Raw genomic sequence first — 50,308 nt, 5'->3', positions numbered from 1 at the left:
TATCCAGACTAGGCCACCGGGGCACTGCCCGCTAACCCTTCTAGAAGAGTGTTTATAAATTTAACCTTTAATTAAACCGAAAAACTTATAAACGCTCTCCTGATGAGTTACTATCGGGTCTGTGCGGTGGTAGTCTAGCCTGGCTAGGACAGCGGCCTGCCACGCCGCTGGCCCGGGTTCAAATCCCGGCCACCGCACCAGCTATTTTACTTGTCTTGTTACATCGACATTCTCTACAAATTTAAATTTGTTATACCTCTTCTAGTGCCAAATCAGAGCGAAAAATTTAATAAGGGAATGTCATGATGCTCCTACCGCTGGGGCCGTGGGGTAGCTTGGTCTATCCTGCGGGCTTTGGGAGCCCGTGACCCGGGTTCAAATCCCGGCGGCCCCACCACAACTGAACAATCCTTTCTCTAAAAAATTAAAGGTGAAATCACTCGCCCGTTGCACCCTTAAGGGCATCCTTGCACGGACAGCGACGTTCCTTCGGAATGTGCTCGACGGCCTTCATGAGGAGAAGCTTTATTTCCTCACCCTTCCTGGCCATCAGTTCAACCACCTCGGTGTGGGTGAGCTTCTCCTTGCTTATCCCAGCGGCGTAGTTTGTCACAATGGCGACGCTCGCGTAGCACATCTCAAGCTCCCTCGCGAGAACTGCTTCCGGACACTGTGTCATGCCAACGACGTCCGCACCGAGTATCTTTAAGGCCCTGATTTCGGCCCTCGTCTCGAACCTCGGCCCCTCCATGCAGGCGTAGGTTCCAGTGGGATGATAGGTGAAGCCGAGCTCCTTTGCGGCGGTGATTAGGGCCTTCCTGAGCTCGGGGCAGTAGGGGTCGGTGAAGTCCACGTGGGCAACGAACTTCCTGTCGTGCGGGCTGTCCTCACCGTCGTAGAAGGTGTAATGCCGGGTTTTTGTGAAGTCCATCAACTGGTCAAGGATTACGAAGTCGCCGGGCTTCATGTCGAGGTTGAGCGAACCGACTGCAGAAGTCGCTAGAATCCTCTCAACGCCGAGCTCATGAAGGGCCCAGATGTTGGCGTGGTAGTTTATCTTGTGGGGTGGAACACTGTGCTTTTCGCCGTGTCTGGGCAGGAACGCTATTTCCTCGTCCTTGTACGTTCCAACCTTGACCCTAACGGTTCCGTAAGGCGTTTCAACTATCTCTTCCCTTATGTTTTCGAGCAGTTTCGGGTCGTAGACACCGGAGCCCCCAATAATGGCTATCCTCGGCATGGTATCACCTGAAAAGAGAATTGAAGGAAGGACTTTAAAACCTTAGCTGGTCTCCCACAGTTTGCGCTGTGCCTCTGCTCTCTCTTCGATGTCCTCTTTCAGCTCGCCGCCGGCCTGAACCTCAAGGATTTTGGCGAGGATTTCGCTGAGTAGCCAGGAACCCCAGCGGGGGTCCTTAACCTCAAGGGCCGCATCAATTGCCCCGTCAACGTCGTTTTCCTTGAGTTTCTCAACGGCAATGCTCCCGAAGGCCAGCGAGCGAAGGTAGGGATCGGTGACCTTCGAAGCGAGCTCCCATGCGTCATCGTAGGCGTGGAGCTTCGACAGGTAGCGGACTGCCTTGACGATTATCCTCTCGCTGTCGGTTTCAGAGCCGATTCTCTTAACGAGTTCGCGGTAGTTGTTGCTTGGCTCCCTTTCGAGAAGGGAATCGAGTATCAAGCTCATAACGAACTCTTTCTCATCGCCGATTAGTCTGTCAAGGAGCCTCTCAAGGAGCTCGGGCCTGTCAAGAACGGCCTGCACAACTGACCTTAGAAGGTCGGGATGAAACTCGCGCGGAACCTTTGAAAGCACCCCGATTACAAAGTCGACCTCCCCCTGCGAGGCCACACCAACGAGGAAGGACATCAGAACCTCAAAGCCAACCTTGGACGATATGCTGAGGGCGACGTCAACGAACTTCTCGTAGGTTCCCTCCGGAACGTTGGCCTTTTTGAGATGAACCGCAACGGCTTTCATGGCCTCTCCAAGCCAGTACTCGCTCCTGAACTCGGAAAGCACCTTTATGGCACTACCAAACTCCTCCCTCTTGAGGTGTTCTTTGAGAACCTCGTAAGCCGCTATTGAGTGCCAGGGTTCGTCCTCGATGAGCTCGAGAATGAGCCGTGCCTTTCTGAGGTTGCCAGCTTCAATGTAGTTGTGGAGAACCCTAAGGAGGGCATCGTTGCGCTTAACGTTGTTCTCAATCTCCTTGGCGTAGAAGAATGCATCATCCGTCCTGCCGAGTTCCAGAAGTTTGTGTACGAGCTCCTCAAGCATCTCATCCCTAAGAGGTTGGGGGAACGTTTTAATCGATTCGTAAGCCTGAAGGAACGTTTTGGTCGCGCTCTTGGAGCCGGTCTTTCCAAGGAAGGTGGCAACCTCGATGAGGGCCTTTACAAGGAGAACCGGGTTGTCAATTGATGCCACAGCTTTAAGGGCTCTTGTGAAGGCTTCTCCATAGCGCGGGTTTTTCATCCTGTGCATGTAATATCCGATTCTCGCGTAGGTTATGGCCCTTAAGTATGGGTCTTTAATGCTTCTCGCTAAATAGAGGGCCTCATTGGAAAGGTCAACAGGCATGCTCCCACCGAGTCAGATAGAACAGAACTCTATTTATGACTTCCGGCCAGAGCCAGAAGTTGTAAGACAAAAGACGAAATCATCCCATCTCGTCGTAAACGACACCGACGACCTCACCATCATCAAGTGACACAAAGCTGACCTTCGTTTTCTTTCCGGTTTTGGGGTCAACAACAACAAAGTCCGGCCTGAGAAGGTATTTGCTTGAAGGCATTCTCCATACGTCGCCATAGTGGACGCTCATTTCTCTCAAAAACTTCTTGGGGTCGCGTTTAATAATCGTCGACATACCGCTCACCACAAGTATATACAACTTCAAAGTATAAAAAGCTTTCTGATAGACATTCGTTAAAAATAATATCGACAATCAGCGAAGATACGAGTTGAGGCACAGCAGGGAACCCATTGGGACGCCGATTTCCCTCGCTATCGCAGGACACTTGGCCTTCAGCAGGAAGAAAATCCTGGAATCATTAAGCTCGCTGAGGGTCTCGAAGTTGGCCTGCCCCTTGGCTATTATAACATCCACCGAGCGAAAGACTTCAAGGAACTCATCTGAAACGTGTTCAATGGGCGTTCCGGGCAACCGTGAGCCCGTCGAGATTACCTCCGCGAGTTCCCCAAAGCCCGCGTTGACTAAGTCCTCAACGGTTGCGTCGTTTATTATTGGGCCTTCCTTTCCGGCCACGGTAACCCTGAGATGGGGGAACTCCTCAAGTAATTGCTCAATGAAAAGCCTGTCAAAGTATATTTCACCGCAGTTGTCCACAAGGTAAAGGAGGGTTTTCGCGCCCTTAAGCCTCCTAAAAAGCTCATCGCTGTGGTCTATGTAAAGGTCTTCTTCAAGAACCCGTTTTATATCCCCTTCAAGCTTCTCGGGGTTGTAACCGGTCGAGAAGTCAACAACGTTACCGGCTATTGCCAGCTTTAACGCCATCCCCAGGTCAGCGCCACTGAAATGGCCAACGAGCCCTTTTGCAACCTCATTGGAAACCCTCTTGTAGTTCTCAAAGGGGTCGTTGTTTCCAATAAAGTCGTAGAGGTCGAGGAAAAGAAGGCCACCGACGACCGCTGGAATGGAATCCTCAGAGAAAAGCTCCGAGGCACGCTTCAGCGAGAACAACATTGCCTTCCTGCGGGAGGCTTCATCTGCCAGACTCATTTCAACTATCTTCTGACACTGGTTTATAGCACAGGCAACGCACTCGTGATGAATCCTCATAGCATCACCGGAAGGAAATAGAAAAGACCCTTAAATAGTTCACTCGAGCATCTCGACGTACTCGAGTTCCTCCGGGATTGGTTTCCTCCTCTTTTTCTCACGCATGAGCATGTACTCGTACATGACCATCGGCCAAATCATGTTTCTCACCTCCTTTCCGTTTTTTCCATAATGTTATAGGCTTTTTCCAGTTTAAAAAGGTTTTCAGCGCTGTTTTTAGCAGAAATGACATTTTCAGAGCTATGCTCGCTCAAAAAGTGTCTCAGGACGGTTTTTGGACTTTAATGTATATGTTTGTTCAGAAAACAGAGGTATAAAGTCTCTATTTCGAGAAAATGAATGCATTTATACATAGATTGCTCACCCAACCGTTTATAAACTTCTCAACCATCATAGTAGCGGTGGTGAGATGGCATTAGAAAAGCTCGGAAAGGCCCTCAACAACGCCCTTAAAAAACTCGCCCGCTCCGGAACTGTTGATGAGGCAACGATAAAGGAAGTGGTCAGGGACATCCAGAGGGCCCTTCTGCAGGCGGACGTCAACGTTAAACTTGTCCTACAGCTCACTAAGACGATACAGAAAAGGGCCCTTGAGGAGGAACCGCCCGCGGGCGTAAGCAGGAAGGAGCACATAATCAAAATAGTCTACGAGGAGCTCACAAAGTTCCTTGGAACAGAGGCGAAGCCCCTCGAGATAAAGGAGAAGCCAACCGTTCTGCTTACTGTGGGTATTCAGGGTTCGGGAAAGACGACCAGTGTGGCGAAGCTTGCGAGATACCTTCAGAAGAGGGGCTACAAGGTCGGCGTCGTATGCTCCGACACCTGGCGTCCCGGAGCCTACCATCAGCTCAGACAGCTCCTCGACCCGTACGGTATTGAGGTCTTTGGAAATCCAGAGGAGAAGGACGCGGTTAAGCTCGCAAGAGAGGGAGTTGAGCACTTCCGCGAGAAGGGCGTTGATGTTATCATCGTGGACTCTGCCGGAAGGCACAAGGAAGAGAAAGGACTAATCGAGGAGATGAGGCAGATAAGCGAGGCAATAAAGCCCCACGAGGTCATCCTTGTCATAGACGGAACCATTGGTCAGCAGGCATACAACCAGGCGCTGGCATTTAAGGAGGCTACCCCGATAGGCTCAATAATAGTGACGAAGCTCGACGGAAGCGCAAAGGGTGGAGGTGCCCTCTCTGCAGTTGCCGCAACAGGTGCACCGATTAAGTTCATAGGCGTCGGTGAGAGAATAGACGATTTGGAGCCTTTCGACCCCAAGCGCTTCGTATCAAGGCTCCTCGGCCTTGGTGACATTCAGGGTCTCTTGGAGAAGATTGAAGAGCTCCAGAAACAGCAGGAGTTCAAGGAAGAGGACGTGGAGAAGTTCCTCAAGGGCAAATTCAACCTCAAGGACATGTACGTCCAGCTTGAAGCGATGCAGAAGATGGGACCGCTAAAGCAGATACTCCAGATGATTCCGGGTCTCGGTTACTCTTTGCCCGACGACGCAATAAGGGTTGGCGAGGAGAAGCTGAAAAGATACCGCGTGATTATGGACTCCATGACCGAAGAGGAGCTTGAACACCCGGAGATAATCAACTACTCAAGGATAAAGAGAATAGCCAGAGGTTCGGGAACGAGCACCGCTGAAGTCAGAGAGCTTTTAAACCAGTACAACCAAATGAAGAAGATGTTTAAGAGTATGAACAAGAGAAAACTCGCCAAGATGGCCAAAAAATTCAACCTTGGGGGGTTTGGGATATGATTGAGGCCTTTGTCCTGATAGTTGTTAAGCCCGGAAATGAAGAAAAAGTCTATGAGAAGCTTAAGAACGATCCTAGAGTCAAGGAGGCGTACAGGGTTTACGGGGAATACGACATAATCCTTCGCGTTGAGGTTCCGACCATTGACGACTTGGACAAGTTCCACGACGAAACCCTCAGAAAAATAAAGGAAATCGAGATGACCGAAACTCTGATAGCCAGCACATATCGGGGGTGAAGTAGTGAAAAGATGGGTCGCAACCATTGATTTAGAAACACTTGAAGTGGACTACGACCCATCTTTTAAATTTAAATGCGTTGAAAACTGTGGCAAATGCTGTTATGAGCTTGAAATTCCCCTGCGGGATGAAGATATAGCCAAAATCGAGGAGCTCGGCTACAATGCCTGGGAGTTCGTTGACTACGAGAAGCTCTTCTACAGGGGAAACAAATTCCTCGGCTACGCAATAAGAAAGAGACCCTTCGATGGGGCGTGTATCTTCCTCGACCCCGAAACGAAAAGGTGCAAAATCTACGACCACCGTCCCCTCGCCTGTAGGCTCTATCCGTTTATCTTCGTTAAGCATGGAAAAAAGATGGAAATCTACGTGAAGGAGGATTCCTTCTGTCCCGGACTTGACCATCCTGAGGGAAAACCCGTAACCAAGGAGTTTCTTCTGAAGGAATACCAGGATATCATAGAGAGCTACCGCCGAAAGGTTCTCGGGTGAACCGAAACGTATTTATACATTTTTTTGTTAAACCACGGGCACGCGGAGGTGAGAGAATGAGCCAGTTGAAGTCCGTTCAAGAAAAGCTCAGACTCATCAGAATCTTAAGGCTCCTAAAGAAAAGTTACACCTACGAAGAACTATCTAAAATAACCGGTCTTCCAATAACGGTATTGAATAGATACGTTCGTGGAAAGGTTCTGCCAAGCGCTGAGAGAACAAAGGAACTACTCGAACTCCTTCTGCCTTACATAAACCTTGAGGAGGAAGTTAAGAAGAGGATAAAGTTTGACAGACACGGATTTTTTGACAATATGTCCGTTCTTAGTGATACTGCTCTCATGAGCCTCATAGCCGAAGAAGTCGCGGGAAGATACTTTGATAAAGATGTTGACAAAGTTTTAACAGCAGCAACAGATGGCATACCCTTGGGTGTTCATATAGCGAGAGAACTTGGGGTTGATGTCGTATACGCCAAGAAGAAGAAAGAAGTCGGTGTTGAGAAGTTCTACGAGGTCAGCTACGTCCCAAGTGCCTCGGGGAGTGTCATGACGCTCTACCTGCCCCAGTGGGCACTGAAGAAGGGAGAGAACGTACTCATAGTTGACGACGTCATAAGGAGCGGAGAAACCCAGAGGGCCCTCGTGGAGATGACGAGGCAGGCGGGTGCAAAGCCGGTAGGCATGTTCTTTCTCATAAGCGTTGGTGACATCGTGGAGAAACTCCGGGAGGAATACGAGTTCCCCGTTGAAAGCCTCATAAGGTTGGATTGAAATGAAGGGATTTATATACAACGCCGAGGGGCTGAGCCTGCCAATAGAGTTCGCCCCCGGCGTTCCTTTTAAGTTTGAGTGCGATGAGAACGAGTGCGGAAAGCGCGTTGTAATAGAGGGAGTCGTCGTTGAAGTGGACAGCGATGAGTTCACAAGGGTTCTCGAGGAGACAGTAAGAAAAAGTCCAGAGTTCAAAAAAATCAAGGAGATAACTGCAAGACGGTATGTATTTAGGGGAAAAGTAAACGGGAAAGAAGTCGAGCTTCCTGTGGAAAGTTTTGAAGACTTTGCAAAGCGCTTTTTAGGTGAAATCTTAATCCTCAAGGGATAATCTCGGCTCTTCTTTAATGACCTGCATAACAACACTTGTGTTTGTTTTTTCAACACCATCTAATGAAAGTATCCACTTAACAAAACTATTCATTTCTTCTCTGCTTTTGAACTTTGCCACAACAATTATATCGAACTCACCAGTTATGTCGTAGACCATCATTGCCCTTGCTTTCTTGGCAATCTGCCTCTCTATCTCAGTTATTTTCCTACCCTGGGCTTTAATTCCAATGATCGCAGTCAACCCAAATCCAAGTTTTTCGTAATCTAAAACTGGAGCATAGCCCTTAATAACCCCCCCATCTTCAAGTTTCTTTATTCTGTTATATACTGTTCCAACGGCAACATTAAGTTCTCTCGCTATCTCTCTATAAGAGAGCCTTGCATTCTTCTGAAGAAGGGATATTATCTTGATATCTAGGTCATCTATCATGTCTATCCACCACTGAAAGTAAACCGTAAACTTTAAATATTATTCTCTGGGAGGGATTAGGGGATAATGGACCGGTAGCCTAGCCAGGATAGGGCGGCGGCCTCCTAAGCCGCAGGTCCGGGGTTCGAAGCCCCGCCGGTCCGCCATCAGCCCTTGCTTGCGCAAGCGCTGGCGGAAATTAAGTATGAAAAATTTCATTTCCAAGTGGGTTCTCGTTGCTTGCCCCTGGAGAGTGTTTTTGGTTTAGAAAAGTACAATCCAAGTTTCAAAAGGCCTTTCAGGGACGCGGACACTCTTAAAAGGGCACTCAAAAGAATCACAAACTTTGATGAAACTTTTTCCAAAAGTTTCAGCGCTGGCAAAAGATGAGGTGCCTCTCAAGGAGGTTTCCTCTTTATTCGCTCCCTTGACTAGTGTTTCACTGAGAATGCACCCTTTGGGCGCCAATAAAAGTGAAACCACTTAAAGATTCAATTTGGTGTTAAAACCTTACTTTAAAATCACACTCAGTCAGTGCATGGTTAATTATCCTTTATCAAAATTTATCTCCACAAAGACCTGGCCATATCGGAATTCAAATAAAAAACAAAAGGAGGTGATGCAGATGATAGAGGACGCCCTCCTGCTCTACCTCGAGAGTATAAACAGGGAGAAGAAGAGCAGAAAAAGAAGGAAAAAGATTCTCCCCTTCTGACTTCTCCCTTTTGGACGCTCCAAGATTTTAGACTATAGGACAATCCGAAATGTTTAAATACTCTAGATTTTTTAGTTTCTTTTGGTAAGAAAAAGGGGGTGATACCATGGTGTACGTGGCCGTTTTAGCGAACATAAACGGTAACCTTCCGGCTTTGGCCAAGGCTCTCGAAAAGATAGAGGCCCTTAAGGAGGAAGGATACGAGATTGAAAAGTACTACATTCTTGGAAACGTTGTAGGACTATTCCCGTATCCGCGGGAGGTTCTTGATACTCTCGATGACCTCATCAGGAACAACACCGTCAAGGTCATCAGGGGCGAGTTTGACCAAGTAATAGCGGCCAGCGATCCTCATGCAGAGGGTCCTGATTACATTGATAAGCTCAACTATCCAGATTACGTCAAGAAGGCCCTCAAGTACACATGGGAAAACCTCGGACATGAAGGCAGAGAGTTCATAAGGGACCTGCCGATTTATTTAGTGGACAAGATTGGTAAAAACGACATCTTTGGTGTCTACGGAAGTCCACTGAACCCATTCGAGGGACAAGTTCTCCCCGACCAGCCGACGAGCTACTACGAGGCCATAATGAGGCCCGTGAAGGACTACGAGATATTATTCGTTGCATCACCGAAATACCCAGTTAATGCAATGACCCGGTATGGTAGGGTAATCTGTCCGGGAAGCATTGGTTATCCACCAAGCAAGAACCACAAAGCAACTTTCGCTCTGGTTGATGTTGACACGCTTCATGCAAAGTTCATCGAGGTTGAATATGAGAAGGAGAAGAAGCTTGTGGAGGAGAAAATCAAAAGGGAAGGCCTCCCTGAGGAGCTCGTCAAGATTCTCTACCGCGGGAAGGTTTAACCCCTTAACCTTTTTTAAAACCCAAATAAAAGCCTGCAACAAAAGCACTAGTCCCTGGAAGGATTCCAAGAACTTTCTGACTTACGTTAACAACCTGCTGAGTAATGTTGTTTGTGAGGTTGAAAAGCTTATCCGTGTTGATGGTTATCACGCCTTTCTGTTGGAGGTAAAACAGACTTAGAACGTATACTCCTATCAAAGCCATAGCCAGTTTCATCAATTTTTTAAGGGCATATCCAGTAACAAAACCCACAATAGCCCCAACACCCATATCACTAAACATGGTATTTATGTTGAACTCCATGGCTCATCCCAATGGTTCTTAAGGATAACTGTGTATAAAACCTTTCCCCAAAAGGCTTAAATTACATCTTCCAAAAATATTTACAAGACATAAAACAGGTGAGATTATGACAACCCCAATAGAAAGATTAAGGAATAAGGTCACGAAGGAAGTGCTCTGGCTTTATATCTTGAGGCTTCTCAAAGAAAGGCCAATGTATGCCTATGAACTGAAAGAGCGCATAAAAGAGGCATTTGATTTTGAACCAGCAACAGTCAGTTCATATGTAGTTCTCTACAAGCTTGAAAAGGAAGGTTATGTAACTGCGGAATGGCAGGAAAGCGAGACTGGAAAACCGGCCAGAAAGTACTACAGGCTCACGCCCAAGGGCGAAGAATTGCTAAAAGAGGGGATAGAGTTTCTGGAAGAAACACTGAAAAAGTTGAAGAAAACCTAGTCAGCGTCCTCCACCGCGTGGTTCTCTGGCCTTAGGGCGAAGCCCCTTGTAGCCACACTTCCTGCATTTTTTTGCGCCCCATGGGTTCGTTGCACCACAGCGCATGCAGATAAGCTTTCTAAAGATTCTTGCCTCAGCCTCGGGAAATCTCGCCATCTCAACCACCTCAAATGACCTTGACGGGTTTCCTTCACGAAAGGACTTTTAAAGGTTTGGTGCGGGGGACGGGATTCGAACCCGCGAAGCCCTACGGCACCGGATCTTAAGTCCGGCCCCTTTGGCCAGGCTCGGGCACCCCCGCGCGAGGAGATTAAAGTGGGAGGGGAGTTAAAAAACTTCCCCTCAGGTTCTTATAATTCTCATCTCAAAGTCTTCAACTGGAATCTTAAAGTCCTCCCTATTTTCAATTTCCTTCCTGTTGTAGAGTATCTCCCTCGCGAGTATCCAGTAGATGAGCGCGAGTGCTTTCCTTCCCTTGTTGTTCGTTGGAATGGCAAGATCAACGTAGCTGAGGAAGTTTTCTGTGTCAACGAGGGCAACAATCGGGATTCCAATCTCAACGGCCTCCTTCATGGCCTGGTGGTCTGCCCTTGGGTCGGTAACGATAATGACGTCCGGCTCAAAGAAGTTCTTGACCTGGGGGTTAGTCATTGTTCCCGGGAGGAAACGGCCGGGGATTGCCCTCGCACCGGTGACCTCACCGAACTTCTTAACCGGCTTCTGACCGTAGAGCCTGACACTAACCGCGAGAATGCTCTCTGGGTCGAACTTAGCCAAGAATTTACCTGCAACTTTAAGCCTCTCGTCGGTCTTCCTCACGTCAAGGACGTAGAGACCGTCCTGCCTGACACGGTAGATAAACTTCTTCATGTCTTGGGTCTTCTGCTGGGTTCCGATGTGGACACCGGCCGCTAGATACTGATCAAGTGGAACGAGATATTCCTCCATCTTTTCACACCTCCTCATCCTTCAAAGGTTATTATCCTGCCCCTTTCACCCAAATCCTCGGCTATTCTTATGAGCTCATTCAGCCTGGCGATGGAGTCTTTGCGGAGCACCATCGCCGGGCAACGGAAACCCACCGCGAGGTGGGCAAGGGCCTCATCGGAGGACTCATAGCGAGCCTCCGAGAGGATTGGAGCAATTCTCTCCGACTTGGCGTCGTTTATGAGGTTGTACAAGTCGGTGAGAGTACCAAGGTTTATGGGTTTTATGGAGAGAGCATTGTAGTAGCGCCTGTCGAGTATGTCCTTCTCACGGAAGAGGTACTCGCCGTCAACAAAAACCCCATGGGTTCCGGCTATTAGCTCGAGAAAGAGCTCCTCATCGCCCAGGGGTTTTATGTAGGCAACGTTGTTATCCTCAACCGTTGAGAGGACCGTTTCAATATCGAGTTCTCTTTTCTGAACCAGGCCAAGGGCCACCTCAAGGCCGAGTTCATCGGTCGCTTTTTCAGTAGCTTTAGAATATGCCTCAACGGTGTTATCATCGACGTTCTCAAGAACGCTGGTGAAAGCATCAACGACATCGGTTATCTCCATCAAATCGCGGACCATTACGTAGTAGTCAAAATCGTCACCGTGGCCAAGCTCAAGGATGGGGACCGGTAACTCGGTGGTGAAGGTTCCCCCGAGGTAGCTGTAGAGGGGAAGGTTCTTTTCGCTGGCGGCGGCCTTCGCGGTGGCTATTGAGACGGCCAATGCCGTGTTGGCTCCGATATGACTGAAGTCCTCGGTACCGTCTATCTCCCAGAGGTAGCTGTCTATCAGCTCCTGCTCGGTTGCATCGAAGCCTATAAGCTCGGGGCCGATTATCTCATCCACCTCGCTCACGGCCCGGTGGGCTTCAGCTATGTAGAGGCTCGGATTTTCGTCTATTGGAGAGGCGAACCTACCGAAGCCCGAGCTCGTGATAACATCTACCTCAACGGAATATTTGCCGCCCTTGAGCACTGCAACCCTGCCGACTATGTTCTCTATCACCGTCATTTTTCATCAGCTCGGCCTTATTACGGTGAGGGGTATTATTCCCTTCTCGAACTCCATGAGGGCCGCCTGGAGGGGCGTGATTCCCTCAGGGACGTCTATAAGCACGGGAGCGCCCATGGCTATCTGCAACGCCCTCGCACCGATAATGCGGGCCTTCTCAAAGCGGGTGTACTTGAACATACTTACCACCCCTTTTCCCAACGCCTTCAAGAGAGGTTTTTTCAGTGAACGTAATGTTGGTGGGGCCGCCGGGATTTGAACCCGGGTCTCCGGCACCCCAAGCCGGGAGGATAGACCAAGCTACCCCACGGCCCCGCCCAGAATTGCGGTTTTTAGTAGACTTTATAAACCATTACCTGGTCGATGAGCTCCACGTGGCTGAGGAGCGTTCTCCTGCAACAGTACCTCTCGACACCGAGGTCGTCCAGCACTTTAGCAGGGTCTTCCCCTGCCTCGACCCTCTTCTTGAACTCGTAGTATTTGTCGGCCAGCACCTTTCCGCAGGTGAAGCACCTGACGGGAACTATCATTTTCCACACCTCAAATTGTTAAAGGAAAGGCATCAACGGTAGGACTTCTGCCTCTTGGCTCTCGGACCCTTGGTTGAGCGGTTGGGCTTGTGGGGCTCGGTTCTCCTGCTGTCGCCAACGAGCATAGTCCTGTCGTACTTCATAAACTTTTCCTTCAAGTTCATGTCGTTGGTCCACTCAACTAACGCGCGGGCTATGGCAACACGAGCCGCTTCGGCCTGTCCCATGAAGCCACCGCCCTCGACCTTGACGTCGATGTCAACCTTGCTGACTATCTCCTCGCCGGCAAGGATGAGCGGTTCCATGATGGTGAAGCGCGCTATCTCGGGTTCAATTATCTCAACGGGCTTGTGGTTGATTCTCACCCTTCCCTTTCCTTCTCTTATAGTGGCCCTCGCAATGGCCGTCTTCCTCTTTCCGGCAGTCTGGATGACCCTCATCTTTCTCACCTCAGAACTTTCCACCGAGGAACTTGGCAACCTCACCAACGGTGACATACTTTGGAGTCGAAAGCCTCGACATGTGAGCCTCGCTTATGGTCTCAAGTTCCTTGCCCTCGAATTCCTTTGGAATACCAACGTAGACCCTAAGCCTTCTGAAAGCCTTCCTTCCGCGGTCGGTCTTCCAGGGGAGCATGCCCCTGACTGTTCTCCTGACAATCTCATCGCTCCTCTTCGGGTAGAAGGGACCCCTTCTCGGGTTGGTCCTGGTTCTGAGCTCGGTTCTCTGCTTGTACTTGGCGAATATGTCCTCCCTGTTACCGGTGATGATGGCCTTCTCGGCGTTGACTATGACGACCTCCTCACCCTCGAGGAGCATCTTGGCAACCTTCGAGGCGAGCCTTCCAAGGATAAGTCCTTCAGCATTAATAATCCTCATGGCCCATCACTCCATTATGATTACTCCACTACCCTTCGGGTTCCTCTCCATAAGCTCCTCGATGGTTATGGCCTCTCCCCCGGCCTCGACTATCTTTTTCCTAGCAGTCTCGCTGAACTTCCAGGCGGCGACGATAACCTTGTGCTCAAGCTTTCCTGCACCAAGAACGCTTCCCGGGACGATAACGGTGTCACCCTCCTTGGTGTAGCGGTTTATCTTGCTGACGTTTACCTCGGCCCTCTGTCTTCTCGGCCTCTCAAGGCGCCAGGCAATGTCCTTCCATATCTTAACTCCTTCCTCGTTTGATTTCTTCCTGAGTGCCCGAATGAGCCTCCTCAGGTTAATATCGGTGGGTCCTGTTCTCTTGACCATGAACATACCTCCTCAACGCTCTCGCAGGGAAACCGACAGGTGGACGGGGTGAGCGTTATGGTGCGGGGGCGGGGATTTGAACCCCGGAACCCCTACGGGACGGGACCCTGAATCCCGCGCCTTTGGCCAGGCTCGGCTACCCCCGCGTCAGTCGGCTAATTTATGGAGTTCGTTTATAAATCTATCGCTCTTCCTCATCAGTATCTTGAGAGCTATGCTCACTATTTCCTCAACGGGGAGCTCTCCGTTAGTTTCAACGGTAAAGACGAACGTTTCGGGCACTACTTCTTCCCTAATCTTCTCGCCCTCATATGGCTCGAACTTCCTCGGGAGGTAGAAGGCCTTGGTCGTGGTTATGACAAGCTCGTCGTCCTTTTCCTCAACGGGCAGTCCTCTCCTCTCGGCGAGCCCCTTGAGCTCCTCCCAGTCGGGGACTTCCTTGCTCACGTGTATTCTCGTGAGATACTTGTAGTAAACGAAGCCGGGTTGCCACTTTGCGTGGTCCTTTCCACGGCCGAGCTTTGCGTAGGCGTTGAAAACTAACCGCTGGCCCTCGGCGAGCTTGACTATCGGAATGTCAGGGTTGGCGGGTTTTATCTCCTCGTCGCTACTCTTGAGGTCGCCGGAGTAAACCACGCCCGGACCCTCAGCCTCGAGGGAGAGGGTAACGGTGTAGTCGTCGAGCTCAAGTGAATCGAGCGAAAACCTTTCAACCGGGGTTGTAAGGGGAATCATAGCGAGCCTGTGGGCGATTATCTCATCAAAGAGAGCCGAGTCGTTTTCAAAGAACTCGACCTCATCAACGGCAAAGGTTGGAACTTCGGCAAGAATAGTCCTTCTGAGGGCGTTGGCAAAGGCAACGTCTATGCCTTCAACGATGAACTTTATCGAGTCCTCCCTCTTTTCCAGAATCTTAAACTTCGGCTCCATTTGCACCACCAAAAAAGAAGTTGTAGGGATCAGACGCGCCTACCGCGCCTACCGCCCTTGGGTCTGGTTCCGTCGTGCGGTATCGGTGTGACGTCCTCGACGCGCCCTATCTTGAGGCCTGCCCTGGCGAGAGCTCTAATGGCCGCCTGGGCACCCGGACCGGGGGTCTTGCTCTTGCTTCCTCCCGGGGCGCGAACCTTGATGTGAACGCCGACGAAGCCCTTCTCCATAGCCTCTTCAGCGGCCCTCTTGGCGGCAATCATGGCCGCGTACGGAGAAGGCTCGTCCCTGTCGGCCTTGACGACCATACCACCGCTCCATCTAGAGACCGTCTCGGCCCCGGTGAGGTCAGTGATGTGTATTATCGTGTTGTTGTAGGAGGAGTAAATGTGAGCAACTCCCCACTTCTCCTTCTTCTTAAGGTTAACCTGCTGGGTTTCCTCGCTCATGCCTCACCACCCTGCTTGGCCTGTTCAATAACCATCCTCTCGGGGTGGGATTCCTTGGCGAAGGGAGAGTTCTTCGCGTAGGTTATGGCATCCTCCTCCTCGCGGAGGACGAGATAACCCGGCGAGCGGATTATCTGGCCGTTGACCTCGATATGGCCGTGGACTATGAGCTGTCTGGCCTGCTTAATTGTTCTAGCGAGACCCTTCTTGTAAACGATGGTCTGCAACCTTCTCTCGAGGACGTCCTCAACTGTGAGAGAGAGAACGTCATCGAGAACGGCATCGGCCGGGAGAAGGCCGAGCCTGTAGAGCCTCTGGAGGAGCTGCTGCCTCTCAATTTCGGCCTGCTTTCCACGGGCCGCGAGGAGTCTTCTCGCCCTACGCCTGAACTCCTTGAGCTGGGTCTCGTGGCGCCAGAGCTCCTTCTTGTTCTTGAGGGCGTACTTCCTCTTCAGAACCCTCTCGCGGTCGAGTCTCTCCTTAATCCAGGGGTGAGAGGGAGTTTCATACTTCTTCCTCTGCCTCTTCGGGTCTCCCATTTACACCACCTCACTTCTTCCTCCTGCTAACACCGACGGTAGTTCCGTGCCTGAAGTTGGACCTCGTTCTCTGACCGCGGAGAGGCAGACCAAGCTCGTGCCTTATACCGCGGTAAGCCCTTATCCTCCTCAGCCTGTTGATGTCCTCACGCCATGCCATAACGAGCTTGGCCGTAATGAGGTGCATGTCCTTGCCGGTCTCGTAGTCCTTCGGCCTGTTAACCGCCCATGCAGGGATTCCGTGGGCCACGGGGTCCTCAAGGATTTTCTCTATGAGCTTAACCTGCTCGTCGGTGAGGTAACCGGCCTTCATGTAGGGGTCAAGCCCTGCAACCCTGAGCACCATAGTTGCGAAGTTTATTCCTATTCCCTTAATCCCTGTCAGTGCCCATCTCAACTGCTTATGTCCGTCCAAATCAACGCCCGCAACACGGACTATGTGCCTGAAGTTCTCGGTCATTACGAATACACCTCCCATCCCTCTTGGGAATCAAAGGGATTTTGGCGCCGGGACGGGGATTTGAACCCCGGCGGGCAAACGCCCACGGGCTCTCAAGGCCCGCGCCTTCCCAGGCTAGGCAATCCCGGCGTACACGCGGTAACCGCTCCCCTTCGCGAGCTCTCTCACTTCGGTAAAGTGCTCCTCCATGAGGGCCTTAATATACTTTGCCCCCTGCTTCGTCTTAATCACCAGTTGCAGGAGGCCACCATCGTTGAGATGCCGGGGAGCGTTTATAACTATTTCCCTCAGGATTTCCTTTCCCGCGTGCACTGGGGGATTGGTGATGATTGAGTCGAATTTTTCCCCTTTAACTGGCTCGTAGAGGCTTCCCCACCTGACCTCGGCGTTTCTAACGCCGTTGATTTTTAAGTTTTTCCTCGCTATGCTAACCGCTCTCCTGTTCACGTCGGTCATAATAACATGGTCAACGAAGCGGGAGGCGACGATGCCAATGGCACCGTAGCCACAGCCCAAATCCAGAACGCGCCAGTTCTCATCGAGAACCATGTTCTCTATCAGAAGTTCGGTTCCCCTGTCGAGTTTGCCGAAGGAAAACACCCCGCTAGCTGTGATGAACTTGAAGCAGTGCCCCCTAAGACAGACCTCTATGGTCTTGGTCTTCAAAGGCGTGCCCGGCTCTTCTGAGTAGTAGTGGGTCATGGTCGGGGATAAGGTAAGGGGTTTATCAACCTTTGCTTGCGCAAAGTTAGGGAAAAGAGGTGACAAAAACGCACTCACTTGGCCCAAAGTTTCGGATACCACTCCCTCGGCATGAAGACCTTGTCCACATCGACGGCTATACCCTTGCTCCTCTGAAGCATCTCACCGCTTGTCATCATGGCCTTTCCAAGCGCAACCAGCTCGTCCTTGAGGGTCATTATGGCAACAAGATCGCCCCTCTTGATGCCCTTGTGGAGCTTGACTATCCCCGGAACGGCCAAATCGGCACCATGGGTGACCGCTGAAACTGCAGAATCCCTAATCCAGACCTTGGGAAGGTGTTCCACTGCCTTCTCCATCGGTTGTATAGCCTGCCGGAAATATTTCTCAATGCCGTCCTCCTTCCAGAAGTGGTAGTAATCAACGAGGTCGTGAAGCGTCACCAGCGTCTCGTCTTCCTTAAATGGGCCACTTCTCGTCCTCCTAAGCTCGGCCATGTGGGCGCCGACGCCAAGGGCTAAACCTATGTGGTGAATGAGCGAACGGATGTAGGTTCCTGCCTCGACACCCACCCTGAACAAAACGTCCCTGCCATCTATCTCGAGGACATCAATGTAGTAAACCTTCCTCGTCCTCAACCTTCTTTTAACCGCGCTCCTCAGCGGTGGTCTCTGGATAATCTCTCCCTGGAACTCCTTCATTACGGCTAGGATTTTGTCCTCGGGGACGTCACCGTGGAGGTGCATCAAAGCAACGTACTCCTTTCCTGCTGGCAAAAGTGCCTGAACAACTCTGGTGGCCCTCTCCAGAGCAACCGGCAAAACACCACTGACCTTCGGGTCAAGGGTTCCACCGTGGCCGGCTTTGCTCAAGTTGAAGAGCTTCTTAATCCACGCAACAACTTCATGACTCGTGGGTCCCGGCGGTTTGTCGAGGTTTATTATGCCGAACTGCATGTGCATCTCTATCGGTCTCTTCTCTGGCGGAAAGCCCCACTTCGGGTTGGTCTCGGCCTTCTCGTCCTTAATCAACACTTCCCGCTTTATATCTGCCGGAAGGATTCTCCTAACTTCATCCCTTGCCATGAGCATCACCAGGTGAGCGTTATCAGCCTAGACTCAAAATATTGCCTTATAAACCCACCTAATGCCGGAAGCGATACGTGAAAACGGGCCAGTTGGGAAGGTACCTGATGAGCTTCAGATAACCGGGCACGAAAACCTCCCGCTTGCCCTTCTCAAGGCCTCTCATTATTTCCTTAACGACATCTTCGGGTTCTATCGAACCCGTTGGATAGGGCACGTTATTCCTTGTGAAAAACTCCGTTTTAACCTGCTTGGGATAAACGCGCATAACCTGGATTCCCCTGTCCTTTAGTTCCCTCTCAAGGTTTACCGTAAGATAGTGCAGGGCTCCCTTAGCGGCGCAGTATGACGGCAACTCCGGGATGTTCACGAAGGCAACTTCGCTTCTCACAAAAACAACGGTCGAACCCTCACCAAGGAGGGGCAGAAGCTCACGGGTAAGTTCCACAGGAGCGAGGGCGTTTACCTTGAAAAGGTTCTCAAGCTCTTCGTCGGTATGGTCAAGCAGAGGTTTCTTGATTGCGTAACCGACGTTGTTTACGAGAACATCAAGCCTTTTAACACCAAACCCTCCAAGGGAATCGGCAATCTTTCTTGCGACGTTGGGCTCGCTCAAATCGGCCACGATATAGGAGAAGTTCCCAAGAGACTTTAGTTCCTCAAGCCGTTCCTTCCTCCTGCCCACACCAACAACGTGAAAGCCCTTTTCAATAAGAGCCCTGACAAGGAGCCTGCCGATGCCCCCGGTTGCGCCAGTAACCAGAGCGGTTTTCATTCTCACCACCAAGAAAAGAACATGGGAAAGGTGTTAAGAAATTATTGGGGAAAAGAGTGAGGAAACATTCCTCACTCAAGGCTTATGCCGGCCTCTTCGAGGGCCTTCTTTATCTCCTCGTCGGAAGCACCGCGCTCGATGTTAACCTTCTCCGGAAGGGGTTCAAGGTGCTTGACGTTCATCCTCCTGCGCTTGACCTTGTTCAGTCCAGCGCCGGTAACGAGGACGAAGTTCTTGTCTATTATGTCGGCAACGACGACCTTCTGTCCGGCCCTCCTTCCGGCAATAACGACGGCAATCCTCCCAATCTCGATAGCTGGCATTCATCCCACCTCCTTACCTTTGTCAGACCCCGCGTCGCCGTCGGGGTAAAGGTGGTCGATGGCGGCCTTCACGATCGCGAAGACCCCATCGGGACCCCATTTGGCAGTGTTTATGATTAAATCATAAATCGACTTGTCCTCGATGTCAATCCCATAGAGGTTTAAATACCTTTTCCTGTTCTGCTTTTCCCTCTCGGCAATCTGAACGAAGGCCTCCTCAACTGAGATGCCTTCCCTCTGAGCGACTCTCTTGGCGCGCTCCATTATGGGAGCGTCGAGCCATATCTTAAGGTCGGCGTCCTTAACCATCCAGCCAGCTAAACGACCCTCAATGACAACGTTACATTCCTTGGCCGCCTCGACCTGCCTCCTGTCAACTTCTCTGTCTATCTCGGGGTGGAGTTCAACGTACTTCTGGAACTCCTCAAGGGTCATGCCCCTTTCCTTGGCCATCTGCCGGAATATCAAACCGGCGTAGATGTGCTTAAAGCCATAATGCTTGGCCAGATTCCGGCATAGGGTTGTAGTGCCTGAACCAGCCAGGCCACTGACGGTTATGACGAGGCAGCCCTTCGGCATAGACGCACCTCAGCTGAGGGAAGCCCTGACCTGGGCCTTCATAACCTTCCTCATACAGCTCGGGCAGAGGTTCGGGTAGGGCCTCTCGGGCCTCTTCTTGGTCTTGGGGAGCTTCCTGAGCTCGCTCGGCCTTCCCCGAGGAACTCCGTTGAGCGGTCTGCCACAGAGAGCGCAGTGGGCGATCTTTGGCTTTCTCCTCTCAAAGTGAATTACGGTTCTTCCTCCCGGAGTCCTAACGTACTTCCTTCTCCATGACCTTGAGCGATACATCGGCTTCATGTTCTCACCTCGCAACCCCTTTCAGCGGAGCGTTTTTAAATTTATCCCATGTCAAGGAGCTTTCTCAGAACCATACCAATCACATAGCTCGAAAGGACATACCAGCCAATGTAGCCCAGCTCACTGCCTGAGAGCACAGAGTGATACATCCTGTGGAACCAGTCAAAGAGAAAGAAGTGAAGGGGGCCTTGACGATAGCAACCTCCGTGTACCACATTCTAAGCCAGCTGAAGAATATCCAAAATATGGGCATAGTGAGAAGCATTGGGATCATTTGTTGTCTCATTATTTCCCCTTGCATTTTCATGAGCTCAAGCTGTTTTTGCTGGGCCTTTCTGAGCCTCTTTTCATCTCCACTCTTCTGGGCTTCCCTCATTTCCTTTTGAACTTCCTTTGCGAGCTTCTGGAGTTTTTTCTGTTTCTCAATGTCAGTGACGAAGTAGTAAAGTAGGGTATAAAACCCTCCAATTATGAACCCCATGAAGGTTATAACCCAGAGAGGCTGGTAGTTCATTATAAACGGTCCGAATATATCATTAAGGAATCTGTATATACTCTCAATCATACTCACTCACCGCCAGATCAAGCACTTGAACGAGTTCGTTAACAGCTTCCTCCAAACCTTTGTCCTCGTGATTCTCGATTATTTTTATTAGGGCGTTTGAGTGCATGGCATAACTTACTGCAGCAGCCCTATTTAGGTCTTGGTGTCTCTCAATCTGCTCTTCTGTCTCAACGTCCCTGTCCCTCTTGAGGTCTCTGAGACGTCTGCCCAGAATCTCGCTGGGCGTTGCTTCAATTATAACTATGAAGTTTGGGTTTATGACCTCGATAACCTCCCTAGGAAAACCAAGCAGATAGCCAACGGGGGTCTTTATCGTTGCGTGAGTGTCAAGCAAAACCGGTTCTTCCCTGGCTATTTCCACTATCTTCTGTGCTGCCCTAAGCTGAAGTTCCTTTTGAGTTTTAGGATCGAGCTTTCTCATTTCATCTCTGTGCTCAACGAGACCCGCTTTAACGGCCTCTTCAAACATCAAGTCCCCAAAGTTAACGAGCCTGAACTTGGCCCGGGTTCTCTTGAGAGCGAGTCTTGTGATGGTACTCTTACCAACTCCTGGAATACCAGTAATCATGACGACAAACGGCATAGCTCTCACCCAGGAGGTTCTGATTGGTAAAGGAAAAACAGCCTTAAAAGGTTTTGCGAAAAAGGAAAGTCACTTAGCAAAGAATCTTCTAAGGGCCGGGAACATCTCCGTTGCCTGCTCCCTGGCTATCTCTTCGTAGAACCTGTAGAGTATACCAACTGTCAGCAGGATTCCAGTTCCCGTTCCCAAGGCACCGAGGAAGTCTGCAAGCACTGCAACTAACGCTAGTGTGAAGGAACCCCAGAAGGTAACGTATGGTATATAGCGCTGGAGGACTCTCTCAAGGATTCTCGGGTCGCGCCTGAATCCCGGAATCTGAAGTCCCGCCTGCTGGAGTTGTCTTGCTATGCTCTTGGCATCGAGACCGGTAAGTTCAACCCACAGGAAACCAAATATCAGCGACCAGAATATTGTCATTATAGCGTACACGAACGCCCTCCAAGGATCGGCGATGACATGGAAGATATCCCTGGGCGGGTAGAGGTATGTAACGAAACCGCTCGCCGGGTATCCGTTCTGGTCAAAGGTTCCTAGCCACGTTATGCCATAGTTGTTAAGTAGCCTGGCCCAGAGCTGAATGTTGGCGTAGAGAGCCATGGTGAGGATTATCGGAATGTTGCTAACATACATGAACCTTATTGGATACCTACCGCGGACGGTAACGCGGCCGTAGCTGAGGGGAATCTCAACGCGCATGCTCTCAAGGTAAACGACAACAAGGAACACGGCTATCGTGCCTAGGAGTTTGACCATGTCCGGCAGGGTTCCACCGCGATAAATGGCACCGGTTATGTCCCCCTTAAGCAGGTGCTGAATGAAAGCCGGGATGGCACCGACTATTGCCGGCTGACCTGTGAGTGGATCTATATACTCCTTGCTCGGAACGGGGGCAAGGGCCTTATAGATGACGGTCTGCGAGACTCCGGCGGCGATGAAAAGACTTATACCACTTCCTATTCCCCACTTGCTTACAAGCTCATCAAGGAGTATTAGCATTGTTGATGCAAAGCCGAGCTGAAGGATTATGAGGATTGCGAGACCAAGACCAATATATATAAACCCCTCAGGACTCGTAACTGTCTGAAATGCTCCAATTGATGTACTAACCTTACCGAAGGCACCGGCAAAGACGTAGATGGCAGCTTCAAAGAAGCTCATGAACACTGAGAACAACTTCTGAGTGGCCTGGTAAAACCTCCTATCCTCTGGATTTGATAGGTCGAGCTTCACTATCTCAGAACCAACGAGAAGTTGCATGATTATACTCGCGGTAACGATAGGACCGATACCCAGGGTTAAAAGCGAACCGCTTCTACCGGCAAGAACAAATCTAAGTGTTGCAAAATAATCCTGAACTTTAGGAGGAATTCCATAGAGAGGTATTTCCGAGAGTATGAAATACAGCAGTAGAACTATCCCAGTCCACATGAACTTTTCCTTAAGTGGGACGTGCCTTTTTGGTCGTTCAACTTCAGGGAAATAACGCTCAATAGCATATATGATGTCCCTTACCTTCCCCATAGCCGACACCTGCCAAAAGTTGAAAGAAATCAGGCGAGGATAACCTCGCCACCGGCAGCCTTAATTTTCTCCTCGGCCTTCGGCGTAACGTAGTAGGCCTTGACAACGATTGCGCGGGTAAGCTTCCCTGTGCCGAGAACCTTGTCAACGCCAAGCTGGGTCGCATCGAAGACGAGCTTTCCTTCCTCCTCGTAGATAACGCCCATGTCTTTAAAGAGCTCGAAGTTCTCGTCGATGTCACTCAGGTTGATGACCTTGGGGACGTAAGTTACGGCCTTGGGCCTGTGGAAGCCCCTCTTGCCGAGGTGGTCGGGGGCGTACTTGATGGTCCAGGTGAACTTCTGGTCCTTCCTCTTACCGGTACCTGCCATACCGCGACCGCCCTTGCTTCCACCACCGCGGTGCTTCTTCTTACAGCCCCATCCGTGAGTGTGACTTCCACGAAGTTTCCTAACCTTCTTCCTCCTCCTAATCATCTCTCGCCACCTCAGAGCATTCTCTCAATGAGCTCGTTAATCTTCTCGCCCCTGTAACCGAGGGCTCCGCCCTCCTTGAAGGAGCGCTTCTTGCTTCCCTTGAGTCCTCCCCTCGGCGGGTGGAGCCTGAAGACGGGCTTGATGTTCGGCAAGTCCCTGAGCTTCATCTCTCCGTTGATAACTTTTTCAGCGAACTCCTCAAGGCTCATCCCGAGCTTCTCCTGAACGTACTCGTCTGTGATGGGCTTGTTGCCGACGAGCCTTCCGCGCTTTCTGAGGAGCTTTACCAGGGTCTCCTTGTCAATCTCGCCCCAGGTGATGTAGTCCTTGACCTTCTGTATCATCCCGCGGTAGCTGGGGGTATCATCGACTATGACGAGGTGGTTAATCCTGTGAAGGCGGAGCATAGCTAATGTGTCCCTTACTTCGCCCCTCGCCCTAATCCCGCTCCTAAGCCTTATGAGCGCTAACTTAGCCATCTTTTCTCACCTCACAGCTCAAAGCTCTGGGGCATCGCCCTGCCGACGACAATACCGTATTTCTCCTCCATACCCGGCTGTATGGCTACGCGGTTGGTGTTGTAGAGGGCGTTAAAGACAGCTTTGGCGAAGTTGACAGTTGTTCTCGTCTCACCGAGGGTCTGAGACCAGACGTCCTGCACACCAGCGAGGCTCAGTATCTTCTTGCCGACGTCACCGATAACGAGGCCAAGGCCACGCGGTCCGGGCATGAGCTTAACCCTAACGCTACCCTCCTTGCCCTCAACGGCGAATGGAATCGAGTGGGGCCTCCTGCACCTGCACTCCCAGCTTCCACAACCGCGCTTGATTTCGATGAGATTCATCTTAGCGTAGTTAATAGCTTTCCTGATGGCTATACCAACTTCCCTTCCGTGACCAATTCCGAGGCCAACGTAACCGTCCCTATTGCCAACGGCCGCGAGAACGCGGAAGCGAATCCTCCTACCGCTGTCGGTCATTCTAACGGTCAAAGCGATGTCAAGCACTTCCTGATTCTCCCTGAGGTTGACCTCGGGAAGGAGGACGTCAACTATCTCGGGTTCCTTTATCTGGTAACCCTTCCTGAATATCTCGTGAATGTCAGTTATCTGACCCTCCTTAACGAGCCTGCCGAGTTTTGTTTTTGGCTCCCACTCCTCAAGAACCCTCTGGGCAATCTCTCTCGGGTCGCTCATTCTCTCGCCCCCTCAAACTTCTCGATTATCTTGGCCTTAACCTCATCAAAGTGCTCGGGAAGCTTCTCGGGCTCGAGGCCCTTGACAAGATAACCACCAAACTGCCTTCTGTAGAGACTCTCGTCCTCCTCCTTAAGGGCCTTGGCGTATTCCGCTATGTGCTCGCCCCTAATCCTGTAGTCCTCGGGAAATATCTCCTCGCTGTGCGGGACGTTGAGACCAGCATCAACTGCACCCTTGAGGACCGCGAAAACGCTTGAACCCCTTGTCGGCGGGTGAAGGCCTATGTCGAGTATTGCCTCCCCTACTCCAGCCTTCTTGGCCTTGTAACCAATGAGGAGACCGAGCAGGTAAGCGCTCGGAGTGTTTCCAGTGTGGCCCTTCCAGCCGAAGTCCCTGATGAGCTCCCTGGTGTGGGCGGAAACTATCGTCCTGTCGCCCTTCGGGTCGTAGACTATAATCTGGGCTATGTGGTGGTTAAGACTCTTTCTAACAACGAGCCTCGGCTTCTTGCTCTTGAGGAGCTTGAGCCTCTTGTGATAGTTGGTCTTGCCCTCTCTCCTCCTCCTGAATGGAACCCTATACCTTGGTCCCCTTGCCATTTTTCTCACCTCACTCCTTCAAAATACCGTGTTCCTGCATGAACAGATAGAGCTGTCTCTTGTTCTTGAACTGACCACCCTTGGCCCTTATGTAGAGCCTCCTGTAAGTATGGGCGTCAATCTTGCCCTCAGCCTTGAGCTTCCTGAGTTCCTTCCTGAGGGCCCTTATGGTCATCATCCAAACTTCCTTCTTGCCCATCCTGGCGGTCTTCTTACCCTTCTTGCTTCCAGGACCCCTGTGGCGTCCCTTCTTCCTAGCCTCGTGGAAGGCCCTTGCCCTTGCTCTGCTCTGGCCCTTGATGGGCTTCTTCTTTATGACGCCATCGTGAATGAGCCTCTTAATGTCCTCACGGGTTATAGCCGAGGCAACATCATCAATTCTCTCCGGGTCGATCCAGATCCTGTTCTCACCGCACTTCAAAATGTCGGCGGCAATCCTTCTCTGCATCTTGAGCATGATAATCACCTCGCGTTGAGGACCTTAATCCCAAGTTCTTTAGCCCTAGCAAGTATAATCTCCCTCTTTCTCGCACCAACGGTTCTCGCTATCCTCGCGGCCTGCCTGGTCGGGTCTATGGCCTCAAGCTCCTTGACGTTGTGAACGAGGACCTCCTCGTAACCACTCGGGTGAAGTCCGCGAACGGCTTTAGGTGAGCTCCAGCCTATGCTCGGCGAGCGGGGCTTGCCCTTCTTCTTGAGTCTCATCTTGCTGTCAATTCCCTTTGGCCTTCTCCACTTGGGATCGTTCTTGAACTTGGGATACCTCCACCACTCCTGGCGGAGGAATCTCGGTTTCTTCCTCTTGAGCTTGGCCCTTATCTTAAGGAGTCTCGCCTTCTCGTCCATTTCTCACACCTCAGAACTTTATCGGCTTGCCAGCCTTCTCAACTATGTAAATACCGTCTTGGAATACTCTCCTATCCCACTTCGTTATTCTCGTGGCCTGCTCGATGTTTGCCGCGGTCTGACCAACTGCCTCCTTGTCTATACCCTCAACAACTATTTCCTGACCGCGAACCTTGACGGTAACTCCTGGGAGTATCTTGGCCCTTCTCGGAGCCTTCTCACCGAGGAAGTTCTCGATGATGACTTCATCACCCTGAACTTTAACTGAGATTGGGAAGTGACTATAAACCACTTTGAGCCTGTATGTGAAGCCCTCGGTGACGCCTTTAATCATATTGGCTATGTGAGCCTTGAAGGTTCTCGCTATGGCGATGTCCTTCTTCCTCGGGAACTCCTTGTAGATGACGACCTTACCGTCCTCTGTGAATATCTTAACTCCCGGATACTTGAGCTCTCTCTGGAGTTCTCCCTTCGGCCCCTTGACCTTGACCGTGTTTCCTTCAACTGTAACTTCGACTCCCTCTGGAATCTCAACTTCCTCCCTTATCCAAGCGTCTACCGGCATCTCTCTCACCTCAGTAGACGTAGGCTATCAGCCTTCCGCCGATGCCCTTCTCACGGGCCTCTTTGTGGGTCATAACGCCTTGGGAAGTTGACACTATAAGAATCCCGAACTCGAAGGCCGGAAGGAACCTCTTCTCCCAGTACTCGTAGTCTCTAGCTTTGACCGGAAACCTCGGTTTAATAGCTCCGGCCTTGTTTATCTTGCCTATGAGCTGAACCCTGTAGATGCCGGCCCTGCCGTCGTCTATGAACTCGAACTCGCCGATGTAGCCGTTCTCCTGCATAACCCTCAGCACTTCGCCGATTAGCTTGGAGGCGGGCTTTATGTAAACTTCCTTCTTTCCAACCCTCTCGCTGTTGGTTATGTGGGAAAGAGCGTTCGCAAGCGGGTCAAGCAGAGTCATTTTTTCTCACCTCACTCATACTTCTTGAAGCCGAGTTTTGGAGCGACCTCGCGGAAGCAGTGCCTGCAGAGCATGAGCCCGTGTATCCTGATTATCGGACCGTACTGGCCGCAGCGCATGCACCTTCTCGCTCCCTTACCAAACTTTCTCGGCTTCCTCTTGTTGTAATCAGCCTTCGCCATCTCACAATCCCTCCACGTTGACCTTGAACTCCTCAATAGCAAAGACTATACCCTCTTCCTTCGTCAGCTTGTGCCTGTTCGGTATCTTCCTCCTCTGCCTCTTCCTCTTGGCGACCCTAAAGCCGGGCCTCTCGAGGGTAACGCAGACGTCCATACCGAAGATGCCAATCTCGGGGTCGTATTCAACCCCCGGTATGTTTATGTGCTCCTGGATTCCAAAGCAGAAGTTTCCGTGCTCGTCGAAGTTGCCGACGCTGAGCTTCCTGTCAACAGCCTCCAAAAGCCTGTCGAGCATCTCGTAGGCCTTCTTCCCACGGAGGGTGACCTTAACGGCTATCGGCTCACCGCGCCTTATTCCGAAGTCCTTGTTGGTCTGCTTGGCCCTTCTCCTTATCGGCTTCTGGCCGACCAAGTCCCGGAGCATCTTCTCGGCTTTGGTAAGCCTCTCACCGCTCTCGCCAACGCCTATGTTTATCGTGACCTTCGCAATCCTCGGCTTCCTCATCGGGTGAGCTTCCCAGTCCGCTAAGATAGCCTCTCTGTTAATCTGCATCGTCTCTCACCTCACGGAAGGGAAATCTCCGGCTTATCCTTACCAACGACAAAGGCATACTCCTTCAGGGTGTCGAAGAGCTCTCCGTTTTCGTCCTCGATTGTAACGACGTCGGGCCAGCCCATCGGGAAGTGCCTGACTTCAACTATCTTACCCTTTCTGGCAACGTTCTTACCCTGGGTGACGAAGACGTAGGCACCGACCTCGAAGGGCAGTATCTTGACTATCTGCCTCTCCGGAACCTTCATGATGACAGTGTAAGAGGTCCTGTAGGCGTCCTTCTCGGCGAGGCTGACCAAGTGGTTACTTCCATCGTGAAGGTTGAGCTGAACCTTGGCACCCTTGACCATTCTCTTGTTGTCAATCCTGAAGGGCTTGAGCTTTGCCTCCTCCTCGCTTATCGGGTGGAGGATGAGCTTGCCAATCCTGTTGGGCAGAACCCGGTAGTGCTCGCCGGTTTCGGGTATCGAAACCACATCCATGATTCCAACCGGGAACTTGTAGTCCTTCCTAACGCGACCGTCGACGAGTATCTTACCCTCGTTGAGTATCTTCCTTGCCTCCCTCGCGGTTCTCGCGTAGCCGAGGTAGTCCCTGACTATGTAAATCAAGGGTATCGACGTCTTCATGCTGTGCGGACCCGGACTCGGCCTGACCGCCCACTTATAGGCCTTCCTGTGAATGTACCAGGCGGTTGGGGCGGCAAGCCTCTTAAGGTGCCTCTTCGGACCCTTTCTCGCCATCACTCAGCCCTCCTCTTAATTATCTTCTCTCTCCTCTCATCGTCGAGGTTGAGCTCAACAATCATAACGTTCGACGGGTGAAGCGGGTAGAACACCTCGGTTCCATCGGTTCTCTTCTGGGTAACGCCCTCAACGTGAATCCTGTACCTCTTGAGGTCAACCTCGACGACCTTTCCTTCCTTACCCTTGAAGTCGCCACACATGACCTTAACCTTGTCACCGACCCTAATAGGAAGGTTCCTGACGCCGTACTTCTCCCTGAGTTCCTTGCTCAGGGTAGCGCTCATTATCTTGCCCCTGAGATGAAGGGGAGCGTTATAGAGGAACTTCCTCTGCTTTCTCGATTGCTTCATATCAAGCTTCATAACTCTCACCTCACAGCACTATGCTCGCTATACTACCGAGCCTGACCCACCTCTCGGCGGCTTCCCTGGCTATGGCACCCCTGATTTCGGTTCCCCTCGGAACACCTTCGGGGGTGACTATAGCTGCCGCGTTGTCCTCGAACTTGACGCGCATTCCGTCGAGGCGCCTGTATTCTTTCCTCTGCCTGACAATAACTGCCCTAACGACTTGGTGTCTAATGTCGGGCCTTCCCTTCTTAACGGTGGCAACGACCATGTCGCCAACGCCAGCTGAGGCAAGCCTCCTCCTCGTTCCCTTGTAACCGACGACGCCGATTATCTGAATGACCTTGGCACCACTGTTGTCGGCGACCTTGAGGTAGGCACCAATCGGAAGGGCACGAGTTGGCCTGACGGGGCTAATTCCTCTGGTTGCACCTGCACCCTTCTTGGCCATGGCTTCACACCCCCTCCTTCCTCTCGGCCCTCTCGAGGACCGCCACGACGACCCAGCTCTTGGTCTTGCTTATGGGCCTAGTCTCGGCTATAAGAACCTTGTCCCCTACCCTAGCGTTGATACACTCGGGGTTGTGGGCATGAATCTTGCTCCTCCTGAGCTCATAACGCTCGTATTTCTTGAGGTAGTGGTAGTACTGCCTCTCAACGACGACAGTCTTCTTACCCTTATCGCTGACGACTACACCCTCAAAGTATCTCCCGTGTATCTTGAGGTTCCCATGCCAGGGGCACTTGGGGTCATTACACACCTCAGCGGGAGGCTGAACCCTCAATCCAATCTCTCTCATTTCCGCCACCTCTTCTTCAGTCTCATCTCGGGCCTTCCAATCAAATCACGACCGTTGATTCGGATTTTTTCATCACCGAGGTCGAACTCAATCTCGACCACGTCCTTTGGAACTACCCAAACCCTCTCCCCACCTATGGTGAGGGTGTTCCTCGTCTCGTCAAGGACGTAGCCCTCGATGCCGACCAGCTCTGGATGAGATGCCCTTATAATCTTTGCTTTCAGCCCTATGAGCTCGTGCCAGATTATATTTTTCCGCGTTACTCGACCTCTATGAGCTCCTCTGAAAATCCAAGGTCGGCGAGCAACTTCTTGATACGATCCCTGTGGTCGCCCTGAAGCTCTATTCTTCCCTTCTTTACGGTTCCGCCACATGCCAGCTTCGCCTTCAGCTTCTTTGCTATGTCCTCAAGGTCAAACTCTTTCTCATCTATGCCTTCAATTATGGTCTTGAGCTTTCCGTAACGGGCCCTTTCGATGTAAACCCTAATCCTCTGCTGTTCCTTCAGGACTTCCTTAAAGAGCATCTCATCCAGAGGGTTAACAATCCTCGGCACCTAACCTCACCTTTTCTCCCTAAGCTTCTCCTTCTTTATTGTAAGCAGGCGCGCGATGTCGCGCCTGAGGTTCCTAATGACCATGGGGTTTTCAAGGGAGGCCCCCATGGTGAGCACACCCCTTTCCTTGGCAAGCTCAAGGCGGAGCTCCCTAATCTTCTTGTCTATCTCTTCAATGCTCATCTCCCTAATCTCACTGGGCTTCATTGCCACTCACCTCTTCCTCGACTATCTCCTTGATCTCAATCTCATCTGGCAACCTAGCATCGGGTGGCATTATAGCGACCTTAACGCCTATGACACCGAGCTTGAGCAGGGCCTGGGCATAGCCCTTGCTGACGAGTGTCTCTGCCGGGTTTCCAACCTTCGCTAGATAACCCTGATAAAACCTGACGCTCTTAGCCCTCTCACCGGTAAGCTTTCCGCTCAGGCGAATCTCGACACCTCTAGCTCCGTTCCTCATGATGGCCCTTATGGCAGAGTAAGCGGCCCTCCTGAAGTGGATTCCCCTCTCAAGGGCCTGGGCAAGCCTCACCGCCTGAACCTTGGCGTTGAGGTAGGGGTTCTTGATTTCCTCGACCTCAATCTGCGGGTTCTCAAGGCCAAACTGCCTCTCGAGGATTCTAGTGAGCTCCCTTATTCTCCTTCCACCCCTGCCTATAACGTAACCGGGGTGGGCGGCAAAGATAATGACCTTGGTTCCGAGGGGGGTCTTCTTTATGTCAAGACCGCCATAGCCCCCACGCCTGAGCTCCTTCTCAAGGTACTCGTCGATGAGCATCTCCTTAACTCCTTCCTTGATGAAGTACCTCTCGATGGCCAAAGGTCTCACCTCCTAATCTCCTCGACCACTATCTCTATGTGAGTGGTTTCCTCGTTGAAGGGAGTTGCCCTTCCAAATGCCCTCGGAATGTAACCCCTGAGGACTGGTCCCCTGTGCGCCGCCGCGTGGATTATCTTAAGCCGGTCAACGTCGAGGCCCTTCTGCTCGGCGTTGTTCTTGGCGTTGAGGAGTATCTTCTTGACGGCCTTAGCTACTTTGACAGGATACCTACCGGGACCAAAGCCCTTACCCGGCTTGTGTCCCTGGCTGTCGTTGTAGCGCTTCATAGGAACCGGTCTCTTCTTGGCTATGACGTCGTCGAGGTATTTGAGAGCGTCGTTGAGCATCATGCCCCTTATCTCCCTGAGAAGCTCAACGCTGTGCTTGGGTGAAATTCTAAGGTCCCTACCGCTGGCGCGAGCCATCCTCTCGGGGTCAAAATTTTGGAATGAGTAGGAAAACCTGCCCCTGCTCATCTAGACCACCTCACTTGATTGCCACGAACATCGAGGACCTGGTAGCTCCGACACCCGGTGAGCCATGCTGGACAACCTTTCTAGTCATGGCGAACTCACCAAGGTAGTGGCCTATCATCTCCTCCTTAATCTGAACTGGGACGAACTCCTTGCCGTTGTAGACGTGAATGGTCATGCCGACCATCTCAGGGAGAATGACCATGTCTCTGCTGTGGGTCCTTATAGGCTTGTTGTACTTGCCCTTCTTAGCCAGGCGAATCTTCCTGAGGAGCTTCTTCTGCTCCGGGGAAAGACCACGCTTAAGGCTCCTCCTCTGCCTGGCCGGAAGGAGCTTGGCGAACTCCTCAAGGGACATGTTGAGCAACTCATCAAGGGTATAACCCCTGTATCTAAACTCCTTCTTTCTCGCCATCTTCACTTCCTCCTACCGGTTCTTCTCGCGGCTATGTGACCGACCTTCCTTCCGGGCGGAGCGCGCCTCGAAACGGTTGAAGGCCTACCAATGTGGTGCTCCTTACCACCGTGCGGGTGGTTGACGGCGTTCATCTTAACACCTCTGGGCTTCGGCCAGAACCTGTTTCTGGCTTTGGCGATGTAGTAGGCCTTACCGGCCTTGACGATTGGCTTCTCAAGCCTTCCACCGCCGGCAACGACACCTATCGTTGCCCTGCACTCGGGCTTGAACTGCTTGAGCTCACCGCTCGGGAGCTGGACTATGACCTTGTCCTTCTCCCTGCTCACGACGAGGGCGTATGTTCCTCCAGCGCGAACGTACTTTCCACCGTCGCCCGGAATTCCCTCAATGTTGTAAACATAGGTTCCCTCCGGTATCTTGGCAAGTGGAAGGGTGTTGCCTATCGCTATGGGAGCCTCGGGCCCAATGTAGACCTCCTGTCCAACGAGAACTCCCTCAGGAGCAAGGATGAGCTTCTTGGTTCCGTCCTCGAACTTAACGCGAGCAACCGGGGCGGTTCTTCCAGGGTCGTGGAGGATTTCCTCGACGATTCCCCTGATGGTCTTATCCTTTGTCACGTTGAGAGGAACGTATTTTACGGCTCCCCTGTACCTGTGAGAGGGAGCCCTAAAGGTCGTGGTTCCCTTACCCCTTCTCTGCTGGATGAGACTCTTTCCCATATCACATCACCTCAGAACAATCCCAACCTCGCGGCCACTTCACTCGCATCGTATTCGGGCTTGAGCTTGACGTAGGCCTTTTTCTCGCCCCTCATGGTTATGAGGGTGTTGACCTTTTCGACCTTGACGTTGAACATCTCTTCCACGGCCCTCTTGATGTCGGCCTTGGTGGCTCTTCTGTCAACTATGAAGGTGAGCTTGTTCTCCCTCTCGATAAGCGAAACGGCCTTCTCGGTAACGAGAGGCCTTATGATAACCTTATAGGGGTCCATCTCTCATCACCCGTAGATTTCCCTAAGCCTCTCTATAGCGCCTTTAGTCCAGATGGTAAGCCTTCCGGGGTGGGTTCCCGGGGCGAGCAACTCAACGCCGAGGTTGTCAACGGTGACCACATCGACACCCGGGTGGTTCCTCGCTCCCTGGAAGATGCCCTCGTTCTTGGCCACGACGATGAGCGGGCCCTTGGCCTTCTTATACCTCCTGCCACGCATTTTACCCTTTCCGGCGCGAATCTTGGTGTTCCTCTTGGCCCTCTCAATGTCGTCCCAGACGCCGAGCTTCTTGAATATCTCCCTGGTCTGTGCCGTCTTAAAGACCTTCTCAAGGTCGTCAACGACGACGAGTGGGAAGGCTGGAACGTTGTCTATAATGTGCCCCCTTGCCTTCACGAGGTCGGGGTTAGCGGTGGCAGCGATGGCGCTCATTATAGCAAGCCTACGCTCCTTCTTGTTGATGTCCTCCCAGATTATCTTCTCGACCTTCGGCGGGTGGGTTCTCCTCCCACCACGAGCGAAGGGAACGAAGGCCGCGAACCTCGGTGGTGTCTTTATCCTCTCGACCCTCGCCATTCCGTGGCCCTTTCCGATGTTCTCAGTGACGCGTCTCTTACCGGCCTGCGGATCCCTTCCCTGGGGCTGTATCCTGTGGGTCCAGGAAGCGATGACTGCACGCCTTATGAGGTCGGGTCTAAAGGGTGTGCTAAATACCTTGGGGAGCTCTATCTCCTCAACGGGCTCGCCTTCGAGGTTAAAGACCTTAACCTTCATTTATCTCACCTCACTGCTTGGACTCCCTACTGACGTAGGTTATCTGCGGCCTCTCAACGGGCGGCTTCTTCTTGGGTGGCCTTATGGCGGGTCTAACCCTAATTATCCTCTTGAAGGAACCGGGAACGCTACCCTCAATCATGAGGAAGTCGCTCCTTACGATGCCATAGTGCGGGAAGCCGCCCTTGGGGGTTATCTCAATTTCGTTGCCGTTAAGCTCAAGCTTCCCGTTCTCGCCTATCGCGATGAGCCTCTTGTTGAACTCGGTTCTGTGGTGGAAGCCCATCTGACCGGCCTGTGGAACGGTCCACATGACGCGGGCTGGATGCCAAGGACCGAGGTTACCAACATGCCTACCTTTCCCAGCACGCTGGGCCTTGTGGAACTGAACCTTAACACCCCATCTCTTAACCGGCCCCTGGGTTCCCTTACCCTTCGTGACTGCTATGACGTCGAGGAGTTCACCCTCGTGGAGAACCTCGCTAGCCCTTATTTCCTTGCCTATCTTCTCCTTGGCGTACTCGAACTTGGCCTTAACGTCGTCGCCACCAATGGCATACTCCATGACTTCCGGCTTCTTCTTGAGCTTGATGAGCCAAGGCTGGGTGTGGACGAGAAGCCTGATATCAACTATCTCACCGCTCTCCACAAGCTCCTCAAGCTGGCTGAGCTTGGCCTTAAAGGCTTCCTCATTGTAGTTCTTGGGCAGGGTCTTTATCCTTCTCCTTACGTTCTCGTTGAGCTCGTGGAACCAGACCTCTGTGGCAGTCTCAAGCCCAAGGTAACCCTGCTTGTAGGCCCTTATTCCGTAGACGAAGAGCGGTGGAACCTCGACTATTGTCACAGGGACGAATATTTCCTTCCCCTTGGTAAGTCCTGGGCTGTCGTCTATCATGAGGATGTGGGTCATTCCGGCCTTGTAGCCAGCAAATCCCAACATCCTGACCTCACTGTCCTTCGGCCACTTCTTGATTCTTGGAACTACGCTTTTAGCCCTCTTTCTCGGGCTGAAGGCGAGTGAACCTCTCCTTGGTCTGTGAACTTTTCCCATCTCAATCCCTCCTCATGAGATTGAATACCGCCAACGTGGCGAGGAGAGCCTCCTCAGTACGGACGGTTTTAGTTTTCTGATTTGGAATCGTGTTGAGCACGAAGTCAAAGTCGTACTCACCGCCGAGGAGTTCCATAACACCCTTCCTCGGCGAACCAAAGGCAATACCCACTTCCCCATCGAGCGGGGGAAGACGGACCTTTCTCACGTCGCGACCTTTCCTTGAGGTCGCGATTGCCAAATCCAGATGAGCCTTTTTAAGTGTTTTCGCCAGTGACCTTCCACTTAAATGAACCCTGTAACCCCAATATTCCACTGGTTTCGCCAGCACGACCTTCAAAGGCCTCGTTGAAACGATCCTGAACGTTGCCCTGCCTTCCACGTTCCCTTCAACAATTGCCAGCTCGTCGAGGCCGATGTCCGCGTAAACCCGTTTCCCCTTTCGAAAGGCGTAGCCCTCACGTATTTCGCCGACCTTTGGTTTTCCCTTGAGTTTGTGATGAGGCGTTCTAAGGGGCGGGACAACGCCAATGTATTTCAGCTCGGGCATTATGGGAAACAGCCTCTTCCTGAGGTACTGGGGAGTTTCCATGTACTCGAGGACGGTTTTTATGAACTTTCCGTCTCTCCCGCCGGCCCTGTAAATCCAGATATGCTCGACGCCAAATATTGCACAGGCCCTTGCAACCTGTCCGACCTTGTATGTTCGAATTTTCGGGTCGTCTGTTTCTTCAAGCAGGGAATCGGGAATAAAGACGTGCCAGGCCATTTCCCCTCATCCTGTCCCTACTGTCTCCCCTAAGCTGGAGGGAGCTTATGAAGACTATTTAAAAGGCTTTCGAACCCTGCAACCCTTTTTTAGGGTTGAAAGTGTAAAATTTTTTTGCAAAGCAAACGTCGTGCAGGTGAACAAACTATACCTGCCCAAAGCTTGGCCAAAAATTGGCCCTTGCCATTCAAGAAGGGCAAATTAGCTTAGCCGTGCACTACTCAAAAAGCAACTCAAGTTAGGGTTTAACACTAAACGAAGCCTTCTTAGGGGTTTCACCTTTGTTTTTGGCGTCCAAAGGACGCTCTTCTAGAGAGAAAAACTCACAAATGGCCAATAGGCCAGAAACCCGCATGTTCATCTAAAAAAGGCATTTACTCTTCCGCCAGCGCTTGCACAAGCAAGCAAACTTTGCTTTGCAAAGTTTGACCAAAAAATAAACTTCCACCAAAATAACAAGAATAAGTTTGCATGTCCTCTAAACATTTCAAACTCAAAGCAGGTTTTCCATCAAACAAAACAAGCAACTACAAGAATAAACTCCCTTAAAACTACAATTCCTCAAAAATGACATGCCAACCTTGATCAAACTTCGCGCAGGAGAAGTTTGTAACTGGTGGGCCCGCGGGGCTTCGAACCCCGGACCTCCGCCTCGTGAGGGCGGCGTCATAACCAGACTAGACCACGGGCCCGCCCGGAGTATGGGGAGCGGACAAAAATATAAACCTTTCGCTAAACGTCCTCCAGAATCTCCTCTGGGGCATTGGCGAACTCAACCAAATATTCTGCCTCAACTATGTGGAGCCTTCCCGGAACGATGAGGACGTGGGGCTGTCTTCCAAAATCCTCGCTGATTAGGTCCTTTACGTAACCGGCCCTTATGGTCGGGTTCAGGGAGCCAGCCCTCGCCAGAACCACGACGAGGGTCTCGGGTGTAAAAACCCCCGCTTTCTTCATCTCCTCGACCTTCAGGAGTATATCCATGGCCTCATTTGCCGTCATGTACCTACCTCTATCGGCCTTTATGTCAAGGAACAGGAGCGTGTGAAGGCCCCTCTCGCGGTTCTCCTTTATGACGTCGTAGTGACTCGTCGGAAACCAGTTCTTCTCTGGATAGGCCACTGTGGCACTCTTTCCGAACTTGTAAATCTGAAGTCCCGTGATTGCCACCGCCGAGTATATGCTCGGGGCGTGGATAACGTAGCTCTCAACTCCGGCTTTTTTGGCCCTAATCCTCAGGTCGGGGTGTGTCGTCGCCACCATCGGGTCGCCGGCGGTCAGAAATGCGACGTCCTTTTCCTTTGCCTCTGGAAGAACGATTTTCTCAAAGTTCAGCTCCACGTCTTCCCGGTTTAGCCTCACTATCGGCTTGCCTACAAGTTCTTCAATCCTGTCTATACTCGTCCCAGCAAGGAGTGAGGTATAGAACTCCGCAAAAACTCTATCGCATTTCCTCACCACTTCGAGGCCCTTGAGTGTAATGTCCTTCTCATCGTAAAGCCCAAGGCCAATGAAGTAAAGTGCCATAGCCACCACCGATAGCCGATTTACCTAAAACTTTTAAGTTTTGGGAAAACTACTTAAAGGTTTTTGGCAACCCTAACCCGGTGAGGGCCGTGCATGTCAGCAAGAGGGAGGAGGAGTATCTGGAGGCAATGTACATCCTTCACAAAAACAAGGGTGTAATCAGGGTGAAGGACATAGCCAAGATAATGAACGTCAAACCGCCGAGCGTTGTTGATGCCCTCAAGAAGCTCGCCGAAAAGGGCCTCGTGGAGTATGAGAAGTACGACAGGATTCTTCTCACGGAAGAAGGCAGAAAAATAGCCGAAGAAACTTATTCAAAGCACGTCTTCCTGACGAAGTTCTTCGTTGACATACTAGGAATCCCACCCGAGATAGCGGAGCGCGACGCCTGCCAGTTCGAGCATTACGTGAGCGAGGTAACCGTTAAGAGAATGAAGGAGTTCGCGAAGTTCATACAGGAGCAGTGCCCATACGTCCTCAAGCAGTTTCTGAAAGAGAAACTGGACGAGTGATTTTAACGCTTTTCGTTTAATGGCCGATTCCTCTTCTTCATAATAAGGAATAAAAATCAGAAGAGACCTCCGAGGTAGGCAAAGTAGGCCACAAAAACCAGGGCCAAGATGTACATTAACGGGTGGACTTCCTTCCAGCGGCCGCTGAAGACCTTGAGAAGGGTGTAGCTTATGAAACCAACGCCTATTCCGTCGGCTATTGAGTATGTGTATGGTATCGTGATGAGCACAAGGAAAGCGGGTAAAGCTTCGGTGTGGTCACTGAAGTCAACCTCCTTAAGGGCGGTGAGCATGTAGTAGCCGACTATAACCAGTGCAGGGGCCGTTGCAAAACTTGGAATAGAACTTGCCAAGGGTGCAATAAAGAGTCCTATCGCAAGGAAGAGCAGGCCCGTGACGAGGGCAGTCATTCCCGTCCTTCCGCCTTCCTCAATTCCAGCGGCGCTCTCGATGTAGGTGGTAACGGTTGATGTTCCGAGGACGGCACCGAGAGTCGTTCCTATCGCATCGGTGAGGAGAACCTTCTCCGCGTCCGGAACCTTGCCGTCCTTGGTGAGGAAGCCGGCCTTGGCGCTGAGACCCGTTACCGTTCCGAGGGTATCGAAGAAGTCCACCATGAAGAAGGCAAAGACGACACCAAGGGCCCCGGCGTTAATGAGACCGTGGAGGTCCATCTTCATGAAGGTGTAGCTTATTGTGGGTGTCGAGAACAGTTTCTCCGGCCAAGGTGCCGCTCCGGTAATCCAGCCGAGAACGCTTGTCGTCAGGATTGATATCAGGAGGGCACCCTTGATGCGCATAGCTATGAGAACGCCAGTTAGGAGGAGACCAAAGAGGAACAGGAGAACCTGTTTTGAAAGCAGAACGCTCGTGTTAAGTCCGGTAAACTTGAGTGTTCCCGAAAGGAGGACGGTCTTTCCGAGGGATATTATAGCGTTCTTCGATCCCTCCACCTGAGCCGAGAGGATTCCAACGTCGTTCAGGCCAATTAGTGTGAGAAACAGACCTATTCCGGCACCGATGGCGTACTTCTGGCTCTTTGGAATTGCATGGATTACTGCACTCCTGACCCTTGTCAGCGTGAGCGCTATGAAAATCAAGCCCTCCACAAAAACTGCCGCGAGGGCAACCCTCCAGCCGTATTTGGGGGCAACCGTATAGGCGAAGTACGCGTTGAGTCCCATTCCCGGGGCGAGGGCGAAGGGCTTTCTGGCGTAAAGGCCCATGATAATCGTCGTTATGCCAGCAGAGAGCGCAGTAACCGCGACGAGCGAATTAAACGCATCTTTACCCATTGCAGCGCTGAGTATCTGGGGATTCACAAAGAGGATATACGCCATTGTGAGGAAAGTTGTCACGCCGGCAAGGATTTCAGTTCTCATGTTGGTTCCATACCTTCCAAACTGGAAGTACTCCTCAAACCATCTCATGAGCGTCCCCCCTAATTGACACAAAAAAGGCTATATTTGGAATTTATAAAGCTTTTTTTAACATAAATTTGTTACAAACCGAGGAGGGAGAAAGACCTTACAACTATCCCAACCCTCGAAGGGACGTGATTCGGTTCGAATGGCAAATCCGGCAGGGGGCGCTCGGCGATTATTGAACGGCCCTCAACATCGAGGTAGAGCCTCATTCTGCCGGGAAGGAGCTCGTAGTCAACGACCTTCCCATCGTTTCCCTCGGTGATAATAACGCTCTCCGGCCTGAAGAACACCCTAACCTTTCCGTTAGTACCAACACGGAACTCAAGGTTTCCGAGCCTCGCAACTCCATTCTCGGCTTCGAGCTCCAGTATGTTACCCGTCCCGAGAAAACGTGCCACGAACTCTGTTCTTGGCCTGTAATAGAGCTCCAGAGGTTTTCCGACCTGTTCAACGGTTCCGACGTTCATGACGGCTATCCTATCGCTTATCGCCATAGCCTCTTCCTGGTCGTGGGTAACGTAAATCGTCGTTATGCCGAGCTCACGCTGGATTCTTCGTATTTCCGACCGCAAACGTTCCCTTATCTTGGCGTCGAGGTTGCTGAGCGGTTCATCGAGGAGGAGAACCTCCGGCTCAACGACGAGGGCCCTGGCAAGTGCAACCCTCTGTTGCTGTCCACCGGAGAGCTGTTCGGGATAGCGGTTCTCAAACCCCCTCAAACCCACGAGCTCAAGGGCCCACTTCACTCTTTTTTCGATTTCAGCCCTTGGAAGCTTTCTCATCTCGAGGCCGAAGGCGATGTTTTTAAACACGGTCATGTGCGGAAAGAGCGCGTAATCCTGGAAAACTATGCCAATGTTCCTCTCGTAGGGTTCCAGTTCGGTAACGTCCCTCCCACTGAAGAGAACCTTCCCGGAGTCGGGCCTCTCAAGGCCCGCTATTATCCTCAGCGTCGTCGTCTTTCCGCAACCGCTCGGGCCGAGGAAAGTGAGAAGCTCGCCGTCTTTAACGGAGAGGTCAACGTGAAGTTCAAAACCCTCCCAGCGCTTTTCAACGTTTCTTAGCTCTACACTCACCATACCTCCTCACCGACCCTCTCTATTATCAGGAATCCAACTGCCGAAACTAGCATGAGGAGCACGGATAAAGCCGAGGCACTCCCAAAATGCCTCGCACCCAGGAACTTGTAGACCGCGAGGCTCATGGTCGTGTATTCGGGCTTGGCAAGCATGTAGGTCGCGCCGAGCTCGGCAATGCTCATCGCGAAGGCAAAGATTGCCCCGACGAGGAGGCTTCCGAAGGCGAGGGGGAGCTCGACCTTTAAAAAGGCCCTCCACTCATTGGCCCCGAGGGTTAAGGCCGCCTCGCGCAGGTTCCGTTTTATCTTACCGAGCCCCGTTGAAAGGGAGCGGAAGACGAAGGGGTAAGCAATCACGGAATGCGCTATCGCCACAATCCAGAAGGTGTAGTAGAGAGGTGTTGACTGGAAAGCCATGATGTAGCCGAGGGCAACCGTTACTGGTGAGCTCGCAAGAGGGAGCATTACGAAAACGTCGAGAACCCTTTTCCCCCTGAAATCGTAGCGGTTGAGGAAATACGCCAGAGGAAGGGCTATTAGGATTGAGAGGACAACGGTTGTGAAGCCGAAGAGGAGGGAGTTTTTAATCGTTCCGAGAGTAGAGATTCCGAACATCGGGTTATACTCGGGGGAAAAAACCCTGCGGTAGTTCTCAAGGCTCAGATGACCGTTATAGAGAAGGGAATCGTATACTATAGCAATCAGGGGAGCGACGATGAAGACGAAAACGAGAGTGGAATATAGGATTATTCCCAGTCCCTCGAGGCTGAAAAGGTCTTCACGTGTAAGTCTCGCCGGCCTCTGGAGAACCCTCTGCTCTTCCCTTTTTGAGTAGGCATCGAGGGAACGAAGGTATATGTACATGAAGAGCGCGCTGAGGGCTATCTGAATAACTGCTAGGGCCGCGCCTGTTCTGAAATCAAGGAGCGTCATCACCGTCGAGAAGATGTCAACCTCCATTGTAACGTAGCGGTAACCACCGAGGATTAGGGGAACGGAAAAGCTCAGGAAGCAGAAGACGAAGGTAAGCATTGCGGATGCAAATATCGCCGGCGAGATTAAGGGCAGGGTGACCTTCCAGAAGAGCTTAAAGCCCCTCGCGCCGAGCGTTTTGGCCATCTCCTCGTAGTGGGGATTGACCCTCTGCCAGAGCGACGAGACCATTCTAACAACAATCGGAAAGTTGTAGAATGCGTGGGCCAAAAGAATTGCCTTCCAGGTGTAGATTATCCCGGGGTCATGGCCTATCAGGTGTGCTATGAACCCGTCCTTTCCGAAGAGGAGGATAAATCCAAGGGCCACCATTATGCCGGGCATTACGAATGGAACCGTCAGAAGGGCCCGGATTAGCCTCTTTCCCGGGAAGTCGTACTTGGCAAAGATGTAAGCTCCCGGAAGTCCAATTAGGAGAGTCAAAATGGTCGACGCCACGGCCTGACCGATTGTGAAGAGGATAACCCAGCGGTGGTAGGAGTTGCTCAAAACGGATGAGATAAACCGTAACGTCGGGCCGTCTTCCCAGAGGCCCAGCCGTAGGATATCGGCTAGGGGCAGGTAGAAGAAAATCAGGAGGAAGGCAAGGGAGGGAACCGCGATGAGGCAACCAGTCCTGAGTTTCATGGTCACAACTCGGTTTTGCATCTTTATAAGCGTTGATTGGACAAGTTTGTTAAATCTTCTTTTCCAAGGTAAACTGGGTGGGTACCATGAAGGCCCCCGAGCTGGGAATAAAAATCGGCCTCTACGAGCACGGGAAAAGGAACTCCATGGCGGATTTAGGCGTTAAGGTCGGTCACGCAACGCTAATAGAGGATAACGACGTAAGGACGGGCGTTACCGTTCTCCTTCCGCCTGTAAAGAACCCCTACAGGGAGAGGCTTTTCTCGGCAACCTTCGTCATGAACGGCTTCTCAAAACCGATAGGCTTCATTCAGGTTGAGGAACTCGGCTACATCGAGACGCCAATAGCTCTGACAAACACGCTGAGCGTCTATATCGTTGCTAGTGCGGTGGTTAAGCACATGGTTGAACTCAATCAAGATTTGAAGAGCGTCTCTCCGGTCGTTATGGAGTGCAACGACTCTTATCTCAACAACGTCCGGAAGATGGCCGTTAGGGAGGAGCATTACTTTGAGGCCCTCAAAAATGCCAGACTGGACTTCAAGGAGGGCTCCGTTGGGGCTGGCACTGGAATGAGCGCCTTCGAGTTCAAGGGCGGGATAGGCTCTTCGTCGAGGGTCGTCGAGATTGGCGGTGAGGAATACAGAGTTGCATCACTCGTTCTGGCAAACTTCGGTAGGAGGGAGGATTTAACAATTGCCGGAATTCCCGTTGGCCTCTACCTGAAGGACTACCCGGGAAGGGGCACCTCTGGAAGGGGGAGCATATCAATGGTGGTGGCCACAGATGCCCCCCTGACGGCCCGGCAGTTGAAGAGGCTCGCGAAGAGAGCGGTTATCGGCCTGGCAAGAACCGGTGGCTACGCATACCACGGGAGCGGGGACGTCGTTTTAGCGTTCTCAACAGCCCAGAGCGTTCCATTTGGAAAAGAACCAGAAATGGTAAGCTTCCTCCCGGACAACGCACTGAGCAGGCTCTTTAGAGCAACCGCAGAAGCAACCGAGGAAGCGATAATCAACGCATTGTTGCAGGCGAAGACGATGGAGGGCAACGGTCATGTCAGATACGCCCTGCCGGTTGAGGAGGTCCTCGAAATTTTGGAAAAGCACGGAGTAGTTGAGAGAGCCTGATTAGACCTTTATCTCCTCGTATTTCCTTTTCATGAGCAGTGCATCTTCCTCAATGTTGGGACTCTCGCTTATGACGACGCCTTTTACCCTAAACTCCTTCAGAACGCGGAGTAAGTCCTCCCACCTCATGTCACTCTCCCTGAGGGGTAGGTGTCTTTTCTCGCCCTTCTCAGTGTACTCTATACCGGACATGTGGATGTGCATGTTGTCGAGGGCTTCCCTACCGAGCCTGTCCTCAATGAACGCCAGCATCTCGCGCCATTCCTCGACGGAGTTGCACTTTCCTTTGTTTCTCGCATGGGCGTGGGCGAAGTCTATGGCGGGGAGAACCATCTCCAGTTCTTCGCTCAGCTTTACTATCTCCCTCAGCTCGCCGAACTGGGTCGGCTTTCCCGTGAGTTCCGGCCTGAGCCATACCTTAACACCTTTGTCCATCAGTTCCCTCTGCACGTCCTTCAGGGCCTCAAGGATTCTCTGATAAACGCTCTCCTTCGGTTGCTTGAGGTAATAACCGGCGTGGAAAACGACGCTCCAGCCACCGGCCTGGTGAAGCCTCTCGGCGCTCTGGATTATCCTCCTCTTGCTTGCTTCAACTTTGGCTTTCTCGCTCGCATTGAGGTTGATGTAATAGGGCGCGTGAGCCGTTAGAAGAACGTCGTGCTTTTTGGCGGTGTACTTTATCTTCTTCGCCAGCTCGGGTTTGATGTTGACCCCGCGGACGAACTCAAGCTCCATGGCATCCAGACCAAGGTTCCTGACGTGGATTATACCGTCTATCGTTGAGCGCTTAGGGGTTGACAGCGGTATTCCTGCCGTTCCGAAGCGTAGCCTATCCACCCTGAACATCCCTCACCACCCTAAATAATTAGGAAAGCCTAACTTATAAGACTACCGTTCGATTCTCTCGCCGAGGTATTCTTCCAGCTTGTTCAACTCACCTTCGAGCTCTTTCTCAATTTTTGAGAGCTTCTTTTCGAGCTTATGAAGTTCCTCGGAAATCACGGCGAGTTCCCTCTCCAAAGAGCCGAGTTCTTCACGAACGGGTTTAATACTCTCAACTACATTCTTTTTCCGTTCCTCAAGCTCAACAAGCTCTCTCTTGAGTTTGCTTATCTCCAAAAGCTCCGATTCAAAATTGGCAAGCAACCACTCCGCGGATTTTCTGGCCTTTCCGTCGAGACGGGGGTATACAGACTTGAGGAGCGAAATGAACTCATCAGGCTTTTCGAGAGCAACCCCGCTGTCCCTGGCGATTTCATCGGCTATTCCTCCGAGCCTCATTCTTTTGAGGGGCTTCTGGAGCTTTGAAACCTTCGAGCGGAGTTCAAGTTCTATGGAGCGAATTCTTCCCGAAACAGCGTTGATTTCCTTCTCAATATCGCGGAATTCCTTTGATGACAGAACTTCTTCCACTTTCTTCCTCTCCCCCTCGACTCGCCCTGCAAGTTCAATCAGCCTTTTCTTTTTCTCAACGAACTCCTCATGGGTTCTTTTTAACTCTTCCAGCTTTGTAGAGACCTCTATTTCGGGGGGAAGGACCTTCACGAGTTGCTTCATGAACTCTGAATAACCTTCACTGAGCTCCTTTAGGATAGAGTTTATGGCGTATACCTCCTTCTCGAAGAGAATCATGACGTGCTTCCCATAGTCAAGATGAATCTTTGAGAGGTCCGAGAGCCGTTTTCCAAGTTCCTCCATTGTTCGAATGCCTTCCAAGGCGTGTCTCATCGCGCTTACATAGTTTCTCCTATCGGCCTCAACAATCTGGAGCAACCTCTCATCGACTTTCTTTGGAGGTCGGGCCCTTTCAAGCCTTTCAAGGGCCTTCAAAAGTTCCCGTTTCTTCTTTTCAAGCCACTTGTTGTATTTTTTTCTGAGCTTTTCGGCCCGTCTTAGGCCTTCTTCACGCCTTAGTTCGTATTTTCGTATCGCTTCCTCCAGTTTCAACTTTTACCCACCCTCTAACTTTTCCCCTGAGATAGACACCAATCACGACTGCAAGGGCAACATCAAATATAGCAAAGAGCAACTTCTGGAAGACATCGATATCAGAAATCGTGAGTATAGCTAAAGCATACCGGGTAGTTAGGTCAATCGTCACCCACAAAGCGGGGGTCATGAGAAGGGCAGAGGCATAGTACCAGATGTGGTGGTCCCTCTTGAGGTAAGCCTGGATTACCCTTCCGGCCATCATGACGGCTATTCCCAAGGCGATGGAAGCTGACAGTGCATTAAGATAAATCAGGGTTGCAAGTAAAGACGTCCCGGGGTAACTACCTATCAGTTTCAGGGAGTAGCTTTCGAGGTTGAGATAGGCGTTAATTGCCCCACTTATTATTATAAGGATTCCGGCAACGAAAGACAGAACCACAACGAACTGCTCAACTACTGCCTTCCGCAGGGAGGATACCACACTACCCAGACTGAAGTTAAAGCCCTTGGCGAAGAAGATTCCACCGATTATGAGGAGAACGGTTCCCCATATTACCGTTGAGACTATCTTCTCGCTCTCGGGATACCAGACACCAACAAGTTTGGCTATTCCATAGAGCAACGCCATCAAACCGGGGATTCCAAAGACAACCCTCGCGACCTCCGGGTCGCTCAGAATTTCCTTAAGGTACTTCACTATGATGTACCACGTGGTTTCTATACCCGGGCTCTGCTTGACCACAACGCGATGAGATGTTATTATCGGCACCCTGGAAGTTATTATCGGGAAAATCTGCTCGTCCTCGGCGCCGTCAGTTACGGGAATGACGCCATCAGCCGGGAAGACCTTGAGGACTTCCTCAAGTTGCCTTGCCAGCTCCATATCGCTCTTTAGCCCAACCTTCGGGTGACCGGTTATTATCGCAACTTCAACTTCGTCGAACTCCCCCTTTTCTTTGAGCTCATCGGCGAGCTTAACGGCGGCGTAAACAACGTTGGCATCGCTGTCTTCCGGATCTGCCAGGCTGAGCTTTAAGGCTGCGTCTATACAGACCTCTCGCCCGATGACCGGCCCCTTAACGCCCGCCTTCTTCCCGAAGTCGTCGTCTCGGTCAATAGCCAGAACGAGAACCCTAATCTCAACCACCCCTGACCTTTTCCATCACGGATTTTACCTTGTCCTCCATGTGCCTTTCCTTGTCCCTGCGGTCGTCAATCCTGATTGTGGTTGAAACCCTCTCGGCGCCGAGTTTAAACATGAGCTCGTGCGCCTCTTCGATTATCTGAAGGGCCTCTCTTACAGTCTCGGTCTCGATGATTGTAGCCATGGGTGTCAACTGGTATTTAACGCCCTTCCTCTCTAAAAGCTTTATCACCTCCGCAACGTACCTGCTGAGACTCTTCTCCCCGAGGGGCACAACCACGAACTCAACGATGACCACCTTCGACACCCGCTTTAATCTCTATCGGCAGTAATTTAAGGGTTGCGATAGGTTAATAAACTAACGTGAGGTAATTTTAAAGGGTGAGGAAAGATGTACCGAATAAAGGACGAGTGGGGCGAGTTCCTCGTCAGGCTCGCGAGAAAAGCCGTTGAGGAATACGTGAGGTACGGAAGGGTGATAAAACCACCAGAAGACACCCCCCCGGAGCTATGGGAGAAGATGGGCGTCTTCGTAACGCTCAACAGGCACAACGTTCCCCCGCAGATGGCCCTGAGGGGTTGCATAGGCTTCCCGCTCCCGATTTACCCGTTGGTCGAGGCTACCATAAAGGCGGCAATCTACGCGGCTGTAGATGATCCGCGCTTTCCTCCGGTGAGGGAGAGCGAGCTTGACGATATCGTCGTCGAGGTGAGCGTTTTAACGCCTCCAGAACCTATCGAAGGTCCGCCGGAGGAGAGGCCCAAGAAGATAAAGGTCGGCAGGGACGGGCTGATAATCGAGAAAGGCATTTACTCCGGGCTACTGCTCCCGCAGGTGCCCATCGAGTGGGGCTGGGACGAGGAGGAGTTTTTATCGCAGACCTGCTGGAAGGCCGGCCTTCCACCCGACTGCTGGCTTGACCCCGACACGAAGGTCTACCGCTTCACAGCGGAGATATTCGAGGAGGAGTACCCAAGGGGCCCCGTTAGGAGGAAGCCGTTGGTTTAATCTTTCTTCTTTTCCCAGTATTCTCTGGGGAGCAAAACAATTCCCTGGACCACTTTATAATCCTCATCGAATGTTGCCAGTTCCCTAATTCCGTTTTGAAGCATCGTGGCTATTATCTTAGCATCATGAGGAAGGAGCGAATACTTCTTCATGGTTGCGAGCGTTAAGTATATGTCCGCATCCCTGACTATTGCCACATTCCTTTCCTCGATAAGCTCCGTAACGAGTGTTATCGCCTCTTCAATAATTTCCTCACCCTCGGGAGTTTGAAGTTTTCTTTTGACATCGAAGCGATTTTTGACTCCCATTTCGGCGAACAGCTTGCGAATTATTACGTAAACACTTTCGTCTATGACAGTTTCAGACGTTATAAGGGGAAACCGCTCAAAGACTCTGTCGGTAAACTTGGTGAGCTCAGTCTCGACTATAGCATTGATTATGATGCTACTGTCCAGAAACGTCCCTGTACTCTTCGATGTATTCACGCAGTTCCCTCCATGAGCCTTTTAGCTTCCTCTTTCTTGGTTTTTTTGAAAAGTAGCCAGCTCTGAAAAGATTAGCCAGGGCGAAGACTTCGTCAAAGTTAGATGCCACACTCTCCATGTGTGAAAATTGGAGGGGAGGGTTTTAACCCTTTCCATTTCCAAACGGTTGGTTCAATTACTGGAACAGGCAACGATAGTAAGTGATAGTCTCGAAAATGTCTTCCCTTAAATAATTAAATCCCTAGCTCTTCAACAGCGTGAGCTGAGTGCAAAAATGATTGAAAAGTATGGAGAAGAGAAGCCGTGGCCTACACGGCGTTGTACTACCTGATGACCCTTTACGCTGTTTTTGACCCGTTAAATCAAAAGAATGAGAGAATATCTAGTAGCTGGGATACCTGTTGAAGGGCCTGTAGTGGAGCTTCCTTCCCAGAAACAGAAAAACGACCATTGAAACGATCATAAGCCCCACCAACGCGAAGGCCCTCTCAACGTCCCCAGCAACCACTCTGGGAACAACAATTATGGCCAGTATGAAGCCAATGCCCGCACCGATCCATCCGTACATAAATGCCGGCATTCCCTTTAGAAGTTCATCCCTGTAAATCAGGGCAAATGCACCTGCAGTAAAGGTGATGAACGTGTTAATGGCGAAGGGAACGCTGATAGGCACTAGAGCTAGGGAAAGGATGGCTATTAGGCCGATTAAAGCAATGGCCCTTTTAGTTTTGTTCGTCGTTTCCTTTCTCGCGAGCCAGACTGCTAAAAACACAACAAATACAACTGTTGATAGCCCTATCGCTTGGACCGTTGAGGCCTTTAATTCCCTCAGGAAATACATCAACATAACTGCCGAAAGCAGTGTCGAATACACCACACCTCGGATAGTGTCGTTCATTCATTATCACCCGTGTTATTATTGCTTTTTTGGTTAAAAGTATTTTCCCAAACTGAGACTGTTAAAGCCTAAGGTTACCTTTTCCTCATCTTCGCTATGAAAAACCCGTTGCAGTCGTGTCTGTGGGTCCAAGCACGGAAGACCTTATCCCCTATTTCGAGAAAGCCTCTATCCCCCCAGCTGAAGCTCTCCTTTATCAGCTCCAGCCCGACCCGTTCAACGGCGAAGAGGACGTTTTCTTCGTCTTCATCAACTCTAATCGAGCACGTCGAGTATGTCATCTCGCCATCCTCGCGGAGATTCTCGTACGCGTTTTTGAGCATATTCCTCTGGACGCTTATGATGCGCTTAATCTTTTTTTCATCAAAGCGCCACTTTACCTCCGGAAACTGCCTGTAAGTCCCGGAGCTTGAACACGGCGCATCAAGGATTATTCTGTCGAATTTGGCTTTATCTTTGAAGCTCTGGCCGTCCGCATGAACGAGCCTGACGTTTTTGATTCCCAGAAGTTTCATTTTCTCCTTCATTCTCATTAAGCGGTCGTAGGAATAATCAACCGCCACTATTTCGCCCCTGTTCTCCATAAGCGCCGCGGCGTGGAAGGTTTTACTCCCCGGCGCGGCCGCTAGGTCAAGAACCCTCTCGCCCGGCTCCGGATTCAAGACGTGGGCGACGTAGGCACTAGCCAAATCCTGAATCACGAACTTCCCTTCTTTGTACCAGTCAAGCCTCGTGACAGGAGTCTTGTATTCGAGGACTTTCAAAACGTCGGGAACCGGAGTCAGAGCAGTTCTAACGCCATTCTCCTCAAGGTAATCTCTGAGAGAATCAACGTCAGTCTTCAGCGTGTTGGCCCTGACGTAGTAGCGCTGGGGTCTGTTGTTGCTGAGGAGCAAGCGAACGGCCTCGTCGTAGCCGAGCAAGTCTATGACGTATTCAACATACCAGCGCGGGTGGGAGAAGCGAACGCTCAACCACGCTATTCTGTCCTTCTCTTTCAGCCTTTTCAACGCTTTCTCGACGTCGAACTTCTCTATAGAGTGCATCAGAGCGTTTACAAATTTTGCCCTGCTGAAGTCAAAGCGCTCCTTGACGACACGGATTATAGAGTCTGTCGCTATCGCTGGCGGAACCTTCCGGAAGTGTATCTCAAACGTCCCTATACGAAGGAGGTTCGCCAGATAGGGGTCCAAATCTTCAATCGTTGAGCCCTTCAAAACCGAGTTGATTATGAAGTCTATTTTAGCGCGCCACTTCTCAATCTCGAAGACGTAAGCGTGGGCCAAACCGCGCGCCTTTTCACGGTCCCTTCCTGCCACTTTCCTGAAGACCCTCTCGAGGGCGTGCTTGGAAGAGAGCTCACGCTCCTCAACTAAGCTTAAAGCGTCCGCAACTACCTCCTGAAAGCTTATCCTATAAAACAGCTCCATGCTCGGCCCTTTGCTGGGAAGTTTAAAAAGGTGGTGGTGAGGTTTATTAGGATATACTCACAAAAATTTTCGGGTGTAAGTTAATGATTCTCGACACTGATTACATCACAGAAGGTGGGAGGCCGGTCATAAGGATATTCAAAAAGGAGAACGGCGAGTTTAAAATCGAGTACGACAGAAACTTTGAGCCCTACTTCTACGCGCTCCTAAAAGACGATTCAGCGATTGAGGAAGTCAAAAAGATAATCGCCAAGAGGCACGGAACGGTAGTCAAGGTAAAGCGCGCCGAGAAGGTTAAGAGGAAGTTCCTCGGCAGGCCGATAGAGGTGTGGAAGCTCTATTTTACTCACCCCCAGGACGTTCCGGCAATCAGGGACAAGATAAGGGAGCATCCAGCTGTCATAGACATCTACGAGTACGACATTCCCTTTGCCAAGCGCTACCTCATTGACAAGGGCTTAATCCCGATGGAGGGCGATGAGGAGCTTAAAATGCTCGCCTTCGACATCGAGACGCTCTACCACGAAGGTGAGGAGTTTGCAGAGGGGCCAATTCTGATGATAAGCTACGCCGACGAAGAGGGAGCGAGGGTTATAACCTGGAAAAAGGTTGACCTGCCCTACGTTGACGTAGTTTCAACGGAGAAGGAGATGATAAAGCGTTTTCTCAAGGTCGTCAAGGAGAAGGACCCGGATGTCCTCATAACATACAACGGCGACAACTTCGACTTTGCCTACCTCAAGAGGCGCTCCGAAAAGCTCGGCGTCAAGTTCATTCTCGGTAGAGACGGAAGCGAGCCGAAGATACAGAGGATGGGCGACCGCTTCGCCGTTGAAGTCAAGGGCAGAATTCACTTCG

Annotated in this window: 73 protein-coding genes, 9 tRNA genes and 2 pseudogenes (1 of these 84 cut by a window edge); 14 read left to right on the top strand and 70 right to left on the bottom strand. The window is 51.4% G+C overall.

What is annotated here, in order from left to right:
- Positions 1-23: transfer RNA gene (locus MVG27_RS04750), tRNA-Arg, on the bottom strand; it reaches 55 nt to the left of the window's first position.
- A gap of 100 nt (positions 24-123) precedes the next feature.
- Here MVG27_RS04750 and MVG27_RS04745 point away from each other — a divergent pair.
- Both MVG27_RS04745 and MVG27_RS04740 read left to right on the top strand, forming a co-directional pair.
- Positions 124-200 (top strand) — tRNA-Gly (locus tag MVG27_RS04745).
- A gap of 119 nt (positions 201-319) precedes the next feature.
- Positions 320-397, top strand: a tRNA-Pro gene (locus tag MVG27_RS04740).
- A 39-nt stretch (positions 398-436) separates the two neighbouring features.
- Here MVG27_RS04740 and mtnP read toward each other — a convergent pair.
- From mtnP to MVG27_RS04720, 4 genes are all read right to left on the bottom strand, one after another.
- Positions 437-1,240 carry an S-methyl-5'-thioadenosine phosphorylase gene (gene mtnP, locus MVG27_RS04735; protein ID WP_297549866.1) on the bottom strand — a complete coding sequence of 268 codons (804 nt, stop codon included), beginning with the start codon at positions 1,238-1,240 and terminating at the stop codon, positions 437-439.
- A gap of 42 nt (positions 1,241-1,282) precedes the next feature.
- Positions 1,283-2,584 (bottom strand): hypothetical protein, encoded by a 1,302-nt coding sequence (locus MVG27_RS04730; protein ID WP_297549864.1) that lies wholly within the window; start codon positions 2,582-2,584, stop codon positions 1,283-1,285.
- Positions 2,585-2,663: 79 nt separating this feature from the next.
- A complete protein-coding gene (locus MVG27_RS04725) occupies positions 2,664-2,873 on the bottom strand; it encodes a hypothetical protein (RefSeq protein WP_297470370.1) in 210 nt (69 codons plus the stop codon).
- Positions 2,874-2,951: 78 nt separating this feature from the next.
- Positions 2,952-3,806, bottom strand: coding sequence for a damage-control phosphatase (locus MVG27_RS04720; RefSeq protein ID WP_297549862.1), 855 nt, complete (start codon positions 3,804-3,806; stop codon positions 2,952-2,954).
- A gap of 409 nt (positions 3,807-4,215) precedes the next feature.
- Between MVG27_RS04720 and MVG27_RS04715 the strand changes: the two genes are divergently transcribed.
- The 5 genes from MVG27_RS04715 to MVG27_RS04695 are packed head-to-tail and all read left to right on the top strand — an operon-like array spanning position 4,216 to position 7,395.
- Positions 4,216-5,562, top strand: a complete 1,347-nt coding sequence (locus tag MVG27_RS04715) for a signal recognition particle protein Srp54 (RefSeq protein WP_297549859.1) — start codon at positions 4,216-4,218, stop codon at positions 5,560-5,562.
- Positions 5,559-5,798, top strand: coding sequence for an Lrp/AsnC ligand binding domain-containing protein (locus MVG27_RS04710; RefSeq protein ID WP_297549857.1), 240 nt, complete (start codon positions 5,559-5,561; stop codon positions 5,796-5,798). The genes MVG27_RS04715 and MVG27_RS04710 overlap by 4 nt, the downstream gene beginning before the upstream one ends.
- A gap of 4 nt (positions 5,799-5,802) precedes the next feature.
- Entirely contained in the window at positions 5,803-6,291 is a 489-nt protein-coding gene (locus tag MVG27_RS04705) for a YkgJ family cysteine cluster protein (protein WP_297549855.1), read from the top strand.
- Positions 6,292-6,347: 56 nt separating this feature from the next.
- Positions 6,348-7,064 (top strand): phosphoribosyltransferase family protein, encoded by a 717-nt coding sequence (locus MVG27_RS04700; RefSeq protein ID WP_297549853.1) that lies wholly within the window; start codon positions 6,348-6,350, stop codon positions 7,062-7,064.
- A 1-nt stretch (position 7,065) separates the two neighbouring features.
- On the top strand, positions 7,066-7,395 hold the full coding sequence (locus MVG27_RS04695) for a hypothetical protein (protein WP_297549851.1): 330 nt from the start codon (positions 7,066-7,068) through the stop codon (positions 7,393-7,395).
- On the opposite strand, the gene MVG27_RS04690 is transcribed toward MVG27_RS04695, so the two are convergent.
- Positions 7,378-7,827 carry an Lrp/AsnC family transcriptional regulator gene (locus tag MVG27_RS04690; protein ID WP_297549849.1) on the bottom strand — a complete coding sequence of 150 codons (450 nt, stop codon included), beginning with the start codon at positions 7,825-7,827 and terminating at the stop codon, positions 7,378-7,380. The two genes, MVG27_RS04695 and MVG27_RS04690, sit on opposite strands and share 18 nt — an antisense overlap.
- 68 nt (positions 7,828-7,895) lie before the next feature.
- On the opposite strand from MVG27_RS04690, the gene MVG27_RS04685 reads away from it, so the two are divergent.
- Positions 7,896-7,973, top strand: a tRNA-Arg gene (locus MVG27_RS04685).
- Between the two features lie 654 nt (positions 7,974-8,627).
- Positions 8,628-9,389, top strand: coding sequence for a metallophosphoesterase (locus tag MVG27_RS04680; RefSeq protein WP_297549847.1), 762 nt, complete (start codon positions 8,628-8,630; stop codon positions 9,387-9,389).
- A 4-nt stretch (positions 9,390-9,393) separates the two neighbouring features.
- On the opposite strand, the gene MVG27_RS04675 is transcribed toward MVG27_RS04680, so the two are convergent.
- On the bottom strand, positions 9,394-9,693 hold the full coding sequence (locus tag MVG27_RS04675) for an FUN14 domain-containing protein (RefSeq protein ID WP_297549845.1): 300 nt from the start codon (positions 9,691-9,693) through the stop codon (positions 9,394-9,396).
- A 106-nt stretch (positions 9,694-9,799) separates the two neighbouring features.
- On the opposite strand from MVG27_RS04675, the gene MVG27_RS04670 reads away from it, so the two are divergent.
- Positions 9,800-10,129, top strand: a complete 330-nt coding sequence (locus MVG27_RS04670) for a PadR family transcriptional regulator (RefSeq protein ID WP_297549843.1) — start codon at positions 9,800-9,802, stop codon at positions 10,127-10,129.
- Here MVG27_RS04670 and MVG27_RS04665 read toward each other — a convergent pair whose 3' ends face one another.
- The 52 genes and pseudogenes from MVG27_RS04665 to dph5 form a co-directional block, all read right to left on the bottom strand.
- On the bottom strand, positions 10,130-10,285 hold the full coding sequence (locus MVG27_RS04665) for a 50S ribosomal protein L40e (protein WP_014122450.1): 156 nt from the start codon (positions 10,283-10,285) through the stop codon (positions 10,130-10,132). It lies immediately after the preceding gene.
- Positions 10,286-10,342: 57 nt separating this feature from the next.
- Positions 10,343-10,430, bottom strand: a tRNA-Leu gene (locus MVG27_RS04660).
- 41 nt (positions 10,431-10,471) lie between these two features.
- The gene (gene rpsB, locus MVG27_RS04655) at positions 10,472-11,077 is read right to left on the bottom strand and encodes a 30S ribosomal protein S2 (RefSeq protein ID WP_297549841.1); all 606 of its coding nucleotides are present in this window, start codon (positions 11,075-11,077) and stop codon (positions 10,472-10,474) included.
- Positions 11,078-11,091: 14 nt separating this feature from the next.
- Positions 11,092-12,117 carry a hypothetical protein gene (locus tag MVG27_RS04650; RefSeq protein ID WP_297470253.1) on the bottom strand — a complete coding sequence of 342 codons (1,026 nt, stop codon included), beginning with the start codon at positions 12,115-12,117 and terminating at the stop codon, positions 11,092-11,094.
- Between the two features lie 6 nt (positions 12,118-12,123).
- On the bottom strand, positions 12,124-12,297 hold the full coding sequence (locus MVG27_RS04645; protein ID WP_042692889.1) for a DNA-directed RNA polymerase subunit K: 174 nt from the start codon (positions 12,295-12,297) through the stop codon (positions 12,124-12,126).
- Between the two features lie 57 nt (positions 12,298-12,354).
- A tRNA-Pro gene (locus MVG27_RS04640) sits at positions 12,355-12,432 on the bottom strand.
- A 17-nt stretch (positions 12,433-12,449) separates the two neighbouring features.
- Complete coding sequence (locus tag MVG27_RS04635; RefSeq protein ID WP_297063650.1) at positions 12,450-12,647, bottom strand: DNA-directed RNA polymerase subunit N; 198 nt, start codon at positions 12,645-12,647, stop codon at positions 12,450-12,452.
- Positions 12,648-12,679: 32 nt separating this feature from the next.
- On the bottom strand, positions 12,680-13,087 hold the full coding sequence (locus MVG27_RS04630; RefSeq protein ID WP_015859569.1) for a 30S ribosomal protein S9: 408 nt from the start codon (positions 13,085-13,087) through the stop codon (positions 12,680-12,682).
- Between the two features lie 10 nt (positions 13,088-13,097).
- Positions 13,098-13,526: a 50S ribosomal protein L13 gene (gene rplM, locus MVG27_RS04625; protein ID WP_297549839.1), complete on the bottom strand. Its 429-nt coding sequence runs from the start codon at positions 13,524-13,526 to the stop codon at positions 13,098-13,100.
- A gap of 6 nt (positions 13,527-13,532) precedes the next feature.
- The gene (locus MVG27_RS04620; protein ID WP_297549900.1) at positions 13,533-13,898 is read right to left on the bottom strand and encodes a 50S ribosomal protein L18e; all 366 of its coding nucleotides are present in this window, start codon (positions 13,896-13,898) and stop codon (positions 13,533-13,535) included.
- A gap of 58 nt (positions 13,899-13,956) precedes the next feature.
- Positions 13,957-14,044 (bottom strand) — tRNA-Leu (locus MVG27_RS04615).
- A gap of 1 nt (position 14,045) precedes the next feature.
- Positions 14,046-14,828 carry a DNA-directed RNA polymerase subunit D gene (locus MVG27_RS04610; protein ID WP_297549837.1) on the bottom strand — a complete coding sequence of 261 codons (783 nt, stop codon included), beginning with the start codon at positions 14,826-14,828 and terminating at the stop codon, positions 14,046-14,048.
- Between the two features lie 29 nt (positions 14,829-14,857).
- Positions 14,858-15,277, bottom strand: a complete 420-nt coding sequence (locus MVG27_RS04605; RefSeq protein WP_297063642.1) for a 30S ribosomal protein S11 — start codon at positions 15,275-15,277, stop codon at positions 14,858-14,860.
- Positions 15,274-15,816, bottom strand: coding sequence for a 30S ribosomal protein S4 (locus MVG27_RS04600; protein WP_297470243.1), 543 nt, complete (start codon positions 15,814-15,816; stop codon positions 15,274-15,276). The genes MVG27_RS04605 and MVG27_RS04600 overlap by 4 nt, the downstream gene beginning before the upstream one ends.
- Before the next feature lie 10 nt (positions 15,817-15,826).
- Positions 15,827-16,276 carry a 30S ribosomal protein S13 gene (locus MVG27_RS04595; RefSeq protein WP_015859575.1) on the bottom strand — a complete coding sequence of 150 codons (450 nt, stop codon included), beginning with the start codon at positions 16,274-16,276 and terminating at the stop codon, positions 15,827-15,829.
- Positions 16,277-16,318: 42 nt separating this feature from the next.
- Positions 16,319-16,405: transfer RNA gene (locus MVG27_RS04590), tRNA-Ser, on the bottom strand.
- Positions 16,391-16,978, bottom strand: coding sequence for a class I SAM-dependent methyltransferase (locus MVG27_RS04585; protein WP_297556265.1), 588 nt, complete (start codon positions 16,976-16,978; stop codon positions 16,391-16,393). The genes MVG27_RS04590 and MVG27_RS04585 overlap by 15 nt, the downstream gene beginning before the upstream one ends.
- A 74-nt stretch (positions 16,979-17,052) precedes the next feature.
- A complete protein-coding gene (locus MVG27_RS04580) occupies positions 17,053-18,063 on the bottom strand; it encodes an RNA-guided pseudouridylation complex pseudouridine synthase subunit Cbf5 (protein WP_297556272.1) in 1,011 nt (336 codons plus the stop codon).
- A gap of 58 nt (positions 18,064-18,121) precedes the next feature.
- Positions 18,122-18,838 carry an SDR family NAD(P)-dependent oxidoreductase gene (locus MVG27_RS04575; RefSeq protein ID WP_297556271.1) on the bottom strand — a complete coding sequence of 239 codons (717 nt, stop codon included), beginning with the start codon at positions 18,836-18,838 and terminating at the stop codon, positions 18,122-18,124.
- Positions 18,839-18,909: 71 nt separating this feature from the next.
- Positions 18,910-19,161, bottom strand: coding sequence for a 50S ribosomal protein L14e (locus MVG27_RS04570; RefSeq protein WP_297549331.1), 252 nt, complete (start codon positions 19,159-19,161; stop codon positions 18,910-18,912).
- Entirely contained in the window at positions 19,162-19,740 is a 579-nt protein-coding gene (gene cmk, locus MVG27_RS04565) for a (d)CMP kinase (RefSeq protein WP_297549329.1), read from the bottom strand.
- A 9-nt stretch (positions 19,741-19,749) separates the two neighbouring features.
- Positions 19,750-20,019 (bottom strand): 50S ribosomal protein L34e, encoded by a 270-nt coding sequence (locus MVG27_RS04560; RefSeq protein WP_297549327.1) that lies wholly within the window; start codon positions 20,017-20,019, stop codon positions 19,750-19,752.
- A 41-nt stretch (positions 20,020-20,060) separates the two neighbouring features.
- Positions 20,061-20,584 (bottom strand): annotated as a pseudogene (locus tag MVG27_RS04555) (EMC3/TMCO1 family protein).
- On the bottom strand, positions 20,577-21,167 hold the full coding sequence (locus tag MVG27_RS04550; RefSeq protein ID WP_297549323.1) for an adenylate kinase: 591 nt from the start codon (positions 21,165-21,167) through the stop codon (positions 20,577-20,579). The pseudogene MVG27_RS04555 and the gene MVG27_RS04550 overlap by 8 nt, the downstream one beginning before the upstream one ends.
- A gap of 69 nt (positions 21,168-21,236) precedes the next feature.
- Entirely contained in the window at positions 21,237-22,688 is a 1,452-nt protein-coding gene (gene secY, locus MVG27_RS04545) for a preprotein translocase subunit SecY (RefSeq protein ID WP_297549321.1), read from the bottom strand.
- A 29-nt stretch (positions 22,689-22,717) separates the two neighbouring features.
- Positions 22,718-23,164, bottom strand: a complete 447-nt coding sequence (locus tag MVG27_RS04540) for an uL15 family ribosomal protein (protein WP_297470217.1) — start codon at positions 23,162-23,164, stop codon at positions 22,718-22,720.
- 11 nt (positions 23,165-23,175) lie between these two features.
- A complete protein-coding gene (locus MVG27_RS04535) occupies positions 23,176-23,643 on the bottom strand; it encodes a 50S ribosomal protein L30 (RefSeq protein WP_297549319.1) in 468 nt (155 codons plus the stop codon).
- A gap of 11 nt (positions 23,644-23,654) precedes the next feature.
- Entirely contained in the window at positions 23,655-24,359 is a 705-nt protein-coding gene (rpsE, locus tag MVG27_RS04530; RefSeq protein ID WP_297549317.1) for a 30S ribosomal protein S5, read from the bottom strand.
- Positions 24,356-24,961 (bottom strand): 50S ribosomal protein L18, encoded by a 606-nt coding sequence (locus tag MVG27_RS04525; RefSeq protein ID WP_297549315.1) that lies wholly within the window; start codon positions 24,959-24,961, stop codon positions 24,356-24,358. Before MVG27_RS04525 ends, rpsE begins: the two co-directional genes overlap by 4 nt.
- A 10-nt stretch (positions 24,962-24,971) precedes the next feature.
- The gene (locus tag MVG27_RS04520) at positions 24,972-25,418 is read right to left on the bottom strand and encodes a 50S ribosomal protein L19e (protein ID WP_297549313.1); all 447 of its coding nucleotides are present in this window, start codon (positions 25,416-25,418) and stop codon (positions 24,972-24,974) included.
- 5 nt (positions 25,419-25,423) lie between these two features.
- Positions 25,424-25,807, bottom strand: coding sequence for a 50S ribosomal protein L32e (locus MVG27_RS04515; protein WP_297549311.1), 384 nt, complete (start codon positions 25,805-25,807; stop codon positions 25,424-25,426).
- A 10-nt stretch (positions 25,808-25,817) separates the two neighbouring features.
- On the bottom strand, positions 25,818-26,372 hold the full coding sequence (locus tag MVG27_RS04510; RefSeq protein ID WP_297549309.1) for a 50S ribosomal protein L6: 555 nt from the start codon (positions 26,370-26,372) through the stop codon (positions 25,818-25,820).
- Positions 26,373-26,382: 10 nt separating this feature from the next.
- On the bottom strand, positions 26,383-26,775 hold the full coding sequence (locus MVG27_RS04505) for a 30S ribosomal protein S8 (protein WP_297549307.1): 393 nt from the start codon (positions 26,773-26,775) through the stop codon (positions 26,383-26,385).
- A gap of 11 nt (positions 26,776-26,786) precedes the next feature.
- Positions 26,787-26,957, bottom strand: coding sequence for a 30S ribosomal protein S14 (locus tag MVG27_RS04500; RefSeq protein WP_011250478.1), 171 nt, complete (start codon positions 26,955-26,957; stop codon positions 26,787-26,789).
- A 1-nt stretch (position 26,958) separates the two neighbouring features.
- Positions 26,959-27,510 carry a 50S ribosomal protein L5 gene (locus MVG27_RS04495; RefSeq protein ID WP_297549305.1) on the bottom strand — a complete coding sequence of 184 codons (552 nt, stop codon included), beginning with the start codon at positions 27,508-27,510 and terminating at the stop codon, positions 26,959-26,961.
- Between the two features lie 11 nt (positions 27,511-27,521).
- Positions 27,522-28,253, bottom strand: coding sequence for a 30S ribosomal protein S4e (locus tag MVG27_RS04490; RefSeq protein WP_297549303.1), 732 nt, complete (start codon positions 28,251-28,253; stop codon positions 27,522-27,524).
- Complete coding sequence (gene rplX, locus MVG27_RS04485; protein ID WP_297549301.1) at positions 28,253-28,618, bottom strand: 50S ribosomal protein L24; 366 nt, start codon at positions 28,616-28,618, stop codon at positions 28,253-28,255. Before rplX ends, MVG27_RS04490 begins: the two co-directional genes overlap by 1 nt.
- Positions 28,619-28,628: 10 nt before the next feature.
- Complete coding sequence (locus tag MVG27_RS04480) at positions 28,629-29,054, bottom strand: 50S ribosomal protein L14 (RefSeq protein WP_014788461.1); 426 nt, start codon at positions 29,052-29,054, stop codon at positions 28,629-28,631.
- 4 nt (positions 29,055-29,058) lie between these two features.
- Positions 29,059-29,403, bottom strand: coding sequence for a 30S ribosomal protein S17 (locus MVG27_RS04475; RefSeq protein WP_297063596.1), 345 nt, complete (start codon positions 29,401-29,403; stop codon positions 29,059-29,061).
- Positions 29,400-29,777 carry a ribonuclease P protein component 1 gene (locus MVG27_RS04470; RefSeq protein WP_297549298.1) on the bottom strand — a complete coding sequence of 126 codons (378 nt, stop codon included), beginning with the start codon at positions 29,775-29,777 and terminating at the stop codon, positions 29,400-29,402. Before MVG27_RS04470 ends, MVG27_RS04475 begins: the two co-directional genes overlap by 4 nt.
- Positions 29,663-29,929 (bottom strand): stress response translation initiation inhibitor YciH, encoded by a 267-nt coding sequence (yciH, locus tag MVG27_RS04465; protein ID WP_206205113.1) that lies wholly within the window; start codon positions 29,927-29,929, stop codon positions 29,663-29,665. Before yciH ends, MVG27_RS04470 begins: the two co-directional genes overlap by 115 nt.
- 36 nt (positions 29,930-29,965) lie before the next feature.
- Positions 29,966-30,166, bottom strand: coding sequence for a 50S ribosomal protein L29 (rpmC, locus tag MVG27_RS04460; protein ID WP_055429654.1), 201 nt, complete (start codon positions 30,164-30,166; stop codon positions 29,966-29,968).
- Entirely contained in the window at positions 30,153-30,782 is a 630-nt protein-coding gene (gene rpsC, locus MVG27_RS04455; RefSeq protein ID WP_297549296.1) for a 30S ribosomal protein S3, read from the bottom strand. The genes rpmC and rpsC overlap by 14 nt, the downstream gene beginning before the upstream one ends.
- 5 nt (positions 30,783-30,787) lie before the next feature.
- The gene (rplV, locus tag MVG27_RS04450) at positions 30,788-31,258 is read right to left on the bottom strand and encodes a 50S ribosomal protein L22 (protein WP_297470189.1); all 471 of its coding nucleotides are present in this window, start codon (positions 31,256-31,258) and stop codon (positions 30,788-30,790) included.
- 10 nt (positions 31,259-31,268) lie between these two features.
- Positions 31,269-31,670, bottom strand: coding sequence for a 30S ribosomal protein S19 (locus MVG27_RS04445; RefSeq protein ID WP_297063679.1), 402 nt, complete (start codon positions 31,668-31,670; stop codon positions 31,269-31,271).
- A 2-nt stretch (positions 31,671-31,672) separates the two neighbouring features.
- A complete protein-coding gene (locus MVG27_RS04440) occupies positions 31,673-32,392 on the bottom strand; it encodes a 50S ribosomal protein L2 (protein WP_297549294.1) in 720 nt (239 codons plus the stop codon).
- Positions 32,393-32,403: 11 nt separating this feature from the next.
- Positions 32,404-32,664, bottom strand: a complete 261-nt coding sequence (locus tag MVG27_RS04435) for a 50S ribosomal protein L23 (RefSeq protein WP_297063587.1) — start codon at positions 32,662-32,664, stop codon at positions 32,404-32,406.
- Positions 32,665-32,670: 6 nt separating this feature from the next.
- Entirely contained in the window at positions 32,671-33,438 is a 768-nt protein-coding gene (gene rpl4p, locus MVG27_RS04430; protein ID WP_297549292.1) for a 50S ribosomal protein L4, read from the bottom strand.
- 10 nt (positions 33,439-33,448) lie between these two features.
- Positions 33,449-34,489: a 50S ribosomal protein L3 gene (locus MVG27_RS04425; RefSeq protein ID WP_297549289.1), complete on the bottom strand. Its 1,041-nt coding sequence runs from the start codon at positions 34,487-34,489 to the stop codon at positions 33,449-33,451.
- Between the two features lies 1 nt (position 34,490).
- Positions 34,491-35,258: a putative RNA uridine N3 methyltransferase gene (locus MVG27_RS04420; protein WP_297549287.1), complete on the bottom strand. Its 768-nt coding sequence runs from the start codon at positions 35,256-35,258 to the stop codon at positions 34,491-34,493.
- Between the two features lie 614 nt (positions 35,259-35,872).
- Positions 35,873-35,950: transfer RNA gene (locus tag MVG27_RS04415), tRNA-Val, on the bottom strand.
- Positions 35,951-35,990: 40 nt separating this feature from the next.
- A complete protein-coding gene (dph5, locus tag MVG27_RS04410; RefSeq protein ID WP_297549337.1) occupies positions 35,991-36,785 on the bottom strand; it encodes a diphthine synthase in 795 nt (264 codons plus the stop codon).
- 89 nt (positions 36,786-36,874) lie between these two features.
- On the opposite strand from dph5, the gene MVG27_RS04405 reads away from it, so the two are divergent.
- Positions 36,875-37,297 carry a metal-dependent transcriptional regulator gene (locus MVG27_RS04405; protein ID WP_297470350.1) on the top strand — a complete coding sequence of 141 codons (423 nt, stop codon included), beginning with the start codon at positions 36,875-36,877 and terminating at the stop codon, positions 37,295-37,297.
- A 56-nt stretch (positions 37,298-37,353) separates the two neighbouring features.
- On the opposite strand, the gene MVG27_RS04400 is transcribed toward MVG27_RS04405, so the two are convergent.
- The 3 genes from MVG27_RS04400 to MVG27_RS04390 form a co-directional block, all read right to left on the bottom strand.
- Positions 37,354-38,727: an NCS2 family permease gene (locus MVG27_RS04400; protein ID WP_297549285.1), complete on the bottom strand. Its 1,374-nt coding sequence runs from the start codon at positions 38,725-38,727 to the stop codon at positions 37,354-37,356.
- Positions 38,728-38,798: 71 nt separating this feature from the next.
- Positions 38,799-39,803, bottom strand: a complete 1,005-nt coding sequence (locus tag MVG27_RS04395) for an ABC transporter ATP-binding protein (RefSeq protein WP_297549283.1) — start codon at positions 39,801-39,803, stop codon at positions 38,799-38,801.
- Positions 39,797-41,422 (bottom strand): iron ABC transporter permease, encoded by a 1,626-nt coding sequence (locus MVG27_RS04390; protein WP_297556263.1) that lies wholly within the window; start codon positions 41,420-41,422, stop codon positions 39,797-39,799. Before MVG27_RS04390 ends, MVG27_RS04395 begins: the two co-directional genes overlap by 7 nt.
- An 86-nt stretch (positions 41,423-41,508) precedes the next feature.
- On the opposite strand from MVG27_RS04390, the gene MVG27_RS04385 reads away from it, so the two are divergent.
- A complete protein-coding gene (locus tag MVG27_RS04385; RefSeq protein WP_297549279.1) occupies positions 41,509-42,552 on the top strand; it encodes a P1 family peptidase in 1,044 nt (347 codons plus the stop codon).
- On the opposite strand, the gene MVG27_RS04380 is transcribed toward MVG27_RS04385, so the two are convergent.
- From MVG27_RS04380 to MVG27_RS04365, 4 genes are read right to left on the bottom strand one after another with little or no spacing between them, the layout of a single operon-like run.
- Entirely contained in the window at positions 42,553-43,398 is an 846-nt protein-coding gene (locus MVG27_RS04380; protein WP_297549277.1) for a deoxyribonuclease IV, read from the bottom strand.
- A gap of 42 nt (positions 43,399-43,440) precedes the next feature.
- A complete protein-coding gene (locus MVG27_RS04375) occupies positions 43,441-44,499 on the bottom strand; it encodes a hypothetical protein (RefSeq protein ID WP_297549275.1) in 1,059 nt (352 codons plus the stop codon).
- Positions 44,456-45,631 (bottom strand): DUF373 family protein, encoded by a 1,176-nt coding sequence (locus MVG27_RS04370; RefSeq protein ID WP_297556261.1) that lies wholly within the window; start codon positions 45,629-45,631, stop codon positions 44,456-44,458. Before MVG27_RS04370 ends, MVG27_RS04375 begins: the two co-directional genes overlap by 44 nt.
- A complete protein-coding gene (locus MVG27_RS04365; RefSeq protein ID WP_297470863.1) occupies positions 45,624-45,926 on the bottom strand; it encodes an MTH1187 family thiamine-binding protein in 303 nt (100 codons plus the stop codon). The genes MVG27_RS04370 and MVG27_RS04365 overlap by 8 nt, the downstream gene beginning before the upstream one ends.
- A gap of 93 nt (positions 45,927-46,019) precedes the next feature.
- Between MVG27_RS04365 and MVG27_RS04360 the strand changes: the two genes are divergently transcribed.
- Positions 46,020-46,637, top strand: a complete 618-nt coding sequence (locus MVG27_RS04360) for a TIGR00296 family protein (protein WP_297549271.1) — start codon at positions 46,020-46,022, stop codon at positions 46,635-46,637.
- Here the strand turns inward: MVG27_RS04360 and MVG27_RS04355 are convergent.
- From MVG27_RS04355 to MVG27_RS04340, 4 genes are all read right to left on the bottom strand, one after another.
- Positions 46,634-47,122 carry a PIN domain-containing protein gene (locus MVG27_RS04355; protein ID WP_297549269.1) on the bottom strand — a complete coding sequence of 163 codons (489 nt, stop codon included), beginning with the start codon at positions 47,120-47,122 and terminating at the stop codon, positions 46,634-46,636. The two genes, MVG27_RS04360 and MVG27_RS04355, sit on opposite strands and share 4 nt — an antisense overlap.
- Entirely contained in the window at positions 47,082-47,240 is a 159-nt protein-coding gene (locus tag MVG27_RS04350; protein WP_297549267.1) for a hypothetical protein, read from the bottom strand. Before MVG27_RS04350 ends, MVG27_RS04355 begins: the two co-directional genes overlap by 41 nt.
- A 264-nt stretch (positions 47,241-47,504) precedes the next feature.
- Entirely contained in the window at positions 47,505-48,020 is a 516-nt protein-coding gene (locus MVG27_RS04345) for a hypothetical protein (protein ID WP_297549265.1), read from the bottom strand.
- Between the two features lie 74 nt (positions 48,021-48,094).
- Positions 48,095-49,450: an RsmB/NOP family class I SAM-dependent RNA methyltransferase gene (locus tag MVG27_RS04340; RefSeq protein WP_297549263.1), complete on the bottom strand. Its 1,356-nt coding sequence runs from the start codon at positions 49,448-49,450 to the stop codon at positions 48,095-48,097.
- 83 nt (positions 49,451-49,533) lie between these two features.
- Here MVG27_RS04340 and MVG27_RS04335 point away from each other — a divergent pair.
- A pseudogene (locus MVG27_RS04335) lies at positions 49,534-50,308 on the top strand (DNA polymerase); the annotation flags it as partial.

The sequence above is a fragment of the Thermococcus sp. genome (assembly GCF_027011145.1).
Classification (GTDB): Archaea; Methanobacteriota_B; Thermococci; order Thermococcales; family Thermococcaceae; genus Thermococcus.
Note: the sequence above shows the minus strand (reverse complement) of the source record. Positions and strands in the feature narration are given on the sequence as shown.

What these genes read in the sequence shown, in the direction of transcription:
- mtnP (WP_297549866.1), bottom strand. Translation starts at nt 1,240, where the DNA reads ATGCCGAGGATAGCCATTATTGGGGGCTCCGGTGTCTACGACCCGAAA.
- MVG27_RS04730 (WP_297549864.1), bottom strand. Translation starts at nt 2,584, where the DNA reads ATGCCTGTTGACCTTTCCAATGAGGCCCTCTATTTAGCGAGAAGCATT.
- MVG27_RS04725 (WP_297470370.1), bottom strand. Translation starts at nt 2,873, where the DNA reads ATGTCGACGATTATTAAACGCGACCCCAAGAAGTTTTTGAGAGAAATG.
- MVG27_RS04720 (WP_297549862.1), bottom strand. Translation starts at nt 3,806, where the DNA reads ATGAGGATTCATCACGAGTGCGTTGCCTGTGCTATAAACCAGTGTCAG.
- MVG27_RS04715 (WP_297549859.1), top strand. Translation starts at nt 4,216, where the DNA reads ATGGCATTAGAAAAGCTCGGAAAGGCCCTCAACAACGCCCTTAAAAAA.
- MVG27_RS04710 (WP_297549857.1), top strand. Translation starts at nt 5,559, where the DNA reads ATGATTGAGGCCTTTGTCCTGATAGTTGTTAAGCCCGGAAATGAAGAA.
- MVG27_RS04700 (WP_297549853.1), top strand. Translation starts at nt 6,348, where the DNA reads ATGAGCCAGTTGAAGTCCGTTCAAGAAAAGCTCAGACTCATCAGAATC.
- MVG27_RS04695 (WP_297549851.1), top strand. Translation starts at nt 7,066, where the DNA reads ATGAAGGGATTTATATACAACGCCGAGGGGCTGAGCCTGCCAATAGAG.
- MVG27_RS04690 (WP_297549849.1), bottom strand. Translation starts at nt 7,827, where the DNA reads ATGATAGATGACCTAGATATCAAGATAATATCCCTTCTTCAGAAGAAT.
- MVG27_RS04680 (WP_297549847.1), top strand. Translation starts at nt 8,628, where the DNA reads ATGGTGTACGTGGCCGTTTTAGCGAACATAAACGGTAACCTTCCGGCT.
- MVG27_RS04675 (WP_297549845.1), bottom strand. Translation starts at nt 9,693, where the DNA reads ATGGAGTTCAACATAAATACCATGTTTAGTGATATGGGTGTTGGGGCT.
- MVG27_RS04670 (WP_297549843.1), top strand. Translation starts at nt 9,800, where the DNA reads ATGACAACCCCAATAGAAAGATTAAGGAATAAGGTCACGAAGGAAGTG.
- MVG27_RS04665 (WP_014122450.1), bottom strand. Translation starts at nt 10,285, where the DNA reads ATGGCGAGATTTCCCGAGGCTGAGGCAAGAATCTTTAGAAAGCTTATC.
- rpsB (WP_297549841.1), bottom strand. Translation starts at nt 11,077, where the DNA reads ATGGAGGAATATCTCGTTCCACTTGATCAGTATCTAGCGGCCGGTGTC.
- MVG27_RS04650 (WP_297470253.1), bottom strand. Translation starts at nt 12,117, where the DNA reads ATGACGGTGATAGAGAACATAGTCGGCAGGGTTGCAGTGCTCAAGGGC.
- MVG27_RS04645 (WP_042692889.1), bottom strand. Translation starts at nt 12,297, where the DNA reads ATGTTCAAGTACACCCGCTTTGAGAAGGCCCGCATTATCGGTGCGAGG.
- MVG27_RS04635 (WP_297063650.1), bottom strand. Translation starts at nt 12,647, where the DNA reads ATGATAGTTCCCGTCAGGTGCTTCACCTGCGGAAAGGTGCTGGCCGAC.
- MVG27_RS04630 (WP_015859569.1), bottom strand. Translation starts at nt 13,087, where the DNA reads ATGAGGGTCATCCAGACTGCCGGAAAGAGGAAGACGGCCATTGCGAGG.
- rplM (WP_297549839.1), bottom strand. Translation starts at nt 13,526, where the DNA reads ATGAGGATTATTAATGCTGAAGGACTTATCCTTGGAAGGCTCGCCTCG.
- MVG27_RS04620 (WP_297549900.1), bottom strand. Translation starts at nt 13,898, where the DNA reads ATGGTCAAGAGAACAGGACCCACCGATATTAACCTGAGGAGGCTCATT.
- MVG27_RS04610 (WP_297549837.1), bottom strand. Translation starts at nt 14,828, where the DNA reads ATGGAGCCGAAGTTTAAGATTCTGGAAAAGAGGGAGGACTCGATAAAG.
- MVG27_RS04605 (WP_297063642.1), bottom strand. Translation starts at nt 15,277, where the DNA reads ATGAGCGAGGAAACCCAGCAGGTTAACCTTAAGAAGAAGGAGAAGTGG.
- MVG27_RS04600 (WP_297470243.1), bottom strand. Translation starts at nt 15,816, where the DNA reads ATGGGAGACCCGAAGAGGCAGAGGAAGAAGTATGAAACTCCCTCTCAC.
- MVG27_RS04595 (WP_015859575.1), bottom strand. Translation starts at nt 16,276, where the DNA reads ATGACCGAGAACTTCAGGCACATAGTCCGTGTTGCGGGCGTTGATTTG.
- MVG27_RS04585 (WP_297556265.1), bottom strand. Translation starts at nt 16,978, where the DNA reads ATGACCCACTACTACTCAGAAGAGCCGGGCACGCCTTTGAAGACCAAG.
- MVG27_RS04580 (WP_297556272.1), bottom strand. Translation starts at nt 18,063, where the DNA reads ATGGCAAGGGATGAAGTTAGGAGAATCCTTCCGGCAGATATAAAGCGG.
- MVG27_RS04575 (WP_297556271.1), bottom strand. Translation starts at nt 18,838, where the DNA reads ATGAAAACCGCTCTGGTTACTGGCGCAACCGGGGGCATCGGCAGGCTC.
- MVG27_RS04570 (WP_297549331.1), bottom strand. Translation starts at nt 19,161, where the DNA reads ATGCCAGCTATCGAGATTGGGAGGATTGCCGTCGTTATTGCCGGAAGG.
- cmk (WP_297549329.1), bottom strand. Translation starts at nt 19,740, where the DNA reads ATGCCGAAGGGCTGCCTCGTCATAACCGTCAGTGGCCTGGCTGGTTCA.
- MVG27_RS04560 (WP_297549327.1), bottom strand. Translation starts at nt 20,019, where the DNA reads ATGAAGCCGATGTATCGCTCAAGGTCATGGAGAAGGAAGTACGTTAGG.
- MVG27_RS04550 (WP_297549323.1), bottom strand. Translation starts at nt 21,167, where the DNA reads ATGCCGTTTGTCGTCATGATTACTGGTATTCCAGGAGTTGGTAAGAGT.
- secY (WP_297549321.1), bottom strand. Translation starts at nt 22,688, where the DNA reads ATGGGGAAGGTAAGGGACATCATATATGCTATTGAGCGTTATTTCCCT.
- MVG27_RS04540 (WP_297470217.1), bottom strand. Translation starts at nt 23,164, where the DNA reads ATGATTAGGAGGAGGAAGAAGGTTAGGAAACTTCGTGGAAGTCACACT.
- MVG27_RS04535 (WP_297549319.1), bottom strand. Translation starts at nt 23,643, where the DNA reads ATGGCTAAGTTAGCGCTCATAAGGCTTAGGAGCGGGATTAGGGCGAGG.
- rpsE (WP_297549317.1), bottom strand. Translation starts at nt 24,359, where the DNA reads ATGAGCGACCCGAGAGAGATTGCCCAGAGGGTTCTTGAGGAGTGGGAG.
- MVG27_RS04525 (WP_297549315.1), bottom strand. Translation starts at nt 24,961, where the DNA reads ATGGCAAGGGGACCAAGGTATAGGGTTCCATTCAGGAGGAGGAGAGAG.
- MVG27_RS04520 (WP_297549313.1), bottom strand. Translation starts at nt 25,418, where the DNA reads ATGCTCAAGATGCAGAGAAGGATTGCCGCCGACATTTTGAAGTGCGGT.
- MVG27_RS04515 (WP_297549311.1), bottom strand. Translation starts at nt 25,807, where the DNA reads ATGGACGAGAAGGCGAGACTCCTTAAGATAAGGGCCAAGCTCAAGAGG.
- MVG27_RS04510 (WP_297549309.1), bottom strand. Translation starts at nt 26,372, where the DNA reads ATGCCGGTAGACGCTTGGATAAGGGAGGAAGTTGAGATTCCAGAGGGA.
- MVG27_RS04505 (WP_297549307.1), bottom strand. Translation starts at nt 26,775, where the DNA reads ATGACTCTGCTTGACCCGCTTGCGAACGCTCTTTCCCACATAACCAAC.
- MVG27_RS04500 (WP_011250478.1), bottom strand. Translation starts at nt 26,957, where the DNA reads ATGGCGAAGGCTGATTACAACAAGAGGAAGCCGAGAAAGTTTGGTAAG.
- MVG27_RS04495 (WP_297549305.1), bottom strand. Translation starts at nt 27,510, where the DNA reads ATGCAGATTAACAGAGAGGCTATCTTAGCGGACTGGGAAGCTCACCCG.
- MVG27_RS04490 (WP_297549303.1), bottom strand. Translation starts at nt 28,253, where the DNA reads ATGGCGAGAAAGGGTCCGAAGAGGCACCTTAAGAGGCTTGCCGCCCCA.
- rplX (WP_297549301.1), bottom strand. Translation starts at nt 28,618, where the DNA reads ATGAAGCTTGATATGAAGCAATCGAGAAAGCAGAGGAAGTTCCTCTAT.
- MVG27_RS04480 (WP_014788461.1), bottom strand. Translation starts at nt 29,054, where the DNA reads ATGGCCAAGAAGGGTGCAGGTGCAACCAGAGGAATTAGCCCCGTCAGG.
- MVG27_RS04475 (WP_297063596.1), bottom strand. Translation starts at nt 29,403, where the DNA reads ATGAGAGAGATTGGATTGAGGGTTCAGCCTCCCGCTGAGGTGTGTAAT.
- MVG27_RS04470 (WP_297549298.1), bottom strand. Translation starts at nt 29,777, where the DNA reads ATGTGGCGGAACCGTAAAGAAGGGAAGAATAGAGCTTCAGGGCGACCA.
- yciH (WP_206205113.1), bottom strand. Translation starts at nt 29,929, where the DNA reads ATGCTCTTTAAGGAAGTCCTGAAGGAACAGCAGAGGATTAGGGTTTAC.
- rpmC (WP_055429654.1), bottom strand. Translation starts at nt 30,166, where the DNA reads ATGAAGCCCAGTGAGATTAGGGAGATGAGCATTGAAGAGATAGACAAG.
- rplV (WP_297470189.1), bottom strand. Translation starts at nt 31,258, where the DNA reads ATGAGCAGGGGCAGGTTTTCCTACTCATTCCAAAATTTTGACCCCGAG.
- MVG27_RS04445 (WP_297063679.1), bottom strand. Translation starts at nt 31,670, where the DNA reads ATGGCGAGAAAGAAGGAGTTTAGATACAGGGGTTATACCCTTGATGAG.
- MVG27_RS04440 (WP_297549294.1), bottom strand. Translation starts at nt 32,392, where the DNA reads ATGGGAAAGAGTCTCATCCAGCAGAGAAGGGGTAAGGGAACCACGACC.
- MVG27_RS04435 (WP_297063587.1), bottom strand. Translation starts at nt 32,664, where the DNA reads ATGGACCCCTATAAGGTTATCATAAGGCCTCTCGTTACCGAGAAGGCC.
- rpl4p (WP_297549292.1), bottom strand. Translation starts at nt 33,438, where the DNA reads ATGAAGGTTAAGGTCTTTAACCTCGAAGGCGAGCCCGTTGAGGAGATA.
- MVG27_RS04425 (WP_297549289.1), bottom strand. Translation starts at nt 34,489, where the DNA reads ATGGGAAAAGTTCACAGACCAAGGAGAGGTTCACTCGCCTTCAGCCCG.
- MVG27_RS04420 (WP_297549287.1), bottom strand. Translation starts at nt 35,258, where the DNA reads ATGGCCTGGCACGTCTTTATTCCCGATTCCCTGCTTGAAGAAACAGAC.
- dph5 (WP_297549337.1), bottom strand. Translation starts at nt 36,785, where the DNA reads ATGGCACTTTACTTCATTGGCCTTGGGCTTTACGATGAGAAGGACATT.
- MVG27_RS04400 (WP_297549285.1), bottom strand. Translation starts at nt 38,727, where the DNA reads ATGAGATGGTTTGAGGAGTACTTCCAGTTTGGAAGGTATGGAACCAAC.
- MVG27_RS04395 (WP_297549283.1), bottom strand. Translation starts at nt 39,803, where the DNA reads ATGGTGAGTGTAGAGCTAAGAAACGTTGAAAAGCGCTGGGAGGGTTTT.
- MVG27_RS04390 (WP_297556263.1), bottom strand. Translation starts at nt 41,422, where the DNA reads ATGAAACTCAGGACTGGTTGCCTCATCGCGGTTCCCTCCCTTGCCTTC.
- MVG27_RS04385 (WP_297549279.1), top strand. Translation starts at nt 41,509, where the DNA reads ATGAAGGCCCCCGAGCTGGGAATAAAAATCGGCCTCTACGAGCACGGG.
- MVG27_RS04380 (WP_297549277.1), bottom strand. Translation starts at nt 43,398, where the DNA reads ATGTTCAGGGTGGATAGGCTACGCTTCGGAACGGCAGGAATACCGCTG.
- MVG27_RS04360 (WP_297549271.1), top strand. Translation starts at nt 46,020, where the DNA reads ATGTACCGAATAAAGGACGAGTGGGGCGAGTTCCTCGTCAGGCTCGCG.
- MVG27_RS04350 (WP_297549267.1), bottom strand. Translation starts at nt 47,240, where the DNA reads ATGGAGAGTGTGGCATCTAACTTTGACGAAGTCTTCGCCCTGGCTAAT.
- MVG27_RS04345 (WP_297549265.1), bottom strand. Translation starts at nt 48,020, where the DNA reads ATGAACGACACTATCCGAGGTGTGGTGTATTCGACACTGCTTTCGGCA.
- MVG27_RS04340 (WP_297549263.1), bottom strand. Translation starts at nt 49,450, where the DNA reads ATGGAGCTGTTTTATAGGATAAGCTTTCAGGAGGTAGTTGCGGACGCT.